Annotated in this window: 55 protein-coding genes, 1 tRNA gene, 2 pseudogenes and 1 other annotated feature (2 of these 59 only partly in view); of the genes and pseudogenes, 31 read left to right on the top strand and 27 right to left on the bottom strand. The window is 52.7% G+C overall.

Features of this window, described 5'->3' with window-relative positions:
• Nucleotides 1–1,576, bottom strand: partial view of a pyruvate/proton symporter BtsT gene (gene btsT / locus ACLD4K_RS07590; RefSeq protein WP_411011631.1) — the 5' portion only. The gene continues 575 nt to the left of window position 1, outside the view; 1,576 of the gene's 2,151 nt are visible here — the first part of the coding sequence; the start codon lies at nucleotides 1,574–1,576; the stop codon falls past the left edge of the window.
• A gap of 366 nt (nucleotides 1,577–1,942) precedes the next feature.
• Here btsT and tsr point away from each other — a divergent pair, with 366 nt between their 5' ends.
• Nucleotides 1,943–3,604 (top strand): methyl-accepting chemotaxis protein, encoded by a 1,662-nt coding sequence (gene tsr / locus ACLD4K_RS07585; protein WP_411011630.1) that lies wholly within the window; start codon nucleotides 1,943–1,945, stop codon nucleotides 3,602–3,604.
• Nucleotides 3,605–3,773: 169 nt separating this feature from the next.
• On the opposite strand, the gene opgB is transcribed toward tsr, so the two are convergent.
• From opgB to ACLD4K_RS07555, 6 genes are all read right to left on the bottom strand, one after another.
• Nucleotides 3,774–6,065: a phosphatidylglycerol--membrane-oligosaccharide glycerophosphotransferase gene (gene opgB, locus ACLD4K_RS07580; RefSeq protein WP_076936320.1), complete on the bottom strand. Its 2,292-nt coding sequence runs from the start codon at nucleotides 6,063–6,065 to the stop codon at nucleotides 3,774–3,776.
• A 282-nt stretch (nucleotides 6,066–6,347) separates the two neighbouring features.
• Nucleotides 6,348–6,839: a DUF2501 domain-containing protein gene (locus tag ACLD4K_RS07575; RefSeq protein WP_001090317.1), complete on the bottom strand. Its 492-nt coding sequence runs from the start codon at nucleotides 6,837–6,839 to the stop codon at nucleotides 6,348–6,350.
• Nucleotides 6,840–6,896: 57 nt separating this feature from the next.
• Entirely contained in the window at nucleotides 6,897–7,634 is a 738-nt protein-coding gene (gene dnaC, locus ACLD4K_RS07570) for a DNA replication protein DnaC (RefSeq protein ID WP_000799924.1), read from the bottom strand.
• 2 nt (nucleotides 7,635–7,636) lie between these two features.
• Entirely contained in the window at nucleotides 7,637–8,176 is a 540-nt protein-coding gene (gene dnaT / locus ACLD4K_RS07565; protein WP_000098573.1) for a primosomal protein DnaT, read from the bottom strand.
• A 92-nt stretch (nucleotides 8,177–8,268) separates the two neighbouring features.
• Nucleotides 8,269–8,742 carry a threonine/serine exporter gene (locus ACLD4K_RS07560; RefSeq protein ID WP_000511329.1) on the bottom strand — a complete coding sequence of 158 codons (474 nt, stop codon included), beginning with the start codon at nucleotides 8,740–8,742 and terminating at the stop codon, nucleotides 8,269–8,271.
• A complete protein-coding gene (locus tag ACLD4K_RS07555; RefSeq protein WP_001674846.1) occupies nucleotides 8,733–9,509 on the bottom strand; it encodes a threonine/serine exporter ThrE family protein in 777 nt (258 codons plus the stop codon). The genes ACLD4K_RS07560 and ACLD4K_RS07555 overlap by 10 nt, the downstream gene beginning before the upstream one ends.
• Before the next feature lie 712 nt (nucleotides 9,510–10,221).
• Here ACLD4K_RS07555 and ACLD4K_RS07550 point away from each other — a divergent pair.
• Both ACLD4K_RS07550 and bglJ read left to right on the top strand, forming a co-directional pair.
• Nucleotides 10,222–10,947: a helix-turn-helix transcriptional regulator gene (locus tag ACLD4K_RS07550; protein ID WP_076936325.1), complete on the top strand. Its 726-nt coding sequence runs from the start codon at nucleotides 10,222–10,224 to the stop codon at nucleotides 10,945–10,947.
• Entirely contained in the window at nucleotides 10,908–11,582 is a 675-nt protein-coding gene (gene bglJ / locus ACLD4K_RS07545) for a DNA-binding transcriptional activator BglJ (RefSeq protein WP_000431546.1), read from the top strand. The genes ACLD4K_RS07550 and bglJ overlap by 40 nt, the downstream gene beginning before the upstream one ends.
• Before the next feature lie 50 nt (nucleotides 11,583–11,632).
• Here the strand turns inward: bglJ and ACLD4K_RS07540 are convergent, their stop codons facing one another.
• The 3 genes from ACLD4K_RS07540 to ACLD4K_RS07530 form a co-directional block, all read right to left on the bottom strand.
• The gene (locus ACLD4K_RS07540) at nucleotides 11,633–12,091 is read right to left on the bottom strand and encodes a YbaK/EbsC family protein (protein ID WP_000058271.1); all 459 of its coding nucleotides are present in this window, start codon (nucleotides 12,089–12,091) and stop codon (nucleotides 11,633–11,635) included.
• A 150-nt stretch (nucleotides 12,092–12,241) separates the two neighbouring features.
• A complete protein-coding gene (fhuF, locus tag ACLD4K_RS07535; protein WP_058111877.1) occupies nucleotides 12,242–13,030 on the bottom strand; it encodes a siderophore-iron reductase FhuF in 789 nt (262 codons plus the stop codon).
• A gap of 120 nt (nucleotides 13,031–13,150) precedes the next feature.
• On the bottom strand, nucleotides 13,151–14,215 hold the full coding sequence (locus ACLD4K_RS07530; RefSeq protein WP_115286409.1) for a GGDEF domain-containing protein: 1,065 nt from the start codon (nucleotides 14,213–14,215) through the stop codon (nucleotides 13,151–13,153).
• A 250-nt stretch (nucleotides 14,216–14,465) separates the two neighbouring features.
• On the opposite strand from ACLD4K_RS07530, the gene ACLD4K_RS07525 reads away from it, so the two are divergent.
• Nucleotides 14,466–14,702 carry a DUF1435 domain-containing protein gene (locus ACLD4K_RS07525; protein WP_000941879.1) on the top strand — a complete coding sequence of 79 codons (237 nt, stop codon included), beginning with the start codon at nucleotides 14,466–14,468 and terminating at the stop codon, nucleotides 14,700–14,702.
• Nucleotides 14,703–14,733: 31 nt separating this feature from the next.
• On the opposite strand, the gene ACLD4K_RS07520 is transcribed toward ACLD4K_RS07525, so the two are convergent.
• Nucleotides 14,734–14,820, bottom strand: a tRNA-Leu gene (locus ACLD4K_RS07520).
• Between the two features lie 190 nt (nucleotides 14,821–15,010).
• Complete coding sequence (gene rsmC / locus ACLD4K_RS07515) at nucleotides 15,011–16,039, bottom strand: 16S rRNA (guanine(1207)-N(2))-methyltransferase RsmC (protein WP_411011629.1); 1,029 nt, start codon at nucleotides 16,037–16,039, stop codon at nucleotides 15,011–15,013.
• 102 nt (nucleotides 16,040–16,141) lie between these two features.
• Here rsmC and ACLD4K_RS07510 point away from each other — a divergent pair, with 102 nt between their 5' ends.
• From ACLD4K_RS07510 to ACLD4K_RS07475, 8 genes are all read left to right on the top strand, one after another.
• Entirely contained in the window at nucleotides 16,142–16,579 is a 438-nt protein-coding gene (locus ACLD4K_RS07510) for a DNA polymerase III subunit psi (protein ID WP_000203998.1), read from the top strand.
• Nucleotides 16,524–16,970 (top strand): ribosomal protein S18-alanine N-acetyltransferase, encoded by a 447-nt coding sequence (gene rimI, locus ACLD4K_RS07505; RefSeq protein WP_001092435.1) that lies wholly within the window; start codon nucleotides 16,524–16,526, stop codon nucleotides 16,968–16,970. The genes ACLD4K_RS07510 and rimI overlap by 56 nt, the downstream gene beginning before the upstream one ends.
• A gap of 21 nt (nucleotides 16,971–16,991) precedes the next feature.
• Nucleotides 16,992–17,669 carry a pyrimidine 5'-nucleotidase gene (gene yjjG, locus ACLD4K_RS07500; RefSeq protein ID WP_000870686.1) on the top strand — a complete coding sequence of 226 codons (678 nt, stop codon included), beginning with the start codon at nucleotides 16,992–16,994 and terminating at the stop codon, nucleotides 17,667–17,669.
• A gap of 91 nt (nucleotides 17,670–17,760) precedes the next feature.
• A complete protein-coding gene (gene prfC / locus ACLD4K_RS07495) occupies nucleotides 17,761–19,350 on the top strand; it encodes a peptide chain release factor 3 (RefSeq protein ID WP_000175965.1) in 1,590 nt (529 codons plus the stop codon).
• A gap of 401 nt (nucleotides 19,351–19,751) precedes the next feature.
• Nucleotides 19,752–20,369, top strand: a complete 618-nt coding sequence (gene osmY, locus ACLD4K_RS07490) for a molecular chaperone OsmY (RefSeq protein ID WP_411011628.1) — start codon at nucleotides 19,752–19,754, stop codon at nucleotides 20,367–20,369.
• 128 nt (nucleotides 20,370–20,497) lie between these two features.
• Nucleotides 20,498–20,659, top strand: a complete 162-nt coding sequence (locus tag ACLD4K_RS07485; protein ID WP_000490276.1) for a DUF1328 domain-containing protein — start codon at nucleotides 20,498–20,500, stop codon at nucleotides 20,657–20,659.
• A gap of 123 nt (nucleotides 20,660–20,782) precedes the next feature.
• Nucleotides 20,783–21,856, top strand: a complete 1,074-nt coding sequence (locus tag ACLD4K_RS07480; protein WP_000531540.1) for a patatin family protein — start codon at nucleotides 20,783–20,785, stop codon at nucleotides 21,854–21,856.
• Nucleotides 21,853–22,626 (top strand): metal-dependent hydrolase, encoded by a 774-nt coding sequence (locus ACLD4K_RS07475; protein ID WP_411011627.1) that lies wholly within the window; start codon nucleotides 21,853–21,855, stop codon nucleotides 22,624–22,626. The genes ACLD4K_RS07480 and ACLD4K_RS07475 overlap by 4 nt, the downstream gene beginning before the upstream one ends.
• Nucleotides 22,627–22,658: 32 nt before the next feature.
• Here the strand turns inward: ACLD4K_RS07475 and ACLD4K_RS07470 are convergent, their stop codons facing one another.
• Together ACLD4K_RS07470 and ACLD4K_RS07465 are read right to left on the bottom strand one after the other, a co-directional pair.
• The gene (locus ACLD4K_RS07470) at nucleotides 22,659–23,522 is read right to left on the bottom strand and encodes a YjjW family glycine radical enzyme activase (protein ID WP_023207492.1); all 864 of its coding nucleotides are present in this window, start codon (nucleotides 23,520–23,522) and stop codon (nucleotides 22,659–22,661) included.
• Nucleotides 23,494–25,044, bottom strand: a complete 1,551-nt coding sequence (locus tag ACLD4K_RS07465; RefSeq protein ID WP_001111690.1) for a YjjI family glycine radical enzyme — start codon at nucleotides 25,042–25,044, stop codon at nucleotides 23,494–23,496. Before ACLD4K_RS07465 ends, ACLD4K_RS07470 begins: the two co-directional genes overlap by 29 nt.
• Nucleotides 25,045–25,303: 259 nt before the next feature.
• On the opposite strand from ACLD4K_RS07465, the gene deoC reads away from it, so the two are divergent.
• From deoC to ACLD4K_RS07440, 5 genes are all read left to right on the top strand, one after another.
• Complete coding sequence (gene deoC, locus ACLD4K_RS07460) at nucleotides 25,304–26,083, top strand: deoxyribose-phosphate aldolase (RefSeq protein ID WP_411011626.1); 780 nt, start codon at nucleotides 25,304–25,306, stop codon at nucleotides 26,081–26,083.
• A gap of 123 nt (nucleotides 26,084–26,206) precedes the next feature.
• Nucleotides 26,207–27,529 (top strand): thymidine phosphorylase, encoded by a 1,323-nt coding sequence (gene deoA / locus ACLD4K_RS07455; protein ID WP_411011625.1) that lies wholly within the window; start codon nucleotides 26,207–26,209, stop codon nucleotides 27,527–27,529.
• A gap of 51 nt (nucleotides 27,530–27,580) precedes the next feature.
• A complete protein-coding gene (deoB, locus tag ACLD4K_RS07450) occupies nucleotides 27,581–28,804 on the top strand; it encodes a phosphopentomutase (protein ID WP_000816459.1) in 1,224 nt (407 codons plus the stop codon).
• Between the two features lie 209 nt (nucleotides 28,805–29,013).
• Entirely contained in the window at nucleotides 29,014–29,733 is a 720-nt protein-coding gene (deoD, locus tag ACLD4K_RS07445) for a purine-nucleoside phosphorylase (RefSeq protein ID WP_000224864.1), read from the top strand.
• 206 nt (nucleotides 29,734–29,939) lie between these two features.
• On the top strand, nucleotides 29,940–30,431 hold the full coding sequence (locus ACLD4K_RS07440) for an REP-associated tyrosine transposase (protein WP_411011624.1): 492 nt from the start codon (nucleotides 29,940–29,942) through the stop codon (nucleotides 30,429–30,431).
• An 84-nt stretch (nucleotides 30,432–30,515) separates the two neighbouring features.
• Here the strand turns inward: ACLD4K_RS07440 and lplA are convergent, their stop codons facing one another.
• Complete coding sequence (lplA, locus tag ACLD4K_RS07435; RefSeq protein ID WP_411011623.1) at nucleotides 30,516–31,532, bottom strand: lipoate--protein ligase LplA; 1,017 nt, start codon at nucleotides 31,530–31,532, stop codon at nucleotides 30,516–30,518.
• A gap of 33 nt (nucleotides 31,533–31,565) precedes the next feature.
• On the bottom strand, nucleotides 31,566–32,210 hold the full coding sequence (locus ACLD4K_RS07430; RefSeq protein WP_000090067.1) for a YtjB family periplasmic protein: 645 nt from the start codon (nucleotides 32,208–32,210) through the stop codon (nucleotides 31,566–31,568).
• Nucleotides 32,211–32,326: 116 nt separating this feature from the next.
• Here ACLD4K_RS07430 and serB point away from each other — a divergent pair, with 116 nt between their 5' ends.
• The 3 genes from serB (at nucleotide 32,327) to nadR (ending at nucleotide 36,144) form a co-directional block, all read left to right on the top strand.
• Entirely contained in the window at nucleotides 32,327–33,295 is a 969-nt protein-coding gene (serB, locus tag ACLD4K_RS07425) for a phosphoserine phosphatase (protein ID WP_183059828.1), read from the top strand.
• 83 nt (nucleotides 33,296–33,378) lie between these two features.
• Nucleotides 33,379–34,761 (top strand): DNA repair protein RadA, encoded by a 1,383-nt coding sequence (gene radA, locus ACLD4K_RS07420; protein WP_001029710.1) that lies wholly within the window; start codon nucleotides 33,379–33,381, stop codon nucleotides 34,759–34,761.
• A 150-nt stretch (nucleotides 34,762–34,911) separates the two neighbouring features.
• Nucleotides 34,912–36,144, top strand: coding sequence for a multifunctional transcriptional regulator/nicotinamide-nucleotide adenylyltransferase/ribosylnicotinamide kinase NadR (nadR, locus tag ACLD4K_RS07415; RefSeq protein WP_411011622.1), 1,233 nt, complete (start codon nucleotides 34,912–34,914; stop codon nucleotides 36,142–36,144).
• Nucleotides 36,145–36,261: 117 nt separating this feature from the next.
• Here the strand turns inward: nadR and ettA are convergent, their stop codons facing one another.
• On the bottom strand, nucleotides 36,262–37,929 hold the full coding sequence (ettA, locus tag ACLD4K_RS07410; protein WP_000046770.1) for an energy-dependent translational throttle protein EttA: 1,668 nt from the start codon (nucleotides 37,927–37,929) through the stop codon (nucleotides 36,262–36,264).
• Between the two features lie 208 nt (nucleotides 37,930–38,137).
• On the opposite strand from ettA, the gene sltY reads away from it, so the two are divergent.
• Complete coding sequence (gene sltY, locus ACLD4K_RS07405; protein WP_000373272.1) at nucleotides 38,138–40,075, top strand: murein transglycosylase; 1,938 nt, start codon at nucleotides 38,138–38,140, stop codon at nucleotides 40,073–40,075.
• Between the two features lie 57 nt (nucleotides 40,076–40,132).
• Complete coding sequence (trpR, locus tag ACLD4K_RS07400; RefSeq protein ID WP_000192003.1) at nucleotides 40,133–40,459, top strand: trp operon repressor; 327 nt, start codon at nucleotides 40,133–40,135, stop codon at nucleotides 40,457–40,459.
• Between the two features lie 101 nt (nucleotides 40,460–40,560).
• Here the strand turns inward: trpR and yjjX are convergent, their stop codons facing one another.
• On the bottom strand, nucleotides 40,561–41,076 hold the full coding sequence (yjjX, locus tag ACLD4K_RS07395; RefSeq protein WP_000554315.1) for an inosine/xanthosine triphosphatase: 516 nt from the start codon (nucleotides 41,074–41,076) through the stop codon (nucleotides 40,561–40,563).
• Nucleotides 41,077–41,124: 48 nt separating this feature from the next.
• On the opposite strand from yjjX, the gene gpmB reads away from it, so the two are divergent.
• Nucleotides 41,125–41,772 carry a 2,3-diphosphoglycerate-dependent phosphoglycerate mutase GpmB gene (gpmB, locus tag ACLD4K_RS07390; protein ID WP_000942363.1) on the top strand — a complete coding sequence of 216 codons (648 nt, stop codon included), beginning with the start codon at nucleotides 41,125–41,127 and terminating at the stop codon, nucleotides 41,770–41,772.
• Here the strand turns inward: gpmB and robA are convergent.
• Nucleotides 41,769–42,638, bottom strand: coding sequence for an MDR efflux pump AcrAB transcriptional activator RobA (gene robA, locus ACLD4K_RS07385; protein WP_000371679.1), 870 nt, complete (start codon nucleotides 42,636–42,638; stop codon nucleotides 41,769–41,771). The genes gpmB and robA overlap by 4 nt on opposite strands.
• Nucleotides 42,639–42,849: 211 nt before the next feature.
• Here robA and creA point away from each other — a divergent pair, with 211 nt between their 5' ends.
• The 3 genes and pseudogenes from creA to ACLD4K_RS07370 form a co-directional block, all read left to right on the top strand.
• Nucleotides 42,850–43,323 carry a protein CreA gene (gene creA / locus ACLD4K_RS07380; RefSeq protein ID WP_183059824.1) on the top strand — a complete coding sequence of 158 codons (474 nt, stop codon included), beginning with the start codon at nucleotides 42,850–42,852 and terminating at the stop codon, nucleotides 43,321–43,323.
• Nucleotides 43,324–43,335: 12 nt separating this feature from the next.
• Nucleotides 43,336–43,673, top strand: a pseudogene (locus ACLD4K_RS07375) (response regulator); the annotation flags it as partial.
• Nucleotides 43,672–43,971: pseudogene (locus ACLD4K_RS07370) on the top strand (inner membrane CreD family protein); the annotation flags it as partial. The pseudogenes ACLD4K_RS07375 and ACLD4K_RS07370, both read left to right, overlap by 2 nt.
• A gap of 57 nt (nucleotides 43,972–44,028) precedes the next feature.
• Here ACLD4K_RS07370 and sthE read toward each other — a convergent pair.
• The 8 genes from sthE to arcA all read right to left on the bottom strand — a co-directional run bounded on the left by sthE (nucleotide 44,029) and on the right by arcA (nucleotide 52,301).
• Nucleotides 44,029–45,114 (bottom strand): fimbrial major subunit SthE, encoded by a 1,086-nt coding sequence (gene sthE / locus ACLD4K_RS07365; protein ID WP_411011621.1) that lies wholly within the window; start codon nucleotides 45,112–45,114, stop codon nucleotides 44,029–44,031.
• 40 nt (nucleotides 45,115–45,154) lie between these two features.
• Nucleotides 45,155–45,712: a fimbrial protein gene (locus ACLD4K_RS07360; RefSeq protein ID WP_001056984.1), complete on the bottom strand. Its 558-nt coding sequence runs from the start codon at nucleotides 45,710–45,712 to the stop codon at nucleotides 45,155–45,157.
• 17 nt (nucleotides 45,713–45,729) lie between these two features.
• Nucleotides 45,730–48,267, bottom strand: a complete 2,538-nt coding sequence (locus tag ACLD4K_RS07355; protein ID WP_411011620.1) for a fimbrial outer membrane usher protein — start codon at nucleotides 48,265–48,267, stop codon at nucleotides 45,730–45,732.
• A gap of 45 nt (nucleotides 48,268–48,312) precedes the next feature.
• Entirely contained in the window at nucleotides 48,313–48,996 is a 684-nt protein-coding gene (gene sthA, locus ACLD4K_RS07350; protein WP_183059822.1) for a fimbrial biogenesis chaperone SthA, read from the bottom strand.
• Between the two features lie 70 nt (nucleotides 48,997–49,066).
• Nucleotides 49,067–49,612 (bottom strand): fimbrial protein, encoded by a 546-nt coding sequence (locus ACLD4K_RS07345; protein WP_183059821.1) that lies wholly within the window; start codon nucleotides 49,610–49,612, stop codon nucleotides 49,067–49,069.
• A 338-nt stretch (nucleotides 49,613–49,950) separates the two neighbouring features.
• Nucleotides 49,951–50,622 (bottom strand): winged helix-turn-helix transcriptional regulator, encoded by a 672-nt coding sequence (locus ACLD4K_RS07340; RefSeq protein WP_080198011.1) that lies wholly within the window; start codon nucleotides 50,620–50,622, stop codon nucleotides 49,951–49,953.
• A gap of 382 nt (nucleotides 50,623–51,004) precedes the next feature.
• Entirely contained in the window at nucleotides 51,005–51,319 is a 315-nt protein-coding gene (locus ACLD4K_RS07335; protein ID WP_411011619.1) for a hypothetical protein, read from the bottom strand.
• 265 nt (nucleotides 51,320–51,584) lie between these two features.
• Nucleotides 51,585–52,301 carry a two-component system response regulator ArcA gene (gene arcA, locus ACLD4K_RS07330; RefSeq protein ID WP_001194359.1) on the bottom strand — a complete coding sequence of 239 codons (717 nt, stop codon included), beginning with the start codon at nucleotides 52,299–52,301 and terminating at the stop codon, nucleotides 51,585–51,587.
• Between the two features lie 95 nt (nucleotides 52,302–52,396).
• Here arcA and yjjY point away from each other — a divergent pair, with 95 nt between their 5' ends.
• The 5 genes from yjjY to thrB all read left to right on the top strand — a co-directional run.
• The gene (gene yjjY, locus ACLD4K_RS07325) at nucleotides 52,397–52,537 is read left to right on the top strand and encodes a protein YjjY (protein WP_001541509.1); all 141 of its coding nucleotides are present in this window, start codon (nucleotides 52,397–52,399) and stop codon (nucleotides 52,535–52,537) included.
• A gap of 400 nt (nucleotides 52,538–52,937) precedes the next feature.
• The gene (locus tag ACLD4K_RS07320) at nucleotides 52,938–53,624 is read left to right on the top strand and encodes a tRNA/rRNA methyltransferase (protein ID WP_001266769.1); all 687 of its coding nucleotides are present in this window, start codon (nucleotides 52,938–52,940) and stop codon (nucleotides 53,622–53,624) included.
• 213 nt (nucleotides 53,625–53,837) lie between these two features.
• Entirely contained in the window at nucleotides 53,838–53,903 is a 66-nt protein-coding gene (thrL, locus tag ACLD4K_RS07315) for a thr operon leader peptide (protein ID WP_001575544.1), read from the top strand.
• Nucleotides 53,839–53,959, top strand: a sequence feature (Thr leader region). (Overlaps the previous gene by 65 nt.)
• 25 nt (nucleotides 53,960–53,984) lie before the next feature.
• On the top strand, nucleotides 53,985–56,447 hold the full coding sequence (gene thrA, locus ACLD4K_RS07310; protein WP_001264677.1) for a bifunctional aspartate kinase/homoserine dehydrogenase I: 2,463 nt from the start codon (nucleotides 53,985–53,987) through the stop codon (nucleotides 56,445–56,447).
• A 1-nt stretch (nucleotide 56,448) separates the two neighbouring features.
• Nucleotides 56,449–56,755, top strand: the 5' end (the start) of a protein-coding gene (gene thrB, locus ACLD4K_RS07305; RefSeq protein ID WP_411011618.1) for a homoserine kinase. 623 nt of this gene lie beyond the right edge of the window; only the first 307 of its 930 coding nucleotides appear in the window; its start codon is at nucleotides 56,449–56,451; its stop codon lies off the right edge, out of view.

Below are 56,755 nucleotides of genomic sequence, written 5' to 3'. Positions count from 1 at the left end.
ACGGGACGAAGTTACCCAGCAAATCCTGCAACATAAAGCGGCCGGAACGGGTACCCGCATCCAGTGCGGTCAGGATAAACAGCGCTTCGAACAGAATACCGAAGTGATACCAGAAGCCCATATCCGCCATCGGCAGGACTTTGTGGAACACATGCGCGATACCTACTGCCAGCGTTGGCGCGCCGCCTGCGCGGTTCAATACTGATGGTTCACCGATATCTTTCGCAGTTTGCAGGATTTGTTCCGGGGAAATCACAAAGCCCCAGGAGCTGACGGTCGCCGCTACATGTGCGGTAACGTCTTTCAACTGCGCCATAATCAGCGGCGCGTTCTCGCCGCCCATCTCGTGCAGGTTTGGCATGGTAATGCCCAGACCCGCCGGCGGGGTGTTCATCGCGAAGTAGAGACCCGGTTCAATGATCGAGGCCGCCACCAGCGCCATCACCGCAACAAAGGACTCCATCAGCATCGCGCCGTAGCCGATAAAACGCGCATCGGTCTCACAGGCCAGCAGTTTCGGCGTGGTACCGGAAGAGATGAGCGCGTGGAAGCCAGAGACGGCGCCACAGGCGATGGTGATGAACAGGAACGGGAACAGAGCGCCTTTCCACAGCGGGCCAGTACCGTCGACATACTGCGTCAACGCCGGCATTTTCAGTTCCGGGTTGAGGATCACAATCCCCAGCGCCAGACCGACGATCACGCCGATTTTCAGGAAGGTAGCGAGATAGTCGCGCGGGGCAAGGATCAGCCATACCGGCAGCAGCGCGGAAACAAAGGCGTAGCCGATCAGCGCGAAGGTAATGGTGGTGTCTTTAAAGGTCAGCGCCGGGCCCCAGTACGGGTCGTGGGCAATCACGCCGCCGAAATAAATAGACGCCACCAGCAGCACGATACCAATAACGGAGACTTCGCCTACGCGTCCCGGACGGATAAAGCGCATGTAGATGCCCATAAACAGCGCAATCGGCACCGTGGAGCAGACGGTAAAGACGCCCCACGGGCTTTCGGCCAGCGCTTTAACCACGATTAATGCCAGCACCGCGAGGATGATGATCATAATTAAGAAGCAGCCGAACAGCGCGATGGTGCCTGGAACGGTACCCATCTCTTCTTTGATCATCTCGCCAAGAGAGGCGCCGTTACGGCGGGAAGAGATAAACAGCACCATAAAGTCCTGCACTGCGCCCGCGAGCACCACGCCCGCCAGCAACCACAGTGTCCCCGGCAGATAGCCCATCTGCGCGGCCAACACCGGCCCGACCAGCGGGCCTGCGCCGGCGATGGCGGCGAAGTGGTGACCAAACAGCACGTAGCGGTTAGTCGGCACGTAGTTCAGGCCGTCGTTATTGATGACCGCCGGCGTCGCGCGCGTCGGGTCGAGTTTCATGACCTTCTGGGCGATGTACAGGCTGTAGTAGCGGTAAGCCACCAGATAGACGGAAACGGAAGCGACCACGATCCACAGGGCGCTCACGTGTTCACCCCGACGTAGGGCAACGACCGAGAGGCAGAAAGCACCGATGATTCCGAGAATCACCCAGGGTATGTGCTTGAATATCTTTTTCGTATCCATAGTAAAACCTGGTTGTAAGTTTAATTATCAGCCGAAGCTGGGTGGACATTGAGTTCGTGTTTGAGGAGGTAGATTGACTGCTATGCTGAGAGGATCTTGCCAGATCATCGCGCGCGTAAAGTTCGGTAAATCAGTGAGTGGTTGTATGGCGGTTTAAGCGGTCGGACGTACCGGTAAGCGGTTTCGCGGAGGAGGGCGTGGGCTATTTTATGTGATTGAGATCACGATATAAAATGGGACGATCCTTGTTGCGCGAGGCGTCATAACGACTTCACTGAGCTAATCGTGATATTAATGGCGCGAATCCCATAAAGTTTTCCCTTTCCAGGCCGAAAATTCTGTATCTGTCTAGCGGAAAGAGAAAACATGTTAAAGCGAATTAAAATTGTTACCAGCTTACTGCTGGTATTGGCGCTATTTGGCCTTTTACAACTGACATCCGGCGGGCTGTTCTTCAACTCGCTAAAGAATGACAAAGAAAACTTCACCGTATTGCAAACCATTCGTCAGCAGCAGTCTGCCCTGAATGCAACCTGGGTGGAGCTGTTGCAAACGCGTAATACCCTGAATCGCGCGGGTATCCGCTGGATGATGGACCAGAGCAATATTGGCAGTGGCGCAACCGTCGCTGAACTGATGCAGGGGGCGGCCAATACGCTGAAGCTCACCGAAAAAAACTGGGCGCAGTATGAGTCGTTACCGCGCGATCCACGTCAGAGCGAGGCGGCTTTCCTTGAGATCAAACGAACCTATGATATCTACCACGGCGCGTTGGCGGAGCTTATTCAGCTTCTTGGCGCGGGTAAGATTAACGAGTTTTTTGATCAACCGACTCAAAGCTATCAGGACGCTTTTGAGAAGCAGTACATGGCCTATATGCAGCAAAACGATCGTCTGTACGATATTGCTGTTGAGGATAACAACAGTTCCTACAACCAGGCGATGTGGGTACTGGTCAGTGTGCTGATTGCCGTTCTGGTGGTCATTATCGCCGTCTGGTTCGGCATCAAACTGTCGCTTATCGCCCCGATGAATCGTCTGATTGAAAGTATTCGCCATATCGCCAGCGGCGATCTGGTGAAACGTATTGATGTGGAAGGCTCTAACGAAATGGGGCAACTGGCGGACAACTTACGTCATATGCAGAGCGAACTGGTGCGTACCGTGGGCGATGTGCGCAATGGCGCTAACGCCATTTACAGCGGTGCCAGCGAGATTGCGATGGGCAACAACGATCTCTCTTCCCGTACTGAGCAGCAGGCAGCGTCTCTGGAAGAGACCGCCGCCAGTATGGAACAACTGACCGCCACCGTGAAACAGAACGCCGAAAACGCCCGTCAGGCCAGTCACCTGGCATTGAGCGCCTCTGAAACAGCGCAAAAAGGCGGCAAAGTGGTGGATAACGTCGTACAAACAATGCGCGATATCGCCTCCAGTTCGCAGAAAATCGCCGATATTATCAGCGTAATCGACGGTATTGCTTTCCAGACCAATATTCTGGCGCTGAATGCGGCGGTAGAAGCGGCGCGCGCAGGCGAGCAGGGACGCGGGTTCGCGGTGGTAGCCGGTGAAGTCCGTAATCTGGCCCAGCGTAGCGCGCAGGCGGCACGAGAGATCAAGAGTCTGATTGAGGATTCCGTGAGTCGTGTTGATGTAGGTTCGACGTTGGTCGAAAGCGCCGGTGAAACCATGGATGAGATCGTCAATGCAGTGACCCGCGTGACCGACATTATGGGCGAGATTGCCTCGGCGTCTGACGAGCAAAGCCGCGGTATCGACCAGGTGGGCCTGGCGGTAGCGGAGATGGATCGCGTAACGCAGCAGAACGCCTCGCTGGTGGAAGAGTCCGCCGCTGCGGCTGCGGCGCTGGAAGAGCAAGCCAGCCGTCTGACCCAGGCCGTCGCGGTGTTCCGTATTCACCAGCAACAGCAGCGTGCGCGTGAAGTGGCAGCGGTAAAAACCCCGGCAGCCGTGTCGTCACCAAAGGCCGCTGTGGCCGACGGCAGCGATAATTGGGAAACGTTTTAAGGGCGTAGTGGTGAACAGTCGGCCTACAGATGATCGTAGGCCGGATGAGATATTCACACTTTTGCCTGATGGCGTAGCGCTTATCAGGCCTGTGCGCCAGTTTATTGATAAAGATGATGTGTAGGCCGGGTAAGGCGCAGCCGCCACCCGGCATATATGACATTCTCTTTTAACTCTCAACATTCACCACTTTGATCTCCACCATGCCAATCCCCAATTTGCGCGGCGAATGGCCCAAAATATTACCTTCGTTGGTGGAGACGGGAGCGGGCGGCGCAATGACTAAGGTATTCGCGTCCGTCGGGTTGTTGAAATGCAGCGTGATAGTGGACACATCGTGACCCAGTACCAGCGTCTGTTCTTCGTTGCCTACGCGTACCGGAATCGGCCGATTCGCGTTGTCGCCGAAGGCTTTGGCGGTGATCACCAGATCAAACTTTTTCGGCAGCGGCGCTTTATATTCGATTTTAACCTCATCGCCCAACTGCGCATTTGACCAGCGCCCCCAGGACTCCGGCCGGGAAATGCCGCTAAACTGCTTCACCTCCTCCGGCGCGCCCGCGACATTAAAGATAAAGCTATCGGCTTTATAACGAATATCATTATCGACAATCTTTAAGGTATCGACGTTGCCTTTGTAGCGCTCCATATCGATCATCGTGTCTTTAAACGCAGTCTTACCCTGCCACTGCGCTTTATCGACATGCTGTACGGTTTGCTGCCCGCCAAGCTGCCCCTGCGAGACGCACCAGTCGGTGGAGAGCGCCAGCGCCGGCGCCCATAGCTGCGCCATTTTGTAGCAGCGATCGACCCAAACGAAATTATCGCGCGGGGCGAAGTCGGCCAACTGGAACCGCAGCGGAGCGGAGTATTCACTTTCCGGTAACGGCTCGACGCGCTTATCCGATACCCGCAACAGCAGCGGTAAGCGGAAGTGGCTGCCGGAAAAAGCGATCATGTTTTTGTCCCGATCGATAGTGAACGCTTTTATCTCTTTTGGAAAATTCCACAGGCGAATAATATCCGGCTTCATCGCCAGCACTTTCTCTTTTACATTCAGGAACACTTCCGACAGCGACTGCCCGGAAAGGCTGCTACGTCCCAGACCGATAAAATTATCGCCGCCGAGAATATCCAGCACCGTTGCGCCGTTGTCCATCGTGTTGCGTTTGACCGCCAGCGTCTCCTGCTGCGGTTTATCGCCGCGCAGAATGAAAAACAGATTGTTGCGATCTTGCTTATTCAGGTATTTCCAGGCGGTATTGTTCATCGCCAGATGGTCGGAAGAGACGACGATAACGGTATCTTTAAACCACGGTGACGCTTTGATTTTGTTGATAAACTCGGCGATGTTTTCCTGGCTGCAACTTACGGCGCTAAAGGACTGGTTGGGCTTGCCGTCGTAATCGTAGCGTTTGCGGTTGCAGGTGCGTGAGATAAACCCGTCCGGGTGGTGAGTATCTACGGTCAGCGTAAACAGCGAAAAACGCTGGCCTGAGCGGGAAAGCGCTTCAAATTTCTTCCATGCCTCATCAAGCACCGTATCGTCGTAGAAGCCCCAGTCGTTACGATAAGACGGGTCTGCCACCACCGTTTTCAGCTCTTCAGCGCCGTACAGATGATCAAATCCGTGTGATTTCAGGAACACGTCTTTCCCGGCAAAACGCAGGTTAGCGCCCTGCACGAAATAGTTCTGGTAGCCGGAGTTTTTCAGAATATCGCCGAGGCAGATATTCTGCGGAAAGAAGCTGGACACCGACGCTGAGGCATTGCCCTCAAACGGCGCAAACAGCGGAATACCACACTGGGAAGCCACCATCCCGGCGATGGTGTAATCCGTTCCCGGCAGTTGCATGGTATGGCTGAAATCCAGCCCCTCATTTTTCAGCGCGCCCAACTCTGGTGTGAGATTGGGGAACGCGTCATTATCAAAATAGGTCCGTTCCAGGCTCTCGCCGTAGATATAGACCAGATTGAGCTTCGGATTAGGAATGGTTTTTGCTGGTTCTTTATAATAAACGGCAAAATCCGGATCGCCATCGCGCATTTGTGATTTTACCAGTTCGGTAATCTGGCGAAACGCCGGACTGGCGTCGACCGAACCCAACGCCAGCAGTAACGCCAGCAGGCTGTAACCGACATGATGCGGATGGTGACGGCGGCGGCGTAGTACCCATCCCAGCGCGCCGAATACCGTCACTAACGCCAGGGCAATGCCGATTCCCGGCAGAATATATTTGCCGACTCCCGCTCCCGTCAGACTATTCGTCAGCGTATAAAGCACTGCGTCGTTGATCCCGTCGCCGGTAAAATAGTCGCTGGCATACAGGGTAATATTCAGAATGACAAAAAGTCCCAGCACCGTGAGAGTGGCGGCAAACCACCAGGTGTTACGGCCCGCCTTCCAGGCATATATCAGCACAGAGGCGAGAAACAGAGCGACAGAGAGCAACTCGGACAACTGACGATCCTCAATAAACCAGGCTTATCGCTGGCAGGAAAAAATTTCTAACAATGTAATAGCGATGTCACATTGCTGCAATTCTAATGACTTTACACGGCGCTATTATTTAGAATGAGTTTAGAAAGTTGTTTTTTTGATCGGCATCACTTCCTGACATAGCGGTTAATAACAGGAAAAGACGAAAGGAAAAGTCGGGTTAATGCCGTGCTGGCGGGTAAAGGGCCAAAACACGGCTTTTATCAGGACGTCCCAGCGTGGCGCATGGTCAGAAAAACGCAGTCAGGAAAGGAAATTCAGCCCTTGCTGCAACACCAGATCGCAAGCTTTGGTTTTCACCTTTTCCGCCAGCGGCGTACTGCCGATATTATTGAGGTTCAACTGCTGGCCGTCCTTCGTCTTGAGCAACCCTTGCAGGCCGTTCAGGTAGTTAGTGTCCTGCTCCTGCTGTGTAGTATCCAACCCCAACTTGTTCAGAATCTGATTTTTAACGTTTTCCACGTTGGTAGCGGACGCCAGCTTCTGTTTGGCGCAGTACTGCAAAATACCGGCGGCATTATTCATATTATCGGCGCTGAGCGACTGGGCGCCGTTGCTGAGCAGACCGGTTAGCGCCGAAAGCGACATCCCGCCCTGCTGTGAGTTCGCGCCCTGAGCGCTTAACTGACTGGCGGCGCTGGAAAGCGAATCCTGCCAGGAGGCGGCGATACCGCTGGTGGAAATCAGTACGCAGGCGACTGCCGCGCAGCACAGAACATGTTTCGCTGTATTCATGGTAATCACCTGTGTTATGCCTGCCAGGCGTAGTATCACCCTGGAGCACGTTGCAATTTAATACTCTTTACCTGTCACCCGGCTGCGGTAACTGTCCCAGGTAAAATTAACCCATAAACTGTTGCCGAGACGCATACGGTCCATGACGCGTTCGCCAAGCATTTTCGTCATCTCTTCCATATTGCTGTTCGTCAACATGCCGGTGGGACGTTTTGACGAGGAACGACGATCGACAATTTGATTGATGATCACTTTTTCATAGCGGGATTCGGTCTGCACGCCGATCTCGTCGATCACCAACAGATCAACGTTACTCAGATCGTTAAGCAACTGCTCTTCGCTGGTTTCCCGATTGCTGAACGTGTCTTTCATCGCTGACATAATATCCGCTACGGTGATAATCAGTACCGACTTTCCGCGCAGCAGCAGCTCGTTACAAATAGCCGCGGCGAGATGGTTTTTACCGGTTCCCGGCTTGCCGGAAAAGACAAAGCTGGCGATATTGCCGTCAAATTCATCAACGTACTGTCGGGCTTTGCTTAACGCGTTCATTTGTCCGTCGCACTCAACCCGATAGTTATCAAACGAACAGTTTTGATGCAGCGGTCGAATGCCGGAACGGTTAAAGGTGCGCTGCATTTTCATCGCCCGATTTTCCCGCGCCAGCGCCGCCGCCCGGATCTCGCCTTGCTCTTTCTGCCACGCCAGCAGTTCTTCGCCCGTTTTAAACGCCGGTGTAATATGCGCAGGCATCATTTTTTGTAGACGCTGCATCAGGTCGCCAACATTTTTCATCGTTACCCCCTAAAACCTGGTGGAATATGATTGTCAGGTTCGCTGACGCTATTGATGTCGCGCTGCGGCATTCCGCCATTGCTGGAACGGCTGATTTGCACGCTGCGCGCCAGCTTTTGCTGCCACTGGATATGGTGAAAAACCTTGCCTTCCGCCTGCCAGTAGGCGATAAACGCCGCCAGCTCTTCTGCGGTGACCGGCTCCCGAAGCGCCACGCCCCAAAGGGCAGCCTGACGCTGAAAATCCGCATCCGGTTGCCAGGCGGGATACATGGCGAATTTTCCGCAGGGAATCGCAACGGGGGCGGCTTCGGGTTCTTCGTAAAATTGCGCGTCTAACGCCACATCGCTTCCCGGACGTGATAACTTTTCTTCAAGCGCCAGCAGTTCAGCCATGCGTGCAGGCGTCACGGCATAAAAGGCAGGCGCATTATTAGCGAATACCGCCACTGCGCCGCCCGTTGACTTCGCCAGCACAGCATGATGATCGTGTAAAAGGGCGTCAATACCGATGACGTCCGACGTTAAAATTCTGGAAGACATAATGTTTCTCAATATGGAACAACAACCGAGAAGGGCGACTGTTTTTATAGTACCACACAGACCTGTAAGAACAGCAGGAGGCGTTCCACCGATCACACGCGGGGGCGTTTGCGGTACAGCCATAATCCCGGTACAGAGAGGCCAATTGAGAGCGCGCCAACAATGGAAGAGGCTTTCAGAAAATTAGTTAGCAGCGTAATCATCATCGGTTCGCTATAGCCCAGATGGCTAATTTTTACTGCGGAAATCATCGCGGTATAGGCGGAAATCCCCGGAAACATCGGGATCACGGCCGCGACGGTAAACACTTTAGGGTGAGCGAGATACCAGCGTGACCACTGAATACCAATACTGCCGACCAGCAGCGAAGCCATAAACGTCGACCATTCGATATTAAAGCCAGCGCTCATCATCAGCATACGCGAGCCATGACCCAGCGCCCCCAGTAGCGCGCACCACGGAAGTGCCCGGTGGGGAACATTAAAGACCATCGCAAACCCGACGGCGGGGATCGCAGACAAGATCATGTCCTGCATTAGCGCCAGTAAAAAGTCGATTATACCCATCCTCGTAGCCCCCATACTGTCATTGACATCACTACGCCCACACAGGTGGCCAGTGTCAACAGGCTGGCGATAGCCCAGCGCGCCAGCCCGGTATTAATATGTCCTTTAAACATATCTGCGACGGAATTAATCAGCGGAAAGCCCGGCACCAGTAGCAGTACGCTCGCCGCCATGGCGATAGTGGGCGTCTGGCTAAAGGCGGGAAGGGTGAGCATCAGTCCGGAAATCGTGGTAGCGACAAAGGCGGTAATGCAAAAATTGATCTGCGGATGTAAATGCCGCTGCGCCAGCATCTGGCGAATATACATGGCTATCATACTGGCGAAAAAGGTGATAACCGCGCCATCCCAGCCGCCATTATTCAGCTTACAAAAGCAGGAGCAGGAGAGACCGACCATAAACGCCACCAGCCAGCGCGGATAACGCAGCGGGCGGAGCTGGCTAAAGCGTTTTTCCACGCCTTTGTAATCCAGCAGACGATGTTCCGCGAGGATAACGATATGCTGAACCTCCGTGACGACGTGCATATTAATGCCGCGATCCTGGTTTTTACGTGTCGATGTCAGACATTGTCCGTCTTTAATGGTCGTCAGGACAATGGCGTTAGAGGAGATCGCGCTTTCGACGCTATCCATACCGAGCGCCAAACCGAGGCGGGTGGAAAGCTCATCAACCAGTGCGCTTTCCGCCCCGTGCTGCAATAAAAACAGCCCGCATTGAATACATAACCGTGTTACTGCTCGTTGAATTGATTGCTCTTCTTGCATGACTCGTCCTGTCCGAAAAGACATTCTATGCGCCGCCACTATGACAGAGGCTTTCTTTTTAACACGAAGCGCAGGCATGATGGCGTTGGTTAAGATCAATTTCTTGTTGATAAAAACGTCAACCGCCAGACGCAACGCATAAGTTTCCTGAGACGTGCGCTTCGTCACAGGCAGGATATCCTTATGGGCGACGGTTCTCGTATGTCCGTTTCCAGAATAGAGACATTATGCCAGCCTGGCCGTTTATTTTTGAATCAATGATGTGGTGAATTTTATCAATTTTATGCATTAATCGTTTAACAACAATGGCGTGAGCAGCAGGCGTAAAAGTAGGCATGACATAGTGTAATTTGCAGATATTACATGGATTTTATGGGAGGCCGTCAGTATTGTTGGGCTTTTAATTTAGGATTCAGCAATATGAATGAAGGATGAACTCATATTTTAAATTTATTAATATAATGAGTTTCGTTAGAATTACTAATGTGCAAATTTAGTTAATTTAATTGTCTTGCTTCTGGTTTTATGAGTAACTATGCGATAGTGATTTCATGTTTTTGTGCTATGTGGATTGTAGCGCAATCAATGTTATATTTTTAAAAATAAAACAAGGATAATTAATCCACTCGGCTTATATTTTCTTTGCGCTCATTGTTAATAGTATTTTTATTAATGGGACAATGAAAAGGGGCGGCGTGGGTGCGGAGGAATTATGCTGCCAGGATGCTGCAAAAATGGACTTATTATCAGTAAAACCCCCCTTATACAGGAAGGCCTTAAAGGGGCTATAACAGGTAATTTCCCCGATTATAAACTGGCGTATTGCCGTACGATAGAAGAGCTAACGCTGTTACAACTACGCCGAAGTAATTTAGTTATTGCTGATTTAGCAGTTAACAATGCCTCTCCCCGTGCTATCTGCGAATATTTTTATAGCTTACTCTCGCAATATCGCGACATACATTGGGTATTCCTGGTTCCTAAATCCAGCTATCCACATGCGGTTGATCTCCTGATGGGCCCCGTCAGCACCTTGCTTTCAGACGAAGAGCCAATTGAGAATCTTATTAGCGTTATCCGTGCGGGAAACGCTCGCTCAGAAAGAATAAGCAAAACGTTATTATCGCCTCAGGTACCGTCTGAAATTCAGGAGTCCCGCGACAGGCCGATTGTCCTTACGCTGTCTGAACGAAAAGTATTACGCCTTTTAGGAAAAGGGTGGGGCATTAACCAAATTGCGGCGTTACTTAAAAAAAGTAATAAAACAATTAGCGCCCAAAAAAATAGCGCCATGCGACGCTTATCAATACACAGTAATGCAGAGATGTATGCATGGATAAACAGTTCTCAGGGAGCCAGAGAATTGAACCTACCTTCGGTATATGGAGAAACCATGGAATGGAAAACAGAATCAGCAAGAGAAATGTTGCGCTCGTAGAAAAATGCGTGATGAGCACCATTGGTATTAAAGGGCTATTTGATGCAATGCCGGATTGCCGACATACGCTTCATATTTTTTCAAAACCATCCGCGTTTTATAAGGCTGCGCTAAAGACGCCGTTTTCTGCCGTTATTTTTTCTCTTTCTGCGTTAAGAACTGAACGCCGGACAGGATTATCCAGCCTGACGGAACTGGCGATAAATTATCCCCATATGCGACGTCTGGTGATTGCCGATGATGATGCTGAAGCCCGCTTAATCAGCGCGCTATCCCCGCTGCCGCTGGATGGGGTCATCAGCAAAGCGTCGCCGTTGGATGTTTTACAGGATGCCTTATTTACATCGCTTAATAGCGCCCGGCGGACAACGGAGCGTACAGACAATCTTTGGGAGCTTCACCAGAATTGTATGCTTAGTCCAACCGAGCGGGAGATTCTGCGTTTTATGTCGAACGGCTACTCAATGCCGCAAATTGCCGTCCAGTTAGAACGTAACATTAAGACTATCCGGGCGCATAAGTTTAATGTGATGTCCAAGCTGGGCGTGAGTTCTGATGCCGGGTTACTCGATGCGGCGGATATTCTGTTATATCTGCGCGCCGGAGATGCTACCGCGCTCCAGCATCGGGTATAGCCCGCGCCGGATGCGCCGTGCTTGTTCGGGGAATCCTGGGGGCAGGCACGTTATTGACACACGTCTACCCAGGTCGCCGATGTCAGTTCAGCCATTCTTTCCGGCGTGATGCGTACCGCGCTGTGCGTGGCGCCCGCGGCAGGCAATACTTCGTTATACCCCTTCAGAGAGATGTCGCAATAAACGGGCAGCGGGTGCTCCAGCCCGAAGGGACATACGCCGCCGACAGGATGTCCGGTTGCATTGACCACTTCATCGCTGCTCAACATACGGGCTTTTGCGCCGAAAGTGCTTTTAAGCTTCTTATTATCCAGGCGGGCATCGCCTTTAGCGACCACCAGGATAATGGTGTCTTTTACTTTAAGCGAGAGCGTTTTAGCTATCTGCCCTGGCTCTACATTGTGCGCTTTGGCTGCCAGCTCGACAGTCGCTGTACTTTGATTTAATTCGATAATTTCAATATCGGGAGCATGATCGGCCAGAAATTGCCGTACAGATTGCAGACTCATTCTTCTCTCCTGAGACCTTACCAATAGCCACGGTAGACCCAAAAATGGCAAAACGTAATTTGGCATACGGAGAGCGCCGCTGTAAATATAATAATGTGACAGGCCAGCAGCAGTAAGCCGTGACGATAACTGAAGGCAACGTAAAGCGGTTTACTTTAGCGTGCAGTCGCCGCACTGCTGTACGTCAGGTAAGCGGTAACGTTGGCAGCAGGTTCTGCGTACCAGAAGACCGTCGCGCATTACGACGGTCCGCCACAGCGGGTTATCCTGACCGTCGGATAGCTGCTTTTCAAAAAAACAGCGCTGGCGTAGCGTTGCCAGCAGGGCTTCGCCAAGCAGCGGTTTCATCTCAGTCAGATACCAGTTGATTAAATAACCGGTATTGCTCCAGATAAGTTTCGCGTTGATGTCGCCAGTCGCCTCCAGCGCCTGAATGACCGGCTGTAGTGCGGAGACTATCAGCGTTTCCATTCGTTCTTCCGGGGAACGCTCCGTTGCCAGGTTATCCTGATGCACATCAAGCCAGAAACACGCGGCGCGCCCGGTTTCATGAAATTCAACGTGAATATGTTCTGCCGAGACATTGATAGCGCGCGCTTGCGTCAGTAATGCCAGCATCAGCGGCGGCACCATCAGCCCGATATACCATTGCGCCCACAGGGAGAGTAACGGCTTATTTTCACGTGGCAGGCCTGGCGTGTGTCGATAGATGTGATCGGAATAGGCGGCCAGCAATGAACGAAACGTCGCGGGGTGCGTCCACTGGGCAAGAGTCATCGCCGTTGGCGGCGGCGTTTCATCCAGCCGGATGAAGTCCAACAGGTACTCACGGGTAGAGGCGATCGTCTCGCGTACTGCGTCCGCCAGCGAGGCGTCTTCCGGCTGGGGAGCAGCTCGCCAGATAATATCGTCAGCAATCGGTGCGGAACGGTAGGCCATAGCGCAGTTTAATGATGTTAATCTAAATGATAATGATTGCTAATCCTATCGATAGCGATAAACGATGGCAAGCGGTTTATGGTTAACGCTGTTGGCGTAGCACGATTACGCCAGCAGGATTCATAGGGCGCGCATGTCGTCGCTGACCAGAATGTGGTTACGTCCAAGATGCTTGGCTTCGTAGAGCGCTTTATCCGCTTTTTCGATAGCGTCTCCGATATTGCGATCCGTCAGGGGCGCAATGCCGATACTGACAGTGACATTGGTGGCGACGCTTTCGTTAAACATATGCGGGATTTTAAGATCGTATACTTCCTGTCGGATACGTTCTGCGGTAGCGCGGGCTTGCTGTGGTTCGGCGGTGGTCAGCAACACCAGAAATTCTTCCCCGCCAAAACGGCAGACGACATCGCGCGATCGCACGGCGTCCCGAATTGCCGCTGAGACGCGGATTAACGCCTGATCGCCCATCATATGACCGTAGTGATCGTTGTACGCTTTGAAATGATCGATATCCAATAGCAGGACGTAGTGTTCATGGCTGCCCGGCGCCTGTAACGTATCCAGCCGATTTTGCAGGCCACGGCGGTTATATAAGCCGGTTAATGGATCAAGCATACTCAGGCCATTGAGGGTTTCCCGCTCGGCCAGCAGCTTAAACATGAGCTGTTGGGCAAAATTATCGTAGCGTTTCTGGATAACATGTTGAATAGCGATTCCCACCATTGGCAGGGCCAGCAAATAGAGAATTCGCAAACCTTGTTCATTACCGTTCAGCCACAGGCAGACCGCGACTGGCGGTAGCGAATAGAGCGTAAACGCGACGATATTCGCGGCAAAGGCTATCGAGCCGATAAACAGAACGCTAAGCAGGGAAATCAGTAAAAAAGAGAAATCATAATGGCCTAACGCCGGATACTTTAGCGCAATATGCGCCGCCCATATTCCCCCAAAGAGTAGGGAGGTAAAGGGGAGATTAATTCTTTTTTGTCCATATTTCCCATGCCATATCAACAGTAATACGCTCAGGACCACTATCCCTATCATTGGCGTGCAAAATACATTGATCTGATAAAGGGGGAAAACGAGAGTAAATAGCGCCGACACGGCGTTGAGAAACAAGAAAAGACGTAAAGAAAACTGATACTTCTTAATACGAAGCGACCGCCAGGATGGTGTTGTCATGGGTAATTGTCGTTATTTATCGGTGATATACACGGAATCGGGCGCCAACATGAAAATAACGTATGAGAAAAGGTCGCCTAAAGCGAGGTGTTGTTGTTTTTACGTTAACAGTCGGACAATTTATCACCTTACTGAATACGTGTCATCAACCGTTAAGTAAAACTCATCTCTTTAGCTTCCTCCCTGGCTGACAAATGAGAAAATATATCATATGATATTGGTTATCATTATCAATTCCAGAGGTAAAACCATGTTGCAGCGAACGTTAGGCAGCGGATGGGGCGTATTATTGCCTGGAGTGATTATTGTTGGACTGGCGTTTATCGGCCTGTCAGCTTATGCGCTGAAGCTGTTGATTGTATCAGGATTGCTACTGTCTGCGCTGATGTTGTATCACAAACAATTACGGCATTTTGTACTGCTGCCATCGTGTATGGCGCTTATTGGCGGCATGATGTTGGCAATGATGAACTGGAATCAGGGATGAAAATAAAGAGACAAAGGAAGGATAAGATAATTGGTGCGAGGGGGGGGACTTGAACCCCCACGTCCGTAAGGACACTAACACCTGAAGCTAGCGCGTCTACCAATTCCGCCACCTTCGCATACCATCGATTCTTGAAAAGAATCACTACCACGGAGGCGCATTCTAGTGGTTTTCAGCTATTCGTCAATAGTTAATTGCATGGGATAGATTGATTGCTGCAAAAATGGGCGCGAGACGCAGGTTGGATAAGACGCCTGGCGTCGCCATCCGGCACATGCAACCAGATGGCGCTGCGCTTATCAGGCCAACTATTTCTTCGCCTGACGGGTCATCACGGTACGATAAACCTTAAAGCGCCCGGTTTGCGCGATGACTTCATGGAAGCCAAAAGTCTCATCCAGAATCTTAGGATAGGGCAGAAAGGCGTTCGCCACGATGCGTAACTCTCCGCCGCTGTTCAGATGGCGCACTGCGCCGCGAATGAGCGTTTGCGCCGCATCGAGGCTGGTTTGCATTCCGTCGTGGAACGGCGGGTTGGAGATGATCATGTCAAAACGTCCTTTGACTTCCGAAAAGACGTTGCTGGCGAATACCTCGCCTTCAAGACCATTAGCGGCAAGCGTGGCGCGGCTGGCTTCCACCGCCGGAGCGCTGACGTCACACAGCGTCAGGCGCACTTTCGGCGAATGGCTGGCCAGCACGGCGGAAAGCACGCCAGCGCCGCAGCCGACATCCAGCACTTTACCTTTGGTGTGCGGCGTCAGCGTAGACAGCAGCAGTTGGCTACCAACATCCAGTCCGTCGCGGCTGAATACGCCCGGCAACGTTTTGATGGTCAGCCCGTCGATGTTGTACTCGGCCCACCAGGATTCAAGACTAAACTGCGGCTGCTTTTCCAGACGACCATGGTAAAGGCCGCAACGTCGCGCGCTATCTACTTTGTTCAGCGGCGCATAGTCCGCCAGCATCGGTTCGGCGCTGCGTACGCCACTGCGGTTCTCACCCACAACAAAAACATCGCTGCCCACCGGCATCAGCGACAAAATATTCATCAACTGGAACTGCGCTTCGGGTTTATTTTTCGGCCAGTAGTAGATCAGCGTATCGCAGTCAGCGACATCGCTGGCTTGCGCGACCAGGCTAAAACGGACGTTATCGCCCATCTGGCGGCTTAACGCCTGCCAGTGGTGAAACTGTTGCGTATACGCGCGGCTGGCGGCGCATTCAAAGCGCGCGGGCAGGTCATCCTGCAAATCTCCGGCAAAAAGAATACGGCTTTGTTCGAAATCATCACTGTGGCGCAGCAAGACTTCACTTGCCGGGGTAAAAGCAGACATGGAATGCTCCTTAATTCAGACTGGCGGCGATTATAGTAGTTTGATGGCGGAGATTCGACAGATTTGCTATATTTGCGCCCCTGATTACAGGAGCGTTTCGCTATGACATCCCGACGAGACTGGCAGTTACAGCAACTGGGTATTACGCAGTGGGCGCTGCGACGTCCTGGCGCGCTACAGGGCGAGATTGCGATTTCCCTTCCCGCGCACGTTCGTCTGATCGTGGTTGCAGAGGAATTACCCGCGCTGAACGAGCCGCTAATGCGCGATATTTTACGCGCGTTGACCGTGAGTCCCGATCAGGTTTTACCGCTGACGCCTGAGCGCGTCGCCATGCTGCCGCAGGGCAGCCGTTGTAATAGCTGGCGGTTAGGAACTGACGCGCCGCTCCAACTCGAAGGCGCTCAGGTCACGACGCCGGCGTTTAATGAACTCCGGGCAAACCCGGCGGCACGCGCCGCACTATGGCAACAAATCTGCGAACATGAACACGATTTCTATCCTCAGCACGACCGATCTCCCCGCAGCCTGGCAGATTGAGCAACGCGCTCATGCGTTTCCGTGGAGCGAAAAAACGTTTTTCGGCAACCAGGGCGAACGGTATCTCAACCTTAAGCTGACCGCTGATGACAGAATGGCCGCGTTTGCCATTACACAGGTGGTGCTGGACGAAGCGACGCTGTTCAATATCGCCGTCGATCCGGATTTTCAGCGTCGGGGACTGGGGCGTATGCTGCTTGAGCATCTGATTGATGAGCTGGAAAAGCGCGGTGTTGTAACGCTATGGCTGGAGGTACGCGCCTCTAACGCTGCCGCCATCGCGCTGTATGAAAGTCTGGGGTTTAACGAGGCGACGATTCGCCGCAATTACTATCCCACGGCACAAGGGCATGAGGACGCCATCATCATGGCGTTACCGATAAGCATGTAATAAAAGAGGCAAGGTGTAATGATGAAGTGGGACTGGATTTTCTTTGATGCCGATGAAACGCTGTTTACGTTTGATTCTTTCACCGGCTTACAGCGGATGTTCCTTGACTATAGCGTCACCTTTACCGCTGAGGATTTCCAGGATTACCAGGCCGTGAATAAGCCACTATGGGTGGATTACCAGAACGGCGCGATTACCTCATTACAATTGCAGCACGCGCGCTTTCAAAGTTGGGCTGAACGGCTAAACGTTGCGCCGGGGCTGCTGAATGACGCTTTTATTAGTGCGATGGCGGAGATCTGCTCTCCTTTGCCGGGCGCGGTTTCGCTACTTAATGCGATTCGCGGGCAGGCTAAAATCGGTATTATTACTAACGGTTTTACCGCGCTACAACAAACTCGTCTGGAGCGCACCGGGCTGCGCGAGTATTTCGATCTGCTGGTGATTTCCGAGCAGGTTGGCGTCGCGAAGCCCGATCCGAAAATCTTTAACTACGCCCTGGAGCAGGCGGGGAACCCTGACCGCTCGCGCGTATTAATGGTTGGCGATACCGCGGAGTCCGATATTCTTGGCGGCATTAACGCCGGACTGTCGACCTGCTGGCTTAACGCGCATCATCGCGAGCAGCCCGCGGGTATTCATCCAACCTGGACTGTGGCGTCATTAAGCGAACTGGAGCAGCTCCTGTGTAAACACTGATTGCCTCCCCCAGGTTGATGGGTAAAATAGCCGCATTTTTCGTATTCAACATGCGTGGTCAAACGCCGCGCTTACTCAAGAAGATTTGACTATGACGTTGTCTCCTTATTTGCAAGAGGTGGCCAAACGCCGCACTTTTGCCATTATTTCTCACCCGGACGCCGGTAAAACCACCATTACCGAAAAAGTGTTGCTGTTCGGACAGGCGATTCAGACCGCCGGTACGGTAAAAGGCCGTGGCTCCAGCCAACATGCAAAATCTGACTGGATGGAGATGGAAAAACAGCGTGGTATCTCCATCACCACCTCGGTGATGCAGTTCCCGTATCACGACTGTCTGGTGAACCTGCTGGACACCCCGGGCCACGAAGACTTCTCCGAAGATACCTACCGTACCCTGACGGCGGTGGACTGCTGTCTGATGGTGATCGACGCCGCAAAAGGCGTTGAAGACAGGACTCGTAAGCTGATGGAAGTTACCCGTCTGCGCGATACGCCAATCCTGACCTTTATGAACAAACTCGACCGTGACATCCGCGACCCGATGGAGCTGCTGGATGAAGTGGAAAATGAGCTGAAAATCGGCTGCGCGCCGATCACCTGGCCGATTGGCTGCGGCAAGCTGTTTAAGGGCGTTTATCACCTTTATAAAGATGAAACTTATCTGTATCAGACCGGTAAGGGCCACACCATTCAGGAAGTGCGAATCGTTAAAGGGCTGAATAACCCGGATCTGGATGCCGCCGTCGGTGAAGATCTGGCGCAACAGCTGCGCGACGAGCTGGAACTGGTGCAGGGCGCGTCTAACGAGTTTGATGAAGAGCTGTTCCTGGCAGGGGAAATTACCCCGGTATTTTTCGGTACCGCGCTGGGTAACTTTGGCGTTGACCATATGCTGGATGGTTTAGTGGCGTGGGCGCCCGCGCCGATGCCGCGTCAAACCGATACCCGCACAGTGGAAGCCTCGGAAGAGAAATTCACCGGTTTTGTCTTTAAAATTCAGGCCAATATGGACCCGAAACACCGCGACCGCGTGGCGTTTATGCGCGTGGTTTCCGGTAAGTATGAGAAGGGCATGAAGCTACGCCAGGTCCGTACCGGCAAAGATGTGGTGATTTCCGACGCGTTAACTTTTATGGCGGGCGACCGTTCGCACGTTGAAGAAGCGTACCCGGGCGATATTTTGGGTCTGCATAACCACGGCACCATTCAGATCGGCGATACCTTCACTCAGGGCGAGATGATGAAGTTTACCGGTATCCCGAACTTTGCGCCGGAACTGTTCCGTCGTATTCGCCTGAAAGATCCGCTCAAGCAGAAGCAGCTACTGAAAGGGCTGGTGCAGCTTTCTGAAGAGGGGGCGGTTCAGGTATTCCGTCCCATCTCCAACAACGATCTGATTGTCGGCGCCGTGGGCGTTTTGCAGTTTGACGTTGTTGTCGCGCGCCTGAAAAGCGAATACAACGTTGAGGCGATTTATGAATCCGTCAACGTGGCGACGGCGCGCTGGGTGGAAAGCGCCGATGCGAAGAAATTCGAAGAGTTTAAGCGTAAGAATGAAACGCAACTGGCGCTGGATGGCGGCGACAACCTTACCTATATCGCCCCCACGATGGTTAACCTGAACCTGACCCAGGAACGTTACCCTGACGTTCAGTTCCGTAAAACGCGCGAACACTGATCCCTTTCCGGGCGCGGCATCCGCCGCGCCTTCGTACTTTCCCTGCCTTTTTAACCGCTTACGGAATGTTCTTAAATCCCGCGTTTTTTCTCCGATCTGCCTGTTTTTTATACGCACCGACAAGCGATTTTAAAATTGTGATCTATATTTAACAAAGTGATGACATAAATGTCGGCTTTAATGCCTGTTCAATGCGTGAATATGAGAGCTTAAAGCTGAGATTTGTTTCAGTCACGATATTAATAACTGAAACGGAAGGGTGGCAGGCGACGCGTCGTTACAAATTCACGAATGTGATGCCAGTCATTGACTTCAGAAACCGGTGAGTTTCACCGCATTCAGCAATGCAACCTCGTGTTGCCTGAGCTCAAATTACGAGCAAACTATACAGGACAAAATCGATGACTATGACAAGACTGAAGATTTCTAAAACTCTGCTGGCCGTAATGTTGACCTCTGCTGTTGCGACAGGTTCTGCCTTTGCAGAAAACGCAACAACGGACAAGGCGCAAAGCGGAACCGAAACCACAGGGCAAAAAGTCGATAGCTCTATGAATAAAGTCGGTAACTTCATGGATGACAGCGCCATCACTGCGAAAGTCAAAGCTGCGCTGGTAGACCATGACAATATTAAAAGCACCGATATTTCTGTCGAAACCAATCAGAAAGTCGTCACCCTGAGCGGCTTTGTAGAAAGCCAGGCGCAGGCTGAAGCCGCCGTGAAAGTGGCGAAAGGCGTAGAAGGCGTGACCTCCGTTAGCGACAAACTTCACGTTCGCGACAATAAAGAAGGTTCCATGAAAGGCTATGCCGGCGATACGGCCACGACCAGTGAAGTCAAAGCCAAGTTGCTGGCGGACGATCTCGTCCCTTCCCGTAAAGTGAAAGTGGAAACGACCGATGGTGTCGTACAGCTCTCCGGTACCGTTGAAACTCAGGAACAAAGCGACCGCGCTGAAAGCATCGCGAAAGCCGTTGATGGCGTAAAAAGTGTTAAAAACGATCTGAAAGTTCAGTAATTCGTCGTAATTCGTCCTCCCGACGTTTGTCGGGAGGCGTAATGTGCACCACACTAAAAATATCGCGAATGAGTAGCCTGAGCGCTCATATTTAGCGGTCGACATTAACTATGGTAAAGGAGAGGCTTATGTTTCGTTGGGGCATCATATTTCTGGTTATCGCGTTAATTGCCGCCGCATTGGGTTTTGGTGGACTGGCTGGTACGGCTGCCGGCGCGGCGAAAATCGTCTTCGTCGTCGGGATCGTGCTCTTCCTGGTCAGCCTGTTCATGGGCCGTAAACGACCCTAGCAGGCATCTGTAAAGATATATTGCTACCAAGCCAGTCCAGCGGACTGGCTTTTACGGTTTTAGCCGTTAACGTTTTGCGTTACCTTGTCAGCCTGGAAAAAAATGAAAAACAGGAAGGCAGAGGTGGGCCAGCGAATACCGGTTACGCTCGGCAATATTGCGCCGTTATCATTAACACCGTTCCGGCCAGGCCGTATGGCGCTGGTCTGTGAGGGCGGGGGGCAGCGGGGTATCTTTACCGCAGGCGTGCTGGATGAGTTTATGCGTGCGCAGTTTAATCCTTTCCATCTCTACTTCGGCACATCAGCCGGTGCGCAAAATCTCTCGGCGTATCTCTGCAACCAGCCCGGCTACGGGCGCAAAGTCATTATGCGCTATACCACCAGGCGCGAATTTTTTGATCCGCTACGATTTGTACGCGGAGGAAACCTTATTGACCTCGACTGGCTGGTGGAGTCCACCGCCGCCCGAATGCCGCTGCAGATGGATACCGCAGCGCGCCTGTTCGACAGCGGAAAATCCTTTTATATGTGCGCCTGCCGGGGGGATGATTACACGCCGGGCTATTTCTCGCCGACAAAACAAAACTGGCTTGATATCATTCGCGCCTCCAGCGCCATACCGGGTTTCTACCGTACTGGCGTTACGTTAGAGGGCATCAACTATCTGGACGGTGGCATTAGCGATGCCATTCCGGTTCAGGAGGCGGCAAAGCGGGGGGCGAAAACCATTGTGGTGATCCGCACCGTACCCTCGCAAATGTATTACACGCCACAGTGGTTTAAGCGTATGGAGCGCTGGCTGGGGGAGAGCAGTCTACAGCCGTTGGTCAACCTGGTACAGCATCATGAAACGTCCTACAGCGCGATCCAACAATTTATTGAAAAGCCGCCGGGTAAGCTGCGGATCATTGAAATTTATCCGCCGAAACCGCTGCACAGCATGGCGCTGGGCAGCCGTATCCCGGCGCTGCGTGAGGATTACAAAACCGGGCAATTATGCGGGCGTTATTTCCTTGCCACCGTTGGTAAATTGCTCGCCGCAACGCCGCCTCTCTTGCGCCATACGTCGCGGATTGCTGTGCCGGAAACGGTGGTCGTGCCTCCGGCGCCGGTGGCCAATGATACGCATGTGGCGGAGGTCATTAGCGCGCCGCAGGCAAACGACACCACATTTACCGACGAGGATCTGGCGTGAGCTGGCGCTTTATCGATACGCATTGCCACTTTGATTTCCCGCCCTTTACGGGCGATGAGCGCGCCAGTATTCAGCGTGCCTGTGAAGCGGGCGTTGAAAAAATCATCGTGCCGGCGACCGAGGCGGCTCACTTTCCCCGCGTGCTGGCGCTGGCGGCGCGTTTCCCGTCGCTTTATGCTGCGCTGGGATTGCACCCCATTGTGATTGAGCGTCATGCCGATGACGATCCTGATAAGCTACAACAGGCGCTGGCGCAACAACAGAACGTCGTGGCGGTAGGCGAGATCGGTCTCGATCTCTATCGCGACGATCCGCAGTTCGCCAGGCAAGAGCGATTTTTAGACGCGCAGCTGCAACTGGCAAAACGCTACGATCTGCCGGTGATCCTGCACTCGCGGCGCACGCATGACAAACTGGCGATGCACTTAAAGCGCCAGGATCTGCCGCGAACCGGTGTGGTGCATGGTTTTGCCGGCAGTCTGCAACAGGCCGAACGCTTTGTGCGACTGGGCTATAAAATCGGCGTCGGCGGCACCATCACCTACCCGCGCGCCAGTAAAACCCGTGATGTTATGGCGCGGTTGCCGCTGGACGCGCTGTTGCTGGAGACCGATGCGCCGGATATGCCGCTAAAGGGGTTTCAGGGGCTGCCGAATCGCCCGGAGCAGGCGGCGCGCGTATTTGATGCGCTCTGCGAATTACGTCCGGAGCCCGCAGAGGTGATAGCCGATACGCTGTATCGCAATACCATTACCTTGTTTCGGCTCTGAGGGCATCGCAGCCGCCGTCCGGCAGGTGACGCTTACAAATATAGCGCCGGCAAAATCAGCTTCGCCACCCCACGCGCGCGCAATCCGTCAGCCAGCCGTTCCACCTCTTGCGGCGTCGCGCCTGGCCAGGCTTTCGCTTCGCCATAGACGCCATGCGCATGAAAGGCATTCAGGCGCACCGGAACCTCGCCCAGCGAAGTAATAAACGCCGCCAGTGAATCGATATGCGCCGCATAGTCCACCTGACCCGGGATAACCAGCAACCGCAGCTCCGCCAGTTTTCCCTGCGCAGCAAGAAAGCGGATACTGTGCTTAATATGCGTGTTATCACGTCCGGTCAGACGGTGATGACACTCGCTCTTCCAGGCTTTCAGATCGAGCATTACGCCGTCGCAAACCGGCAGTAGTTTCTGCCAGCCGGTCTCGCTTAACTGACCATTACTGTCCACCAGGCAGGTCAGTCGTTGTAACTGCGGATCGGCTTTGATCGCCGTAAATAGCGCCACAATAAACGGTAATTGCGTGGTCGCCTCTCCGCCGCTGACGGTAATACCTTCAATAAACAGCGATGCTTTACGAATATGACGCAGCACATCGTCAACGCTCATGGTTTGCGCCATTGGCGTTGCCCGCTGTGGGCACATTTTCAGGCAGGTATCGCACTGCTCACAGACGTCCGACCGCCATACCACTTTCCCGCCATCAACGCTGAGGGCGTGGTGCGGACACTGCGATACGCATTCCCCGCAGTCGTTACAGCGTCCCATCGTCCACGGGTTATGGCAATTCTTGCAGCGCAAATTGCAGCCCTGTAAGAATAATGCCAGGCGGCTGCCTGGCCCATCGACGCAGGAAAACGCAATGATCTTACTGACTAAAGCGCATCTGTTGTTCATGGCTGACTACGCGTGGCTGTCGTTCCAGGATGCGGGTATTACGTGCGGCTTCTTCTCCCAGCCAGGTGGTATTCGTGCGCGAGCCTTCGGCGCGAAATTTCGCCAGATCCGACAGGCGCACCATATAACCGGTGACGCGCACCAGATCGTTGCCGCTGACATTGGCGGTAAATTCCCGCATCCCGGCTTTGAACGCGCCAAGACAAAGCTGAACCAGCGCCTGCGGATTACGCTTGATGGTTTCGTCCAGCGTCAGAATGTCGCTGATCCCGGCATGATAAAAGGCATGGTGCGGTGCGACGGTTTGCAAATGGGTGATAGGGTCCGGTTCATCGCCATACGGCAGACGCGCCCCCGGCGTAGTGCCGATATCGGAACTGATGCCAGACTGGGCATGGAGCAGCGCCCGTTGCTTCCAGCCATACTTCACTGGCGTATTTTCGACGAAATCCGCCAGTTGGGCGCTGATACGGTAGCCCAGCTCGTTCGCCGTTTCATTCTTGCCGTAACGGGCGGTCAGGCCCGCGTTTTCGCACAGCAGGTTCACGGCTTCCGCCAGCCCGTACATACCGAACATCGGCGCAAAACGTTCGGGATCGATCAAACCTTCCTGTACAAGAAAGCTATTCTCAAAGAAATGTGACTTTTCATAGAGGAATTCACATCGTGAATTAATGATGGCGATCTGCTGTCGGCAGTAGTGCGGTAGCGTGCGTGAAAAGAAGTCATCGACAGACGTACTGCGTTCTGCCACGGCTTTCAGGTTGAGACGTACCAGCGTACTGCCGCCGCCGCCAAGCGGTAGCGAGTTATAACAACTGACGATGCCATAATGGCCTTTTGTGAAAATTTTATCATTTACAGGGCCATTGGAAATGTGTGGCTTACTGCATTCGCAAATGTTTTTTGCGACCTCCAGCAGCAGATCGTCCGGCGTAATTTCCGCATCGTAGATAAACGTCAGGTTAGGCGCCACCTGCTTTAGCTCGGCATCAGCGCGCAAAATTGCTCGTGTGACAGGCGTATCGGCAGGGCCAATATTGGCATGCATAAAGGCGTCTGGCAGCGTTCTGTCGAGATAACGCCAGAAACGTTTTATTCGAATATCGATCGCATCTTGTGTTAGAATTCTAACATACGGTTGCAGCAACGCATCAAGCTGGCCGAGATAAACCGGCATGGACGTCACGGAAGGAACGTGATGATACAGAATGGTGAGTAGGGATAACGCATCATCCAGATCTTTCGCGCCTTCCAGTTCCAGCCACTGTGAACCGTTAGCCAGAAATCGGGCGTAATCGGGCAACACGTAGCGCGGTTTGAAGGGGGCGTGCCCCTCAAACATATCGCAAATGACGCCTTCATCCAGCGCCTGGCGGGCATCTTCCGGCAGGGTGGGATAAGGCAGGGCGTTTTCAGCTTCCAGCGCCAGAAAATGGCGTTTTTGTTCAGGCGTGAGCACCGGGCTGGTCACAATTTGCTGGCAACGCTGCTGGAGCGCAGTTTCGCATGAGGCAGGCATCTTCGTTTCCTCTTTATGCCGGGACGATGCGCTATTGTAGAAAATGGCGGCAAACCGACTTTGATCCTGATGCGCTTATCGCTCGAAGAACAGACGGTGACGGCGGGATAATTTGATTCAGATCTCATTACAGTAATGCAAATTTGTACGTAGTTTTCATTAACTGTGATGTATATCGAAGTGTAATCGCGAGTGAATGTTAGAATATTAACAGACTCGCAAGGTGAAATTTTATACGGCAATGCCGTTGGAGAATGTCATGACTGATTTAAAAGCAAGCAGCCTGCGTGCGCTCAAACTGATGGATCTGACCACTCTGAACGATGACGACACCAATGAAAAAGTGATCGCGTTGTGTCATCAGGCAAAAACCCCGGTCGGGAATACGGCGGCGATTTGTATTTACCCGCGTTTTATCCCGATTGCGCGTAAAACTCTGAAAGAACAAGGTACGCCGGACATCCGCATTGCAACGGTGACTAACTTCCCGCATGGCAATGATGACATCGATATTGCGCTGGCGGAAACCCGTGCGGCGATCGCCTACGGCGCTGACGAAGTGGACGTGGTATTCCCGTACCGCGCGTTGATCGCCGGTAACGAGCAGGTGGGTTTTGACCTGGTAAAAGCCTGTAAAGACGCCTGCGCCGCAGCGAGCGTATTGCTTAAAGTCATCATCGAAACCGGCGAGCTGAAAGAAGAGGCGCTGATTCGTAAAGCCTCTGAAATCTCCATCAAAGCCGGTGCGGATTTCATCAAAACCTCTACCGGTAAAGTGCCGGTAAACGCTACGCCGGAAAGCGCGCGCATCATGATGGAAGTGATCCGCGACATGGGCGTTTCCAAAACCGTTGGCTTCAAACCGGCGGGCGGCGTACGTACGGCGGAAGACGCGCAGAAATTCCTCGCGATTGCAGACGAACTGTTTGGCGCTGACTGGGCAGATTCTCGTCACTACCGCTTTGGCGCATCCAGCCTGCTGGCAAGCCTGCTGAAAGCGCTGGGTCACGGCGACGGTAAGAGCGCCAGCAGCTACTAAGCTCTGATTTGCCGGATGGCGCTGCGCTTATCCGGCCTACAAATCCAGGCCTGTAGGCCGGATAAGGCGTTAGCCGCCATCCGGCGATGTAAGCCTTCTACTCTTTTCCCTCAGGAGGGTACCGTGTTTCTCGCACAAGAAATTATTCGTAAAAAGCGTGATGGTCATGCGTTGAGTGACGAAGAAATTCGTTTCTTTATCAATGGTATTCGTGACAATACTATCTCTGAAGGGCAGATTGCCGCCCTGGCGATGACCATCTTCTTCCACGATATGACCATGCCGGAGCGTGTTTCGCTGACCATGGCGATGCGGGATTCCGGTACTGTCCTTGACTGGAAAAGCCTGAATCTCAATGGCCCGATTGTCGATAAGCATTCGACCGGCGGCGTAGGGGACGTGACGTCTCTGATGCTGGGGCCAATGGTAGCGGCCTGCGGCGGTTATGTGCCGATGATCTCCGGTCGCGGTCTCGGACATACCGGCGGTACGCTCGATAAACTGGAAGCGATCCCGGGCTTCGATATCTTCCCGGACGACAACCGTTTCCGCGAAATTATTCAAGACGTGGGTGTGGCGATTATTGGGCAAACCAGCTCGCTTGCACCGGCGGACAAACGTTTTTACGCCACCCGCGATATTACCGCGACGGTGGACTCTATTCCGCTGATCACCGGTTCCATCCTCGCCAAAAAACTGGCCGAAGGGCTGGATGCGCTGGTAATGGACGTAAAAGTCGGCAGCGGCGCGTTTATGCCAACCTATGAACTTTCTGAAGCCCTTGCTGAAGCGATTGTCGGCGTGGCAAACGGCGCGGGAGTTCGCACTACGGCGTTGTTAACCGATATGAACCAGGTGCTGGCTTCAAGCGCCGGTAACGCGGTGGAAGTGCGTGAAGCCGTGCAGTTCCTGACCGGTGAATACCGCAATCCGCGCTTGTTTGACGTCACTATGGCGCTATGTGTGGAGATGCTGATCTCCGGTCAGCTGGCGAAAGACGACGGCGAAGCGCGTGCCAAACTGCAGGCGGTGCTGGATAACGGTAAAGCGGCAGAAGTCTTTGGTCGTATGGTGGCCGCGCAGAAAGGGCCGAGCGATTTCGTTGAGAGCTACGATAAATACCTGCCGACCGCCATGTTGAGCAAAGCGGTATATGCTGATACCGAAGGGTTTATCAGCGCAATGGATACGCGTGCGCTGGGGATGGCGGTCGTCTCGATGGGCGGCGGGCGTCGCCAGGCATCAGATACCATTGATTACAGCGTTGGCTTTACCGACATGGCCCGTCTGGGCGACAGCATCGACGGACAGCGCCCGCTGGCGGTAATTCATGCCAAAGACGAAACCAGTTGGCAGGAAGCGGCGAAGGCCGTCAAAGCGGCAATTATCCTTGACGATAAAGCGCCAGCAAGCACACCTTCGGTCTATCGTCGAATTACTGAATAGTTGTATACTGATCTGATCAATTATTTTTGAAGCACTAAGTACGGAGAAGATATGAAACGTGCATTTATTATGGTGCTGGACTCATTCGGCATCGGCGCTACTGAAGACGCGGATCGTTTTGGCGACGTAGGTTCCGACACTCTGGGCCACATCGCAGAAGCTTGCGCCAATGGCGAAGCTGACAATGGCCGTAAAGGCCCGTTGAATCTGCCTAACCTGACTCGTCTGGGGCTGGTGAAAGCGCATGAAGGCTCTACCGGTAAAATTGCCGCCGGCATGGACGGCAACGCGGACGTTATTGGCGCATACGCATGGGCGCACGAACTGTCCTCCGGCAAAGATACGCCGTCCGGCCACTGGGAAATCGCCGGCGTACCGGTGCTATTCGACTGGGGCTATTTCAGCGATCACGAAAACAGCTTCCCGCAGGAACTGCTGGATAAGCTGGTGAAACGCGCCAACCTGCCGGGCTATCTCGGTAACTGCCACTCTTCCGGTACGGTCATTCTGGATCAGCTCGGCGAAGAGCACATGAAAACCGGCAAGCCGATTTTCTACACCTCCGCTGACTCCGTGTTCCAGATTGCCTGCCACGAAGAGACCTTTGGCCTGGATAAACTCTACGAGCTGTGCGAAATCGCCCGTGAAGAGCTGACCGAAGGCGGCTACAACATTGGCCGCGTGATCGCGCGTCCGTTTATCGGCGACAAAGCCGGTAACTTCCAGCGTACCGGCAACCGTCACGACCTGGCCGTTGAACCGCCAGCGCCGACCGTGCTGCAGAAACTGGTCGATGAAAAACAGGGCCACGTGGTGTCCGTCGGTAAGATTGCCGACATCTACGCTAACTGCGGCATCACTAAGAAAGTGAAAGCGACTGGTCTGGACGCGCTGTTCGACGCGACCCTCAAAGAGATGAAAGAAGCGGGCGATAAAACCATCGTCTTCACTAACTTCGTCGACTTCGACTCTTCCTGGGGCCACCGTCGCGACATCGCGGGCTACGCCGCAGGCCTGGAGCTGTTTGACCGCCGTCTGCCGGAGCTGATGGAGCTGGTGGGGGAAGATGACATTCTGATCCTGACCGCTGACCACGGCTGTGACCCAAGCTGGACCGGTACTGACCATACCCGTGAGCACATTCCGGTGCTGATCTACGGTCCGAAAGTAAAACCGGGCTCTTTAGGTCACCGTGAAACCTTTGCGGATATCGGCCAGACGCTGGCGACCTACTTTGGTACATCGCCGATGGACTACGGTAAAAACATGCTGTGATACCCGTTGTCTTTCGCGCTGTAGATGCGTTGACTTCATTCGCTCACCCCGGTCACATAGTTAATCTATGCTCCCGGGGATTCACGAATTCGTCGCCTTCCTACAACGCGAAATCCTTAGGGTATTTCACTGTTTTTACACACGTTTTGTAGGCCTGATAAGGCGTAGTCGCCATCAGGCAATAACAACAAATTTAAAGGGAACTGAAGATGGCAACTCCACATATTAATGCAGAAATGGGCGATTTTGCTGACGTCGTTTTGATGCCGGGCGACCCGCTGCGCGCGAAGCACATTGCTGAGACTTTCCTCGAAGATGTCCGTGAAGTGAACAACGTTCGCGGCATGTTAGGTTTCACCGGTACTTACAAAGGCCGTAAGATCTCCGTGATGGGCCACGGCATGGGTATCCCGTCCTGCTCCATCTACACCAAAGAGCTGATCACCGATTTCGGCGTGAAGAAAATCATTCGCGTAGGTTCCTGTGGCGCGGTGCGCATGGACGTCAAACTGCGTGACGTGGTGATCGGTATGGGTGCTTGCACCGACTCCAAGGTGAACCGTATCCGTTTCAAAGATCATGACTTCGCGGCTATCGCTGACTTCGACATGGTCCGTAACGCGGTTGACGCGGCAAAAGCGCTGGGCGTAGACGCGCGCGTGGGCAACCTGTTCTCCGCAGACCTGTTCTACTCCCCGGACGGTGAAATGTTCGACGTGATGGAAAAATACGGCGTGCTGGGCGTGGAAATGGAAGCTGCGGGCATCTACGGTGTAGCAGCTGAGTTTGGCGCGAAAGCGCTGACCATCTGCACCGTGTCCGACCACATCCGTACCCACGAGCAGACCACTGCCGCTGAACGTCAGACGACCTTCAACGATATGATTAAAATCGCGCTGGAATCCGTACTGCTGGGCGATAAAGAGTAAGATTGTGCTGTGCCCGGTGGCGCTTCGCTTACCGGGCCTACAACGGCCTGCGGTTGTTACCGGATCGACTTGTAGGCTGGATAAGGCGTAGCCGCCATCCGGCAATCTGCTGTTTATACTGCGAGCCTCATTCCCGAATTACCCTCTTCGCATTGCCTTTTGCTATTAACCCGTTACGTTTGGATTTTGTTTAAGGAATGAACAAAATGTCGAACTATCGTCGTTATTACATTAACGGTGGAACCTGGTTTTTCACGGTTAATCTGAAAAACCGGAAAAGTGATTTACTTGTCCGCCAGATTGCGGAATTACGCTCTGCTATTCGCCGAGTGAAAAATACGAAGCCTTTTCAAATCGATGCTTTTGTCGTGTTGCCTGAGCATCTGCATTGCATCTGGACGCTTCCTGAGAACGATTGTGACTTTTCATCTCGCTGGCGGGAGCTTAAAAAGTTATTTACCAAATCGATAATGCGCCGTGAAGTGTGGCAGCCACGATTCTGGGAGCACGCGATTCGCGACGAAAAGGATTTTCGCCGACATGTCGATTACCTCTACTTCAACCCCGTGAAGCACGGTTGGGTAAGGCGGGTGCAGGATTGGCCGTTTTCGACTTTTCATCGTGATGTTCGCAATGGCGTTTACCCGGTTGATTGGGCGGGGGAGGTGAGGGATCTTGACGCTGGTGAGTGGCGGTAATGCCGGATAGCGCGTTGCTTATCCGGCCTACAGAAAGCACTCATTTGTAGGCCGGATAAGGCGTAGCTGCCATCCGGCAATTCTTTAACGCACGGCCCCTGCGACCCAATTCGCCAGTTCCCGCAACTCACTCTCCTGTTCCGGAAACGTCGCTATCAGCGCTTCGCACGTTTCCTGTAGTTTATCCGCGCGGTATAAACACCCTTGCAGTCGCCCCGCCAGCGCTTCCAGCGGTGCCGGGTTCAGGCTATCGGTAAACGCTTGTGCGCGGGTAATCACACCTTTCTCGACGTCAAAATGCAGCTCGACGCCGCCCCAGGTGAAACGCTCGTCCAGTAGATGGCTGAACGCCGGGGCCTGGCCGAAATTCCACTCCCAACTGCTCTGGCGCGCAAAGGTTTCGGCAAAATTCGGTAGATCCGGCGTTTTATCCGGTGAGATCACTTCCGCGTCGACGCGTTCGCCGTAATGGGCGAAAAAGGCTTCCGTGACCGCCTGGCAGACCTGTTCATGGGTGATACCCGGTAATAGCTCGGTAAGATTAGCCACGCGGGAGCGAACGGAGGTAATCCCTTTCGCCGCAAGTTTCTTTTTATCCGGATTCAGATAGTTCGCCAGACGGCTGAGGTCTGCATTCAGCAGTAGCGTGCCGTGATGGAAGCCGCGATCTTTGGTTTCGCAATAGGCTGAACCGGAGACTTTGCGATCGCCGTCCGGCGTTTTTACCACCAGATCGTTGCGTCCCGAAGCATCGGCCATGACGCCCAGCGAATTCAGCGCCGCGAGCACAATATGGGTGGAGATGCTTTTATCGTATTCCGGTTTACCGGCCATAAAGGTAAAGCAGGTATTACCGAGGTCATGGAATACCGCGCCGCCGCCGCTGCTACGGCGGGCCAGACGGACGTTATCTTCTTCCATACGCCGCGTATTACACTCTTTCCACGGGTTTTGCGCGCGTCCAATTACCACCGTATCCGCGTTGCGCCACAGGAACAGCACACGCTGGGTGGCGGGCATCTGGCGGAAAATACACTCCTCGACCGCCAGGTTAAACCAGGGATCGTAAGAGTCAGAAATAAGCAGGCGTAATGTTGTCATGGTGGTTTTCCTTACCTTTATTAAGCCGTCATTTTACTCTTTTTCCTCACGCTCTTCCTCTTCCGGAACAGGCTTGCTGGCCGTTAGCAGGAAGGGCGACTGCTGCCAGCGGGTGCGTTTACCTTGTAGCAAGGTACGCGTCAGCACCACGCCTATCGCCAGCGAGAGTAGCAGCATCAGGCGTAGAATGTTGGTGGTGTTATCGACCTGCTTTGCTTCGGTGGCCAGAGTGTGGGTATCCAGCGTCAGACGCAGGTAGCCCAATGGGCCGTTTTTCCCCTGGATAGGCTCGACAATTTGTTGGTTAAAATAGCTGCCCGCTTTTTTGCCATCCAGCGCCAGCCTGTCGCGCACGTTGACGCTTTCGCCAGCGCGAGTAATAAGATCGCCCTGTTCATCATAGACGCCGGCATCCAGAATACGGCTCTCTTGCGTGAGCTGACGCAGCACGGCGTTGATGCGATTTTCATCCGGTGTTTCGCTACGCATCAGCGGGGCGATGTTGAGCGTCACCTGGCGCGCCAGCGTGCGGGCCAGCTCTTCCAACTGCGGGTTGCGCTGTCGCTGGTGGTTTTGACTAAACCAGGACGCGCCCTGCATGAGCGCGACGAGCAGTGTGAGACAGAACAATACAATCACTGCACGATGCAGCCGAAATTTCAGTTTTGCGCGAGCCATATTCCACCTGCTGAAAATTTGAGGCTTAATGTTGCCAGAAGCGATGGTTACAAGGTAGCCTCATGCGTTATTTTCCGCGGGGCGGTTACCGGCCTGAACGATTTACAGGAGCTTTAATGCCTAACATTACCTGGTGCGATCTGCCTGAAGATGTCTCTTTATGGCCTGGTTTGCCTCTTTCTTTAAGCGGCGACGAGGTGATGCCTCTGGATTACCATGCAGGCCGCAGCGGTTGGCTGCTGTATGGGCGCGGGCTGGATAAGCAGCGTTTAACTCAATATCAGACCAAACTGGGTGCCGCAATGGTGATTGTCGCCGCCTGGTGCGTGGAGGATTATCAGGTCATTCGTCTGGCGGGGTCGCTGACGCCGCGTGCGACGCGGCTGGCGCATGAGGCGCAGCTGGATGTCGCGCCGCTGGGTAAAATTCCGCATCTGCGCACGCCGGGGCTGCTGGTCATGGATATGGATTCCACGGCGATCCAGATTGAGTGTATCGATGAAATCGCTAAGCTGGCCGGTACCGGTGAGAAGGTGGCTGAAGTGACGGAGCGCGCGATGCGCGGCGAGCTTGATTTTACCGCCAGCCTGCGCAGCCGCGTGGCGACGCTGAAAGGCGCGGATGCCGATATTTTGCGCCAGGTGCGCGGGAATCTGCCGCTAATGCCAGGATTAACGCAGTTGGTGCTAAAACTGGAAACGCTTGGCTGGAAAATCGCTATCGCTTCCGGCGGCTTCACTTTCTTCGCCGACTATCTGCGTGACCAGCTACGCCTGACGGCGGCGGTCGCCAATGAGCTGGAGATCATGGACGGTAAATTTACCGGTCACGTTATCGGCGATATTGTGGATGCTGAGTATAAAGCCAATACCTTGCTTCGTCTGGCGCAAGAGCATGACATCCCGCTGGCGCAGACGGTGGCGATTGGCGACGGCGCTAACGATCTGCCAATGATCAAAGCGGCAGGGTTAGGTATTGCCTTCCATGCCAAGCCAAAAGTAAACGAAAAGACGGAGATTACGATCCGCCACGCTGACCTGATGGGCGTGTTTTGCATTCTCTCCGGCAGCATGAACCAGAAATGATTAACCTGCCCAATGGCAAGGCGACCGTAGGCCGGATAAGCGCCAGCGCCATCCGGCAACAGCGTTAACGAAAGAGGTAAAACGTGGCAAAAGCTCCCAAACGCGCCTTTGTTTGTAATGAATGCGGGGCCGATTACCCGCGCTGGCAGGGGCAATGCAGCGCCTGCCATGCCTGGAACACCATTACCGAGGTGCGCCTTGCCGCATCGCCGACGGTGGCGCGTAACGAACGTCTGAGCGGATACGCTGGCAGTGCGGGCGTATCAAAAGTGCAGAAACTGTCTGACATCAGTCTTGAGGAACTGCCGCGCTTTTCTACCGGTTTTAAAGAGTTTGACCGCGTGCTGGGCGGCGGGGTGGTACCCGGCAGCGCCATTTTGATTGGCGGTAATCCCGGCGCGGGCAAATCAACGTTGCTGCTACAAACGCTGTGCAAGCTCGCCGAGCAGATGAAAACGCTGTACGTCACCGGCGAAGAGTCGCTACAGCAGGTGGCGATGCGCGCGCACCGTCTCGGCCTGCCGACCGCCAACCTGAATATGCTCTCCGAAACCAGCATCGAGCAGATCTGCCTGATAGCGGAAGAAGAACAGCCGAAACTGATGGTGATCGACTCCATACAGGTGATGCATATGGCGGACATCCAGTCGTCGCCGGGCAGCGTCGCCCAGGTCCGCGAAACGGCCGCCTACCTGACGCGCTTCGCCAAAACGCGCGGCGTGGCGATCGTGATGGTCGGCCACGTCACCAAAGACGGGTCGCTGGCGGGGCCGAAAGTGCTGGAACACTGTATCGATTGCTCAGTATTGCTCGACGGCGACGCCGATTCTCGTTTCCGCACGCTGCGCAGCCACAAAAACCGCTTTGGCGCAGTCAATGAGCTGGGCGTCTTCGCCATGACCGAACAGGGGTTGCGCGAAGTGAGCAATCCGTCCGCCATCTTTTTAAGCCGCGGTGATGAGGTCACTTCCGGCAGTTCAGTGATGGTCGTCTGGGAAGGCACGCGACCGTTGCTGGTGGAGATTCAGGCGCTGGTCGATCACTCGATGATGGCGAACCCCAGACGCGTGGCGGTCGGTCTGGAACAAAACCGTCTGGCAATCCTGCTGGCGGTGCTGCACCGGCACGGCGGTCTGCAAATGTCGGATCAGGACGTCTTCGTCAACGTGGTCGGCGGCGTGAAAGTCACCGAAACCAGCGCGGATCTGGCTTTACTGCTGGCGATGGTCTCCAGCCTGCGTGACAGGCCGTTGCCGCAGGATCTGGTGGTGTTTGGAGAAGTGGGGCTGGCAGGCGAGATTCGTCCGGTGCCGAGCGGGCAGGAGCGTATTTCCGAGGCGGCGAAACACGGTTTTCGTCGGGCGATTGTGCCTGCCGCCAACGTACCGAAAAAGCCGCCGGAAGGAATGCAGGTGTTCGGTGTTAAAAAGCTCGCAGATGCGTTAAGCGTGTTTGACGACTTATAATTCTCTGTATGTAGTGATGTTGTATAATTTGCCGGATGGCGATGCAATGCGTCTTATCCGGCCTACGGATTGATACGGATTGATGTTGTAGGCCTGATAAGCGAAGCGCCGTCAGGCAGTGTTATGCGATTTTTCCAGCAGGAGGCTCTTGTGTCATCGTTCGACTATCTCAAAACCGCGATTAAGCAGCAAGGTTGCACTCTGCAACAGGTGGCTGACGCCAGCGGTATGACCAAGGGGTATCTGAGTCAGTTACTTAACGCCAAAATCAAAAGCCCCAGCGCGCAAAAACTGGAGGCGCTACACCGTTTTCTCGGGCTGGAGTTTCCCCGCCGACAGAAAAACATTGGCGTGGTGTTCGGTAAATTTTATCCATTGCATACCGGACACATCTACTTGATCCAGCGCGCCTGTAGCCAGGTGGATGAGTTGCACATCATTATGGGATATGACGATACGCGCGACCGCGGGCTGTTTGAGGATAGCGCCATGTCGCAGCAGCCCACCGTGTCGGATCGCCTGCGCTGGTTATTGCAAACCTTCAAATACCAAAAAAATATTCGCATTCACGCCTTTAATGAAGAGGGGATGGAGCCTTATCCGCATGGCTGGGACGTCTGGAGCAACGGCATTAAAGCGTTTATGGCAGAGAAGGGAATACAGCCGAGCCGGATCTACACTTCCGAAGAGGCTGATGCGCCGCAGTACCTGGAGCATTTAGGGATTGAGACGGTGCTGGTCGATCCTGAACGCACGTTTATGAATATCAGCGGGGCGCAAATCCGCGAAAATCCGTTTCGTTACTGGGAATATATTCCTACCGAAGTGAAGCCGTTTTTCGTGCGTACCGTCGCTATACTGGGCGGGGAATCAAGCGGCAAGTCTACGCTGGTCAATAAGCTCGCCAATATTTTTAATACCACCAGCGCCTGGGAATATGGCCGCGACTATGTCTTTTCGCATCTGGGCGGCGATGAGATGGCGTTACAGTATTCCGACTACGATAAAATTGCGCTGGGCCATGCACAATATATTGATTTTGCAGTGAAATATGCGAATAAAGTGGCGTTTATCGATACCGATTTCGTCACCACCCAGGCATTTTGCAAAAAATACGAAGGGCGCGAGCATCCCTTTGTCCAGGCGCTGATCGACGAGTATCGCTTCGACCTGGTGATTTTGCTGGAGAATAATACGCCGTGGATAGCTGACGGACTGCGAAGCCTGGGCAGTTCAGTGGATCGCAAAGCGTTCCAGAGCCTATTGGTCGAGATGCTGAAAGAAAACAACATTGAGTTCGTTCACGTTAAAGAGGCTGATTACGATGGCCGCTTTTTGCGCTGTGTGGAACTGGTGAAAGAGATGATGGGCGAGCAGGGATAAGAACCAATGCCTGATGCGACGCTTACCGCGTCTTATCAGGCCTACAGTTTCACAACGTATTGGAATCGCTGGGTTTGTAGGCCGGGTAAGCGCAAGCGCCACCCGGCATTCAGACATTTATTTGGCAATACGCTTGTACTTGATACGCTTCGGCTCCAGCGCCTCGGCGCCCAGCGTGCGTTTCTTGTACTCTTCGTATTCGGTAAAGTTACCTTCGAAGAATTCCACCTTACCTTCATCCTGATAATCCAGAATGTGGGTGGCGATACGGTCAAGGAACCAACGGTCGTGCGAGATAACCATCGCGCAGCCAGGGAACTCCAGCAGGGCGTTTTCCAGCGCGCGCAGGGTTTCGATATCCAGGTCGTTCGTCGGTTCGTCGAGCAGCAGGACGTTACCGCCCACCTGCAGCAGCTTCGCCAGATGCAAACGACCGCGCTCACCGCCGGACAGTTCGCCAACGCGTTTGCCCTGATCGACGCCTTTGAAGTTGAAGCGGCCTACATAGGCGCGGCTTGGCATTTCAGTGTTGCCGATCTTCATGATATCCAGCCCGCCGGACACTTCTTCCCAGACGGTTTTGCTGTTGTCCATCGCGTCGCGGAACTGATCGACCGAGGCCAGCTTGACGGTTTCACCCAGCGTAATGGTGCCGCTATCAGGCTGCTCCTGACCGGACATCATGCGGAACAGGGTCGATTTACCCGCGCCGTTTGGCCCGATGATCCCGACGATAGCGCCTTTCGGCACCGAGAAGCTCAGGTCGTCGATCAGTACGCGGTCGCCGTAGGATTTACGCAGGTTGCTGACTTCAATGACTTTGTCGCCCAGACGCGGTCCTGGTGGAATAAACAGTTCGTTGGTTTCGTTACGTTTCTGATACTCAACGCTGTTCAGTTCTTCAAAGCGAGCCAGACGCGCCTTACCTTTCGACTGACGGCCTTTCGCGCCCTGACGCACCCACTCCAGCTCTTTCTCAATGGATTTACGGCGCGCCGCTTCGGCAGACGCTTCCTGCGCCAGACGCTGATCTTTCTGTTCCAGCCAGGAGGAGTAGTTGCCTTCCCACGGAATACCTTCGCCGCGGTCAAGTTCCAGAATCCAACCGGCAACGTTATCGAGGAAGTAACGGTCGTGGGTAATCGCCACGACGGTGCCTTCGAAGTCGTGCAGGAAACGTTCCAGCCACGCAACAGACTCGGCATCCAGGTGGTTGGTGGGTTCGTCGAGCAGCAGCATGTCCGGCTTTTCCAGCAACAGACGGCACAGCGCCACGCGACGGCGCTCGCCGCCGGACAGTTTTTCGACTTTGGCATCCCAGTCCGGCAGACGCAGGGCGTCAGCAGCACGCTCAAGCTGCACGTTCAGGTTATGACCGTCGTGCGCCTGGATAATCTCTTCAAGCCGGCCCTGTTCTGCCGCCAGTTTGTCGAAGTCGGCATCCGGATCGGCGTACAGCGCGTACACTTCATCCAGACGTTTGAGGGCGTTAACTACTTCCGAAACGGCCTCTTCAATCGACTCGCGTACCGTGTGTTCCGGGTTTAGCTGAGGTTCCTGCGGCAGGTAGCCAATCTTAATGCCGGGCTGCGGGCGCGCTTCGCCCTCGATATCTTTATCGAGACCCGCCATGATGCGCAGCAGGGTAGACTTACCGGCGCCGTTAAGGCCCAGCACGCCGATTTTGGCGCCAGGGAAGAAGCTCAGCGAGATGTTTTTCAGAATATGACGTTTCGGCGGAACCACTTTGCCGACACGATGCATGGTATAAACGAATTGAGCCACGTTGGACTTCGCCTCTATGTTTATCGTGATGGTGAATAGATGTCAAAGGCGAAGTGTAGCCTTTTTCCCTGCCTAAGCCCAGCCAGCAGATCGCACTCGCAATAAAAGTAAAAAAGTGTCCGTAACGTGGCGCAAATGGCTATGACTGGTTAGCATAAATTCATTACGCGGCATGATGCTGCATTGGATAACAATTGAGGAAGAGCTTGTGGATAGAGCCAAACCATTTGTCTGGCGTCTCGTCGCCGCCAGCGTATGCCTGCTGACCTTTTGTCACCTCGCGCGGGCCGACTCACTGGAAGAGCAGCGTAACCGCTATGCGCAGATTAAGCAGGCCTGGGACAACCGCCAGATGGATGTGGTAGAGCAGATGATGCCGGGTCTGAAAGATTATCCGCTCTACCCGTATCTGGAATACCGTAAGATCACCGACGATTTGATGAACCAACCGGCGATTGCTGTCACGCAGTTTGTGCGCGCCAATCCTACGCTTCCGCCTGCGCGTACGCTGCAATCACGCTTCGTCAATGAGCTGGCGCGTCGTGAAGACTGGCGCGGCTTGCTGGCGTTTAGCCCGGAGAAACCCGGCACCACGGAAGCGCAATGTAACTATTACTACGCGAAATGGAGTACCGGGCAAACGGAAGCGGCCTGGCAGGGCGCGAAAGACCTTTGGCTGACCGGCAAAAGTCAGCCGAATGCCTGCGATAAACTGTTCAGCGTCTGGCGGGCCTCCGGCAAGCAAGACCCGCTGGCGTATCTGGAACGTATTCGGCTGGCGATGAAAGCCGGGAATACGGGGTTGGTTACGGTGCTGGCCGGACAGATGCCGGCGGAATATCAAACGATCGCCTCAGCGATCATTACCCTCGCTAATGATCCTAATAACGTGTTGACCTTCGCACGCACCACCGGCGCCACCGATTTTACCCGCCAGATGGCGGAAGTCGCGTTTGCCAGCGTCGCCCGCCAGGACGCGGAAAATGCGCGTCTGATGATCCCCTCGCTGGTACAGGCGCAGAAACTTAATGAGGAACAAACGCAGGCGCTGCGCGATATCGTTGCCTGGCGACTGATGGGCAACGATGTGACCGATGCGCAGGCGAAATGGCGCGATGACGCGATTATGCGCTCGCAATCGACGTCGCTTATCGAGCGGCGCGTGCGTATGGCGCTGGGGATGGGCGATCGTCGCGGTCTCAATACCTGGCTTGCCCGACTGCCAATGGAGGCGAAAGAGAAAGACGAGTGGCGTTACTGGCAGGCGGATTTATTGCTGGAGCGCGGTCGTGACGCCGAAGCGAAAGAGATCCTTCATGCTTTAATGCAGAAGCGCGGTTTTTATCCGATGGTCGCGGCGCAGCGTTTAGGCGAAGAGTACACGCTTAAAATCGATAAAGCGCCCGCCAACGTAAACAGCGCGTTGACGCAGGGGCCGGAGATGGCGCGTGTACGGGAGCTGATGTACTGGAACCTGGATAACACGGCGCGCAGCGAATGGGCGAATCTGGTAAAAAGCCGTAGTAAATCTGAACAGGCGCAGCTGGCGCGCTATGCGTTTAACCAGCACTGGTGGGATCTGAGCGTACAGGCGACGATCGCCGGAAAACTGTGGGATCATCTGGAGGAGCGTTTCCCGCTGGCGTATAACGATCTTTTTACCCGCTATACCCGCGGAAAAGATATCTCACAAAGCTATGCCATGGCGATTGCCCGCCAGGAGAGCGCCTGGAACCCGAAAGTAAAATCGCCGGTAGGGGCCAGCGGCTTAATGCAGATTATGCCGGGAACGGCCACCCATACGGTGAAAATGTTTTCGATTCCGGACTACCGCGGCCCCGGCCAACTGCTGGAGCCGGAGACCAACATCAACATTGGCACCAGCTATTTGCAGTATGTCTATCAGCAGTTTGGTAATAACCGTATTTTCGCCTCGGCGGCGTATAACGCCGGGCCGGGGCGCGTGCGCACCTGGCTTGGCAATAGCGCCGGGCGTATCGATGCCGTAGCGTTTGTCGAAAGCATTCCCTTTTCGGAAACGCGCGGCTACGTGAAAAACGTTCTGGCCTATGACGCTTACTATCGCCACTTTATGGGGCAGAAAGAGGCCTTAATGAGCGACTCTGAGTGGCAGCGACGGTATTAATGCAGACGGGTTATGTTATCATTTGTACTCGTGTAACAGTACAAACGGCGGTATAACATGACCCAGCATTCCCCTTATTCATCGGCTATCGCCGAACAACGTAATCAGGAGTGGCTTCGTTTTGTGGAGTTACTCCGTCAGGCATATGCAGAGGATCTGCATCTGCCTTTATTACAACTGATGCTTACGCCGGACGAGCGTGAAGCGCTGGGAACGCGCGTGCGCATTATTGAGGAGTTGCTGCGTGGCGAAATGAGCCAGCGCGAGTTGAAAACCGAGCTGGGGGCGGGCATCGCCACCATCACGCGCGGGTCAAACAGCCTGAAATCCGCGCCGGTTGAACTGCGTCATTGGCTTGAGAATGTACTGCTGAAAAACGCCTGATTTGCTCGTAGGCCGGATAAGGCGAAGCGGCCATCCGGCAACATCGCCGCGAAATGCCTGATGGCGCTGTGCTTATCAGGCCTACAACATAGCGCAAATAATTATCGATACACCGCGTTATGAAACGGGCTGAGCGCCAGGATCACCGCCTGGTAGTAAACGCTGGAGCGCGTTAATTTTCCGGCGGTAAATACGCCAATGGCGCCCTCTTTGCGACCAATCTCGTCAATACCTGTGTACTGCGACATCACTGGGCCAAGCGCTTCCCCCTGGCGGACTCTGTCGAGAATGACGGCGGGCAACGGCAGCGTGGCCGATCGCGCTTCACCGCGCTGAACGCCGTTATCAATCACCACCCAACTGAAGGTGGCGTCATCGTCAATTCCAGCTTCAATGGCTACCCAGAAATCAGCTTGTGGATGCAGGCGTCGCGCATTACCCACGCGATTTCGTGCGCCAGCACGCGTTTCCTCGCTTCCGAAGGGCTGCTCCGGTACGCCGCTCTCGACGGCGACGGGCGTAATATGGCACGATCCTTCGCCGAAAATCTCTTCAAATGCCTGTAGAATTGCCTGAATTTTGGCAGGATTGGTGGTCGCAGAGATAACCTGGTGCATAATTAAGCTCAGTTTTAAAAATTTATCGCAGTATAACGGAAAAAAAACATGTTACAGGTATACCTTGTTCGCCACGGTGAAACGCAGTGGAACGCCGAGCGACGTATTCAGGGCCAATCGGACAGTCCCCTGACAGCAAAAGGCGAGCAGCAGGCCATGCAGGTAGGAGAACGCGCCCGCAGTCTCGGCATCACCCATATCATCAGCAGCGATTTAGGCCGCACAAAACGCACGGCGGAGATTATCGCCCAGGCGTGCGGGTGTGATATCACCTTTGACTCCCGCCTGCGCGAGCTGGATATGGGCGTGCTGGAAAAGCGCCAGATCGATTCGCTGACGGAAGAAGAAGAGGGCTGGCGTCGTCAGTTGGTCAACGGCACGCAGGATGGCCGCATTCCCGGCGGGGAATCGATGCAGGAGTTGAGCGATCGCGTTCATGCCGCGCTGGCGTCCTGTCTGGAGCTACCGCAGGGCAGCCGACCTTTATTGGTCAGTCACGGTATCGCGTTGGGCTGTCTGGTCAGTACTATACTGGGACTACCCGCCTGGGCGGAACGCCGGTTACGTTTGCGCAACTGCTCTATTTCCCGCATCGATTACCAGGAAAGTCAGTGGCTGGCGTCTGGGTGGGTGGTAGAAACCGCAGGGGACGTTTCGCATCTGGACGCCCCTGCGTTGGATGAACTACAGCGTTAACGGCGAATCGGGATCAGAAATTCGCAGCGCAGGTTGATAGGGCGATCGCCGGTTTTGGTATCTTCTGACGGGTAGTATCGCTCTATATCCTGTCCTTTACGACGGGTCAGATTCAGCATTGGCATACAGGTGCCGTAAACGGTCAGGATAAAATCCTGCACGCCGGTTCCTAACCCTTCATAGGTGAACATGACGTATTCACCGCCCTGCAACAGCACGGGATGCGCCGACTGAACATAGCCATCGGCCTGCTCTTGCGGCAGTGCGGTGGTATAGAATACTTCCTGCTCATCGTCTTTCTCCATGCTGGGGCGCGTTTCATTAAGCCCATAAAGCACTGGCGGAATGGTTGGCGAATGACCGAGGAAATCATGCCAGAATTGCACGCGCATTTCGTGGCGGAAGTCGGAAATCTGTTCCAGCGAGCAGGAATAGCTCTGCGTGACGCCAAGGAGCGGCGTATCTTCCAGCGTAACGAACTGATGTTCCGGCACGGTAAACTCGCCCAGCCGTAATGGCGGGCGAATGCCAAAGGCGCTCCATTCCGGGGAGCGACGATACAGCGCCGGCGTCTGGGAAAACTGTTTCTTAAAGGCGCGCGTAAAGGTTTGCTGAGAATCGAAGCGGTACTGAAGAGCAATATCCAGAATTGGACGTGCGGTCAAACGCAGCGCCACCGCTGATTTCGATAAACGACGGGCGCGGATGTAAGCGCCAATGGCGTGGCCCGTCACGTCCTTAAACATTCTCTGCAGGTGCCACTTGGAATAGCCTGCTTTTGCCGCCACATTGTCAAGTGACAGCGGCTGATCCAGATGACCTTCCAGCCAGATTAACAGGTCGCGAATTATGCCAGCCTGATCCATAAAATATCCCCATCCTTTCAACAACGAGCACCCGATATCAGGTAAGAGGATAATAGCATTTTTTGTTCTTTTAGCATTCAGTGTTTTTTTTGAGCTTAAGTGCTTTTTTTAGGCAACGTGACACGTAATTATTCTAATCCTGTGATCTATAACCATTTTATTTTAGAATGTCTAATAATTACGCAATGTAACTTTTATGAATGGTAACAATATGAAATACAAGAGCTTAGTACTTTTCTCAATTTTGTTGCTGCTGGGGCAGAGCGCCCGCGCGGAACAAATTGGTTCAGTCGATACGGTATTTAAAATGTTCGGTCCTGACCATAAAATCGTGGTGGAAGCTTTTGATGATCCTGATGTCAAAAATGTGACGTGCTATGTTAGCCGGGCGAAAACGGGCGGCATAAAAGGCGGATTAGGGCTGGCGGAAGATACGTCTGACGCCGCCATCTCTTGCCAGCAGGTCGGGCCTATTGAACTGAGCGACAAAATTAAGAACGGTAAGGTGCAGGGAGAGGTGGTTTTCAAAAAACGCACCTCATTGATATTTAAGTCATTGCAGGTCGTGCGTTTCTATGATGAGAAACGCAACACGCTGGCGTATCTGGCCTACTCCGACAAAGTGGTCGACGGGTCGCCGAAGAACGCCATCAGCGCGGTGCCGGTCATGCCGTGGCGACAATAACAGGGAAAGCGTATGCAGCAACCGCAGGTCTGGTTAGTCGAGGATGAACAGGGAATCGCCGATACGCTATCTACACCCTGCAACTGGAAGGGTTTACCGTTGAGCTATTCGCTCGCGGGCTGCCCGCGCTGGAAAAAGCGCGTCAGCAACGGCCAGATGCGGTGATTCTCGATGTGGGACTACCGGATATCAGCGGCTTTGAGCTGTGTCGGCAGTTGCTGGAACGCCATCCTGCGCTGCCGATTCTTTTCCTGACAGCCCGTAGCGATGAAGTGGATCGATTGCTTGGTCTGGAGATCGGCGCAGATGATTATGTCGCCAAGCCATTCTCGCCGCGCGAAGTGAGCGCCAGCCTGGATCGCCGCAAGCCTGGTGGGCGCGTTGATGAATAGCGTTTATTTGCAGGCGGTGCTGAAAGGATGGCGCAATAGCGTGCTGTTTACGTTAGCGTTATTGGCGCTGGATGGCGTAATGTGGGGATTGCTGCGTTCGGAAGATAGCTCGTTGCTTCTGGGTACCGGCGTTCTGCTACTGGCGCTTGGCGGCGTGATGTTCCTGACGCGCCATCTGGACTGGTATTCGCTCTCTTGTCAGCAACGTAAGTCATTACCGCCAGTAAAAGATGACGAATTACGTTTGTGGAAATAAATCTAACGGGCGCGCGCGTTAACGTTTTCCCGCGCAGCGCCAGAAAATGTGATGCCGTTAGTTATAGGTCAGATTTAATGTTGCCGTGGCATTCGCTTGCCCGGCCGTTACCGTGGCGGCGGTTTTATAGTAGCGCGCGCTAATTTTCAGGGTGGTCGACATATTCATGGTTCCGCCGTTAACCGTCTGGCTGCCATCGGCATTGGTGGTAATCGTGTGAGTAAAGAGATCAATTTTTTGATTGATTGGCAAACTGTCGGTAAAGAAACCGGCGTCCGGCGCCTGAATACCCAACTGTACGCCAACGCCGGTTGCGCTGGTTGGCGCGCTCGCATTGCTCAACTGGATGACTGAATTATCAGGGTTATTTCCGCTGGCCGGTTGGGCGCTTAACGATGCGGAAATAGCGGTGCCTTGTTCGCAGGTCAATAAGATATCCTGCTCGCCTGTGCCCGCGGTTTGACTATTAGTGAAACTGCCTAAATTGACGCTGCCTAAATCAACGGTGATGGCAGGTGTTTCTACCCGACATCCCATCGCTTTCATAATCAATTGCGTATTCCCCAAATACAGATGGGTCAGGATATCGCCGCCGGAGTCTTCCGTTGCGCTATCGCGAAAAGATACGCGCGCCAGTGGGCTTTGGAATGTCGCGGTACCGGAGGTGATCGGACCGCCTAAGGCGACCAGTTCAACATTGTAGGCGGGAGCCATCGCATGGTGTGTTTTATTGCCATCGCCATTATGGTAGGTATTATCGATTGGCATGACATTATCGTAAGGGCCAGCATTCGTTTGGGTTTTAATCGCAATGCCCACGCCGGAAATCCCGGTGCTAAATACCGGCGTGTTGTTCCCGTCATTCGCATTGATTGTCGCTGATGTATTTGACTGCGCGCTACCGGGTTCATATAAAAAACCGACCTTATAATCGCGACTACAGCCATCCATTGTGACTTCGGAGGTGGAAACCCAGCCCGATTGCCACAACACTTCGCCTGCGGTATAGGCGTGGCTATCCACCACAAGCTGCGACGGCGGGGTGATAGTGATCGCGCCTTCATTTCCGGAACGTTTACAGGAGGCGTAACTATGACCGGAACACGCGAACAGCAGAATAAGCGCCAGATATAACCTTCTCATGAAAAATTCCTGCTTTTATACCAGGTGAAATAGAAAGATGTTATTGCCATGCGATAGTGATCGTCACAACGGACGTGAAATCCCCTGCCGTGACTTTTCCATACGGGGTATACATCCTTGCGGCGACAGGCAAATTGGCTTCATGGGTATTACTGTTGATATCCACCGTGTAAGTGACGTTGTTGGCCAGATTGACCAGACTTTTGCCGTCCAGGTTAAAAAGCTGTAATCCTAAATCCTGCGCCGGATTGGCCGCGCTGTTTGCGTAAATCGCAGAAGCATAATTTGGATCGGGATAAGGTACGCCATTAAATGAAATCGCGGCTTTTGTGGTCGTTGCCGGGCAATTCGTCATTTTTATGGTGAAAGGAATGGTGGCGGTATTGCCACCGGCCACAGCGATATCCGCCCGGGCATATTGTCCAAGAGAGAGCGTGTCGGGGACCGTCACGGTACACGGATCGGCATAAATTAATCCCGTAACGTTAATGTCTACGGCATCTGCGGTATTGTATGCCGCGCTGATCGAGGGCGACCATAATGCCAGACCCGTGAACGTTAACAGGGCGGCTAATGCAGCAAATCTGTTCATATTCATCTTTTATCCCACCAGAATCACTGGCATTGCTCGTGTAAGATTTCTACGCCAGAAGCGGAGGGGGAGCTCGGTATACGATAAGAGACCTGACACTGGTCTGCTGCTGTTGGCCCCCACTTCACTAATAACCGCCCTTGTTTTTCCAGTCCGGTTAACCAGGCTTGTCCCGCATCACCAACAAAACTGCTGTGATTGTCTGGTTTTGTTAAAGACGAGACGGTCGCGCCAAAAGGAACAGGCAAATTGTTTATGCGGGTTAATACCATCAATGCCTTGTAACCAATATTGGTTTTATATTCGGCCCTGACCACCGCGCCACGGGTAGGCACCAGCGTTTTACTGGTATCAATGAGCTCAATATTTTTTCTAATGCCTGTCGTATCTAAAGTTACTTCATTACGATGATAAGGCGAAGCATAAGGCACGACGGCATAACCCCGAAAATCGGTGTCCACGCCCGTTTCGTTATTCACGGGGACACCCGCTGCGCCAGGGGCTTTAACCAATATGATGGTGTCGTCCATAGGTTGTGATAATGTCAGGCCATTTCGATGTAGCAGTACGCCGCCCTGAACGCCATAATTCAGGCGACGCATATGATTATCGTAGCTATACCCGCCGTTAATATCCGCATACGTCCCGTTATAGGTTGCGCTCACATTACCGCTGGTGGCTTTCTCTTGAGAGGAATAACCTTCCTGAACGCTCCATGAGAGATTTTTCTGTGCCAGCGCTGTTCCGTTTAAACCGACAGTATGCGTGGTATCGCCGTCTTTCGCGGAATTCATATTGTAGGTGGCATACGTTGACGGCATAAAGGCATCTAACGGAATACTAATATTGATGGAAATTTGCTGGTCATTACTGTCTTCCGTATCGTCGTCTTCATCCTGAGAATTATCGGCGTTCAGCGTATAAGAATAGTTAATGCCATAGCTTACGTTATGCCATGTGTTGTTATAGCCAATACCTAATGATGTGGTATGAGTGTCATTCCAGTAATCTTCATTATATAAAGTGAGTGAAATGGAACCGTAGATAATGTCTTGCGATAACGACAGGTCGGTGCGATTGCGAACATGATCATAGTGACTATTATCGCTATAGGTATCCAGCACATCCTCAAGAGCGTAGTAATCTTTGGTCGAATAACGGTAGCCGGCGACAGTGAAATTGGTGCCTGTTGACTGAATATCTTTGCTGTAACGAATACGCCAGGATTGTCCGGTAAGCGTATCGCTAACCACATCGCCTGCTTTAATTTTTGACCATGAGTTGGTGACGTCTAAAGACAATGCGCCCAGATCGCCAAGGTTTAAACCTGTCCCGATGAGCGCCGCATGATAAATATCATTGCTCAGCGTACTCTCTATTCCGCCATAGGCGGTTATGCCGCCTGCTAATCCGTATAAGGCCGTCAGTTCTGCGAAATTTTGTTGTGCGGAATGCGTATCTGATGAACGCGTGCGGCCTACCGTCAGGTCGTATTTCAGGTGGCCTTCACGCTGTAAGACCGGAACGCTGGCGTAGGGCACAATGAAATGCTGTTCAGAACCATCGGATTCTTTGATGGTGACGTACAGGTCGCCCGAACCGCCGGTTGGATAAAGATCATTAATGGCGAATGGACCCGCCGGAACGTTAGTTTTGTAGATGGTATAACCGTTTTGCTCAACGGTCACCTGCGCGCTGCTTTTGGCCACCCCGCGAATGACCGGGGCGAACCCTTTCATACTGTCCGGCAACATATCGTCATCAGAAGAGATCTGTACGCCCTTAAATGAAATACTGTCAAAGACGTCCGCGGGCGTGTTATTTTCCCCGGCGATCAGCTGTCCTTTTAAAAATTCGATATCGCGAGAAACATAGGTGTAGGCAGAATCCCAGCTATTTTGCCCATCGCTATCATGATTCCAGGTTGAGTAGTTACGAAAACGCCATGCGCCAATGTTAATACCTGGGCGCAGGTTAGCGTATTCGCTATTTTCCGTCCGGTTTTCATCAATATCGTGATCCTGCGATCCGGTAAAACTGTAGTTCAGCAAAAAAGCATTAATGCCTTCATCCCATTCGCTGGTAGGGACGAATTCTCGCGGGTCGGCGATCAACGCGATTTGAGGGATCGCTAAATCCAGCCGGTTACCGATGACATTGAACTTTGCTACAGCGCCAGCCAGCAGACTAAGATCGGTACACCCGTTTGGGTCATTTTTAAGCTCGGGGAAGTTTTCTGTTTTTACGCCCCACTGCTTGAGTTGTTCAACGCTAAGACACGGCTGTAGGGAGAGCTTATTATCTGCTGATTTTTTATTTTTAAAGGCAATATTTTTTGTTTCAACACTGGTGTTATTAATATAAATATCAACGTTATAGGTGCCTTCTGCCTGCCCCCCCTTTTCGAAAACCGATAGATCGACATTCTCCACGCCCGGTTCATCATTTTCCAACGATAATGGATTAAAATGATCGTGCGCTAACGCTGGCTTTATGGAACAGCATATAAAGAGAAACGATAACGCTAATTGAGAACGGGGCTCTACTCTGGAGAATTGCACAGTAAAAGTCCTGAAAGGGTAAAAGTAAAGTGAAGTCGTTAATGGCTAGAATGAACCGGAATGCGGCTCTAAACTCATCCCATAATCGCTGATTAATCGCCACGTTACCGTGCCATGAGGGGCGGCAGTAGAACTCAATTTAAATGACGCTGATGATTTTGGCGGAACGAAGGTCGCTGATTTTACTTCATGGCTGTTAAGCATCACACTGGCAAAGTTCATATAATAGGGGGTGGGGTTATTTACGGTAATAACATCACCTGCCGTCTGCCATTTTAATTGTTGGCTCTGGCTATCAGGCGTCGATTTTGTTAATGCTGGTGGTCGATAAATAAGCTTTATTTGGGTATTAATGGAGATTTCCACGCGGTTCGCGGAGGCATTATCATCAATAGAAGGAATACCCTTAATATTGAGCCAGTACATAGACTCCCGATCTGCAGGTAGGGGGGCGCCAGAGCGAATAACCCGAATGCTGTTCTTTTGCCCGGCATCAAGGCGAAAAAGAGGCGGGGTGATAATAAACGCCTGCTTATTTGTGACCTGGGGATCGGCAACCGATAACCATGACTGAACAAGATTCGCTTTACTGTCTTTATTCTCTACATTGATTGACGACTCATCATTATTGCCGTCGAAAACCAGTCGGGTTCCGCCAACAACAATGCTGGCATGGGCAACATGGCTTGTCAGTAATACGACCAACACGGATTTCTTTATGTGTTTCATTTTTTACTCTGTACAGATGTTTTACACTATGGACTGGCGTCCTGCCTGTCCACATCAGGATGAGAATGCCTTACTGATACGAAACGGTATACGTAACCTGAGTGCTAACATCTCCACCGGTTACGGTTGCGGAACCATCGTTTGCCATGGCGGCGTAATAGGTAAAGTTTGCATTCGAGCCGTCGGTTGGCAGGTTCACTGCGGCATCATCCGCGTTATTTGTCACATCGCTATGCGAAGCGTTCTGAATAGAAATACCGACACCCGCGGCGCCCGTTTCCGATCCTTCGTCCGCGTTTTTGAAGTACGTTGGGTTGGAATCATCTGTTGCGCCGTGGAAGCGGAACATGGCCTGGGTTGGTACGCCGGTCCCTGCTTCCGGGCAGCTAACCAGGCTTACGGTAAACGGCACGTAATCGGTGGTGGCGCCTTTTTCCGCGATGCGTTCTTTGCTGTAATTACCCAAATCAATGGTGGTATCCGTGGAGCCATTAACCTGAACCGTACACGCCTGATCGTAAATTTTGCCATTGAACGTAATCGTGTTCTGGGCAAATACCGGTGTGGATGCTACGGCAGTTAACATTGCCAGGATGATAATTTTCTTATTAAACATATTAATTGTTGCCTGATTCTATTTGCTGGAAAATAAAGATAGCCATATAAAATAATATATTATATTTTACTCTGTATGCGCTTCTTTCTGTTCTGTAGATAAGCAGGCGGCTATTCTACGTATAACAACTATGAACTCAATAGAAATTCTGATGCAATATTGAACGGCAGTCCAGTTTCGGACCCGGTAACAAAGTTTAATAAAATACTACTAAAGAAGTACGATTGATGACTGGATTTATAGAACAAGATCTTTTTTTTGATAATGGTTATTATTTCTGGGGGAATTTATTTAACTCTACATGGCTTTATTTCTAATAATATACGACGCTTGTCTGTTTAAAATGAAACCGGCAGGTTTCGAAGCTCTAACAGTCTTCCATGCAGTATTTTTATATAGTCCCCCGCTTTTAGTTCTGAAAGTACCTGCATGATACGGCTGCGTGAAAGCCCGGTTCTCTGCTGTATGAAGTTCTGTGCGTTGATCTCAAATCGTGAGCTTTCAGGATACGACCACAGTTCAAGTAACAGCGCTTTTATCTGGCTATAGGCGTCCTGCCCGATAAGGTTTCTGTCACGGTTAGTCATGAAGGCAATGCGATACATCAGGATGTTCGAAATGTCACGCCAGAGATGCTTTTCATCGGCTATTTTCACAAAATCTTTTACTGGGACAGGATAATATTCACAGGTGGTTTCGGCGATAAAAAAGACGTCTGAATTCTCTTCTAACTGGTATAAGTCAGCATAGGCATCTACAAGGCCTAAAATCATTGGTGAGACACCGCTGCCCATTACAATGCTGTCGATACGCCGACATACTTTAATAGCGCCTTTAGTGATTAACAGGATGTGGGATTGATTATCAATCTTGATATCCAGTGTTTTACCGGCCGTAATAGTGACAGGGGAAATGTCTTGAATAACGTGCCGATGAATATTTAAAATAGCTTCCAGGTTTTTTTCTTTCCCTGTGGGACGATACGCATTCCCGCCGTTTAATTGCTTCATATCTTCCCCATTATATGAATGATAAAGTGGTTGACTATTAAAAGGTAAACATAAATTTAATATTCACTAAAATTATAATTAAGTAGATTAAAATAGCCAACAAGAATATTTAAGTCAATGCATTCACCTTATCAATGTATGAGCGACAACGCTGTTTTTAAGGTTAACCATAGTAAATATGATGATTTTATTTGCAATCATTTTATGACAGCTATCATAGGTACAGTGCTTAACAAGCGCGTATAGCGTACAGGATAGCGAAGCGATGAACATCGCTGTTGGAGGATACGAATGAGAGAAAAGTACAAAATGCAGGCGGGCGGCGCTTTACTGAGCGAAATCGTCGCCTGCCGAAATTCCTCCCGGCGGGAGCCATAAGCGGTTAGCGGTACTGGACGATCAAACTTTGAATCTCCGGATGATCTTTTAACGACATGTACTGTACCGTGGCGATTCCATTCATCAACGAAATAGCGTTTCCAGACGGTGTGGCGACTGTCTGCAAATGGGGGATATTATTCCGCAAACATGATACCTCGATGTTGCGATCGTGAGGCGCAAGATTACAACCATATTCGACAATCTGGCCTTTGAAATGAATAACGCCTGCGGAGACCGGCGCGGTAGCAGCCAGCGCGGCTGATGAAGCTGACATCGCTGCACAAAACAGGTAGCAGCATAATGGTGATTTTTTCATCCTGTGAAACCTCACGTCCTGTGAGCATCCCCTTATTTTTTGGGGACCAACAAATCCCGTGTATTACTCTTTAATGTAAATACACAAACTACCTTAACTTTCGCAAGCTGAGATAAACAGCGCTATACGACAATTTTTATGTAAAAGAGTACGTCATAACGGCAGGTCAGGAGGGAAAGCGAGGCCGCTTAGCGGAGGGGGGCATAAGAAACAGCCAGTAAGAATAACTTACCGACTGTTTTTACGGTTTGGCGCCTGGGCCGAATTAATCCTGCAGGTCGCCGCAGAAGCGATAACCTTCGCCGTGAATGGTGGCGATGATTTCCGGCGTATCCGGCGTGGATTCGAAATGCTTACGAATACGACGAATGGTAACGTCAACAGTACGGTCATGCGGCTTCAGCTCGCGGCCGGTCATTTTCTTCAACAGCTCTGCGCGTGACTGAATTTTGCCAGGGTTTTCGCAGAAGTGAAGCATCGCGCGGAACTCGCTGCGCGGTAGTTTATACTGCTCGCCGTCCGGGCCGATCAGTGAACGACTGTTGATATCCAGTTCCCAACCGTTGAACTTGTAGCTTTCAACGCTACGACGCTCTTCGCTGACGGTACCCAGGTTCATGGTACGGGACAGCAGGTTGCGGGCACGGATGGTCAATTCACGTGGGTTAAACGGTTTGGTGATGTAATCATCCGCGCCGATTTCGAGGCCGAGAATTTTGTCGACTTCGTTATCGCGGCCCGTCAGGAACATCAGCGCAACGTTAGCCTGTTCACGCAGTTCACGCGCTAACAGGAGACCGTTTTTCCCTGGCAGATTGATATCCATGATCACCAGGTTGATGTCATATTCAGAGAGGATCTGATGCATTTCCGCGCCATCTGTCGCTTCGAATACATCATAGCCTTCCGCTTCGAAAATACTTTTCAACGTGTTGCGTGTTACCAACTCGTCTTCAACGATAAGAATGTGCGGGGTCTGCATGTTTGCTACCTAAATTGCCAACTAAATCGAAACAGGAAGTACAAAAGTCCCTGACCTGCCTGATGCATGTCGCAAATTAACATGATCGGCGTAACATGACTAAAGTACGTAATTGCGTTCTTGATGCACTTTCCATCAACGTCAACAACATCATTAGCTTGGTCGTGGGTACTTTCCCTCTGGACCCGACAGTGTCAAAAACGGCTGTCATCCTAACCATTTTAACAGCAACATAACAGGCTAAGACGTACCGGACACCTAATAAAACTACGCTTCGTTGACATATATCAAGTTCAATTGTAGCACGTTAACAGTTTGATGAAATCATCGTAGCTAAATGCTAGCTTTCATCACAAATTTGCAATATTCCAACTAGTTACGTAAGCCAACTAATAAATGCGATGAATCCAAAGAGCAGGATCTATTTTAAATTAAATTATCCTAAATAAACAGCAGGATAACGATGTTCTGTTAACATAAACAGCAATAGTACAGATACGCAATAGTGTAGCGTCTTTTACGAAATCAAAAATGCTTTTTCAGTGATATCCGTTAAAATTTTGTAAATTTGCGAAGCGTAATATGCTTACAAACGCCAGCTAATTTCCTGTAAATTAGTCAAAAAAGAGTAATGAAATGCGTGTAACAATCGTTCTTGTCGCTCCCGCCAGAGCGGAAAATATCGGCGCAGCCGCCCGGGCTATGAAGACCATGGGATTTACTGACCTGCGTATTGTCGACAGCCAGGCACACCTGGAGCCCGCCACCCGTTGGGTCGCACATGGATCTGGAGATATTATTGATAATATTGAGGTTTTCCACACCCTTGCCGACGCACTCCACGATGTTGATTTTACCGTAGCGACGACAGCCCGCAGCCGGGCAAAATTTCATTACTACGCTTCGCCCGCTGAACTGGTTCCCTTATTACAGGAAAAATCACGCTGGATGCGTCATGCCGCGCTGGTTTTTGGCCGTGAGGATTCCGGTCTGACCAATGACGAGCTGGCGCTGGCGGATGTATTGACCGGCGTGCCGATGGCGGCGGATTACCCTTCGCTCAATCTGGGTCAGGCGGTCATGGTGTATTGCTATCAATTAGCAGGTTTAATGCAACAGACCACAGAATCCGTTGATATTGCTGATGAATCGCAGTTACAGGCGTTACGCGCGCGCCTTTTACGCCTGCTAACGACTCTGGAGGCGGCCGATGACCACAAATTAACCGACTGGCTACAACAGCGAATCGGCCTGCTGGGACAGCGAGATACGGTAATGTTGCACCGTTTGGTCCACGATATTGAAAAAAAACTAACAAAATAACGTGCTGTAATTTTTAAAATAATAAGAGATTACGTCTGGTTGCAAGAGACCGTGACAGGGGGAATTGGTCGAAAATAAATATATCGCCAGCAGCACATGAACAAGTTTCGGAATGTGATCAATTTAAAAATTTATTGACTTAGGCGGGCAGATACTTTAACCAATATAGGAATACAAGACAGACAAATAAAAATGACAGAGTACACAACATCCATGAACCGCATCAGCACCACCACCATTACCACCATCACCATTACCACAGGTAACGGTGCGGGCTGACGCGTACAGGAAACACAGAAAAAAGCCCGCACCTGAACAGTGCGGGCTTTTTTTTCGACCAGAGATCACGAGGTAACAACCATGCGAGTGTTGAAGTTCGGCGGTACATCAGTGGCAAATGCAGAACGTTTTCTGCGAGTTGCCGATATTCTGGAAAGCAATGCCAGGCAAGGGCAGGTAGCGACCGTACTTTCCGCCCCCGCGAAAATTACCAACCATCTGGTGGCGATGATTGAAAAAACTATCGGCGGTCAGGATGCTTTGCCGAATATCAGCGATGCCGAACGTATTTTTTCTGACCTGCTCGCAGGACTTGCCAGCGCGCAGCCGGGATTCCCGCTTGCACGGTTGAAAATGGTTGTCGAACAAGAATTCGCTCAGATCAAACATGTTTTGCATGGTATCAGCCTGCTGGGTCAGTGCCCGGACAGCATCAACGCCGCGCTGATTTGCCGTGGCGAAAAAATGTCGATCGCGATTATGGCGGGCCTCCTGGAGGCGCGTGGACATCGCGTCACGGTGATCGATCCGGTAGAAAAATTGCTGGCGGTGGGCCATTACCTTGAATCTACCGTCGATATCGCGGAATCGACTCGCCGTATCGCCGCCAGCCAGATCCCGGCCGATCACATGATCCTGATGGCGGGTTTTACCGCCGGTAATGAAAAGGGTGAACTGGTGGTACTGGGCCGTAATGGTTCCGACTATTCCGCCGCCGTGCTGGCCGCCTGTTTACGCGCTGACTGCTGTGAAATCTGGACTGACGTCGATGGCGTGTATACCTGTGACCCGCGTCAGGTGCCGGACGCCAGGCTGCTGAAATCGATGTCCTACCAGGAAGCGATGGAACTCTCTTACTTCGGCGCCAAAGTCCTTCACCCTCGCACCATTACGCCTATCGCCCAGTTCCAGATCCCCTGTCTGATTAAAAATACCGGCAATCCACAGGCGCCAGGAACGCTGATCGGCGCATCCAGCGACGATGATAATCTGCCAGTTAAAGGGATCTCTAACCTTAACAACATGGCGATGTTTAGCGTCTCCGGCCCGGGAATGAAAGGGATGATTGGGATGGCGGCGCGTGTTTTCGCCGCCATGTCTCGCGCCGGGATCTCGGTGGTGCTCATTACCCAGTCCTCCTCTGAGTACAGCATCAGCTTCTGTGTGCCGCAGAGTGACTGCGCGCGTGCCCGGCGTGCGATGCAGGATGAGTTCTATCTGGAGCTGAAAGAGGGGCTGCTGGAGCCGCTGGCGGTTACTGAGCGGTTGGCGATTATCTCTGTTGTCGGCGACGGTATGCGCACGCTACGCGGCATTTCAGCGAAATTCTTCGCCGCGCTGGCGCGGGCCAATATCAATATCGTGGCGATCGCTCAGGGATCTTCTGAGCGTTCCATTTCTGTGGTGGTGAATAACGACGATGCCACCACCGGCGTGCGGGTAACGCACCAGATGCTGTTCAATACCGATCAGGTGATTGAAGTGTTTGTCATTGGCGTCGGCGGCGTCGGCGGCGCGCTACTGGAACAGCTTAAACGTCAACAAACCTGGCTGAAAAACAAGCACATCGATCTACGCGTGTGCGGCGTGGCGAACTCGAAGGCGTTGCTAACCAATGTGCATGGCCTGAATCTGGATAACTGGCAGGCGGAGCTGGCGCAAGCGAACGCGCCGTTCAATCTGGGACGCTTAATTCGCCTGGTGAAAGAATATCATCTACTCAATCCGGTGATTGTTGATTGTACCTCCAGTCAGGCGGTGGCCGACCAGTATGCCGACTTCCTGCGTGAAGGATTCCATGTGGTGACGCCAAACAAGAAAGCGAACACCTCGTCGATGGACTACTACCATCAGCTACGTTTTGCCGCCGCGCAATCACGGCGCAAATTCTTGTATGACACTAACGTCGGCGCCGGTTTGCCAGTAATCGAAAACCTGCAAAACCTGCTGAATGCGGGTGATGAACTGCAAAAATTTTCCGGCATTCTTTCCGGGTCGCTCTCTTTTATTTTCGGTAAACTGGAAGAGGGGATGAGTCTCTCACAGGCGACCGCTCTGGCGCGCGAGATGGGCTATACCGAACCGGATCCGCGCGACGATCTTTCCGGTATGGATGTGGCGCGGAAACTGTTGATCCTCGCCCGCGAGACGGGCCGCGAGCTGGAGCTTTCCGATATCGTGATTGAACCGGTGTTGCCGGACGAGTTTGACGCCTCCGGCGATGTGACCGCCTTTATGGCGCATCTGCCGCAGCTTGACGACGCGTTTGCCGCCCGTGTGGCGAAAGCTCGTGATGAAGGTAAGGTATTGCGCTATGTGGGCAATATCGAAGAGGATGGCGTGTGCCGCGTGAAGATTGCCGAAGTTGATGGTAACGATCCGCTCTTCAAAGTGAAAAACGGTGAAAACGCGCTGGCGTTCTACAGCCACTATTATCAGCCCTTGCCGTTGGTGCTGCGCGGCTACGGCGCAGGCAATGATGTGACGGCGGCGGGCGTGTTTGCCGATCTGTTACGGACCCTCTCATGGAAGTTAGGAGTTTAACATGGTGAAAGTGTATGCCCCGGCTTCCAGCGCGAACATGAGCGTCGGTTTCGACGTGTTGGGCGCAGCCGTCACACCCGTTGACGGCACGTTGCTGGGCGATGTGGTATCCGTTGAAGCAGCGGACCATTTCCGCCTGCATAACCTGGGGCGATTTGCCGATAAATTGCCGCCGGAGCCGCGTGAAAATATTGTTTATCAGTGCTGGGAACGTTTTTGCCAGGCATTGGGGAAATCCATCCCGGTGGCGATGACGCTGGAAAAAAATATGCCGATTGGTTCCGGGTTAGGGTCCAGCGCCTGTTCCG

The organism is Salmonella sp. 741265055_HSA (assembly GCF_046569525.1).
GTDB lineage: Bacteria > Pseudomonadota > Gammaproteobacteria > Enterobacterales > Enterobacteriaceae > Salmonella > Salmonella enterica.
This window is presented reverse-complemented; position numbering and strand designations above follow the sequence as displayed.

Bases quoted from the DNA above. Each gene is read 5' to 3' on its own strand.
- tsr (WP_411011630.1), top strand. From the start codon at position 1,943: ATGTTAAAGCGAATTAAAATTGTTACCAGCTTACTGCTGGTATTGGCG.
- ACLD4K_RS07575 (WP_001090317.1), bottom strand. From the start codon at position 6,839: ATGAATACAGCGAAACATGTTCTGTGCTGCGCGGCAGTCGCCTGCGTA.
- dnaC (WP_000799924.1), bottom strand. From the start codon at position 7,634: ATGAAAAATGTTGGCGACCTGATGCAGCGTCTACAAAAAATGATGCCT.
- dnaT (WP_000098573.1), bottom strand. From the start codon at position 8,176: ATGTCTTCCAGAATTTTAACGTCGGACGTCATCGGTATTGACGCCCTT.
- ACLD4K_RS07560 (WP_000511329.1), bottom strand. From the start codon at position 8,742: ATGGGTATAATCGACTTTTTACTGGCGCTAATGCAGGACATGATCTTG.
- ACLD4K_RS07555 (WP_001674846.1), bottom strand. From the start codon at position 9,509: ATGCAAGAAGAGCAATCAATTCAACGAGCAGTAACACGGTTATGTATT.
- ACLD4K_RS07550 (WP_076936325.1), top strand. From the start codon at position 10,222: ATGCTGCCAGGATGCTGCAAAAATGGACTTATTATCAGTAAAACCCCC.
- bglJ (WP_000431546.1), top strand. From the start codon at position 10,908: ATGGAAAACAGAATCAGCAAGAGAAATGTTGCGCTCGTAGAAAAATGC.
- ACLD4K_RS07540 (WP_000058271.1), bottom strand. From the start codon at position 12,091: ATGAGTCTGCAATCTGTACGGCAATTTCTGGCCGATCATGCTCCCGAT.
- fhuF (WP_058111877.1), bottom strand. From the start codon at position 13,030: ATGGCCTACCGTTCCGCACCGATTGCTGACGATATTATCTGGCGAGCT.
- ACLD4K_RS07530 (WP_115286409.1), bottom strand. From the start codon at position 14,215: ATGACAACACCATCCTGGCGGTCGCTTCGTATTAAGAAGTATCAGTTT.
- ACLD4K_RS07525 (WP_000941879.1), top strand. From the start codon at position 14,466: ATGTTGCAGCGAACGTTAGGCAGCGGATGGGGCGTATTATTGCCTGGA.
- rsmC (WP_411011629.1), bottom strand. From the start codon at position 16,039: ATGTCTGCTTTTACCCCGGCAAGTGAAGTCTTGCTGCGCCACAGTGAT.
- ACLD4K_RS07510 (WP_000203998.1), top strand. From the start codon at position 16,142: ATGACATCCCGACGAGACTGGCAGTTACAGCAACTGGGTATTACGCAG.
- rimI (WP_001092435.1), top strand. From the start codon at position 16,524: ATGAACACGATTTCTATCCTCAGCACGACCGATCTCCCCGCAGCCTGG.
- yjjG (WP_000870686.1), top strand. From the start codon at position 16,992: ATGAAGTGGGACTGGATTTTCTTTGATGCCGATGAAACGCTGTTTACG.
- prfC (WP_000175965.1), top strand. From the start codon at position 17,761: ATGACGTTGTCTCCTTATTTGCAAGAGGTGGCCAAACGCCGCACTTTT.
- osmY (WP_411011628.1), top strand. From the start codon at position 19,752: ATGACTATGACAAGACTGAAGATTTCTAAAACTCTGCTGGCCGTAATG.
- ACLD4K_RS07485 (WP_000490276.1), top strand. From the start codon at position 20,498: ATGTTTCGTTGGGGCATCATATTTCTGGTTATCGCGTTAATTGCCGCC.
- ACLD4K_RS07470 (WP_023207492.1), bottom strand. From the start codon at position 23,522: ATGAACAACAGATGCGCTTTAGTCAGTAAGATCATTGCGTTTTCCTGC.
- ACLD4K_RS07465 (WP_001111690.1), bottom strand. From the start codon at position 25,044: ATGCCTGCCTCATGCGAAACTGCGCTCCAGCAGCGTTGCCAGCAAATT.
- deoC (WP_411011626.1), top strand. From the start codon at position 25,304: ATGACTGATTTAAAAGCAAGCAGCCTGCGTGCGCTCAAACTGATGGAT.
- deoB (WP_000816459.1), top strand. From the start codon at position 27,581: ATGAAACGTGCATTTATTATGGTGCTGGACTCATTCGGCATCGGCGCT.
- deoD (WP_000224864.1), top strand. From the start codon at position 29,014: ATGGCAACTCCACATATTAATGCAGAAATGGGCGATTTTGCTGACGTC.
- ACLD4K_RS07440 (WP_411011624.1), top strand. From the start codon at position 29,940: ATGTCGAACTATCGTCGTTATTACATTAACGGTGGAACCTGGTTTTTC.
- lplA (WP_411011623.1), bottom strand. From the start codon at position 31,532: ATGACAACATTACGCCTGCTTATTTCTGACTCTTACGATCCCTGGTTT.
- ACLD4K_RS07430 (WP_000090067.1), bottom strand. From the start codon at position 32,210: ATGGCTCGCGCAAAACTGAAATTTCGGCTGCATCGTGCAGTGATTGTA.
- serB (WP_183059828.1), top strand. From the start codon at position 32,327: ATGCCTAACATTACCTGGTGCGATCTGCCTGAAGATGTCTCTTTATGG.
- trpR (WP_000192003.1), top strand. From the start codon at position 40,133: ATGACCCAGCATTCCCCTTATTCATCGGCTATCGCCGAACAACGTAAT.
- yjjX (WP_000554315.1), bottom strand. From the start codon at position 41,076: ATGCACCAGGTTATCTCTGCGACCACCAATCCTGCCAAAATTCAGGCA.
- gpmB (WP_000942363.1), top strand. From the start codon at position 41,125: ATGTTACAGGTATACCTTGTTCGCCACGGTGAAACGCAGTGGAACGCC.
- robA (WP_000371679.1), bottom strand. From the start codon at position 42,638: ATGGATCAGGCTGGCATAATTCGCGACCTGTTAATCTGGCTGGAAGGT.
- creA (WP_183059824.1), top strand. From the start codon at position 42,850: ATGAAATACAAGAGCTTAGTACTTTTCTCAATTTTGTTGCTGCTGGGG.
- sthE (WP_411011621.1), bottom strand. From the start codon at position 45,114: ATGAGAAGGTTATATCTGGCGCTTATTCTGCTGTTCGCGTGTTCCGGT.
- ACLD4K_RS07360 (WP_001056984.1), bottom strand. From the start codon at position 45,712: ATGAATATGAACAGATTTGCTGCATTAGCCGCCCTGTTAACGTTCACG.
- sthA (WP_183059822.1), bottom strand. From the start codon at position 48,996: ATGAAACACATAAAGAAATCCGTGTTGGTCGTATTACTGACAAGCCAT.
- ACLD4K_RS07345 (WP_183059821.1), bottom strand. From the start codon at position 49,612: ATGTTTAATAAGAAAATTATCATCCTGGCAATGTTAACTGCCGTAGCA.
- ACLD4K_RS07340 (WP_080198011.1), bottom strand. From the start codon at position 50,622: ATGAAGCAATTAAACGGCGGGAATGCGTATCGTCCCACAGGGAAAGAA.
- ACLD4K_RS07335 (WP_411011619.1), bottom strand. From the start codon at position 51,319: ATGAAAAAATCACCATTATGCTGCTACCTGTTTTGTGCAGCGATGTCA.
- arcA (WP_001194359.1), bottom strand. From the start codon at position 52,301: ATGCAGACCCCGCACATTCTTATCGTTGAAGACGAGTTGGTAACACGC.
- yjjY (WP_001541509.1), top strand. From the start codon at position 52,397: ATGACTAAAGTACGTAATTGCGTTCTTGATGCACTTTCCATCAACGTC.
- ACLD4K_RS07320 (WP_001266769.1), top strand. From the start codon at position 52,938: ATGCGTGTAACAATCGTTCTTGTCGCTCCCGCCAGAGCGGAAAATATC.
- thrA (WP_001264677.1), top strand. From the start codon at position 53,985: ATGCGAGTGTTGAAGTTCGGCGGTACATCAGTGGCAAATGCAGAACGT.